Below are 54,865 nucleotides of genomic sequence, written 5' to 3'. Positions count from 1 at the left end.
ATCCACGACGTTGCCCAGCGCCCCACCGATTAGCAACCCGCCGCAAACCAGCATCAGTTTCGACGGGGCTGTGCGCATCAGCCAGATCAGCACACCGATTGCGATGACCATGGAAACGCCGATCAACGCCCATCGGGCAGCATCGGTATTGCCCTGAAACAAGCCGAAATTGATGCCCCGATTCTCACCGTATTTGAACACCAGCAGCGGCGGCAGAACATCAATGTTCCCATCAGCCACGCGCATCACGTGAACGACCAGATACTTGCTGATCTGGTCGATCAGTAACGCGGCCAGTGCGGCCCAGAGAAGCAGACGATAGCGCATCAGTGGCGGAAGTGGCGCATGCCGGTAAAGACCATGGCCAGACCGGCCTCATCCGCGGCTGCGATCACTTCGTCATCGCGCATCGAGCCACCCGGCTGGATAACACAGGTCGCGCCGGCCTCGGCCGCTTCCATCAGACCGTCCGGGAATGGAAAAAACGCATCCGACGCCACGGCAGACCCGATTGTCAGTGGTTGGGCCAAGCCCAGAGTATCGGCCATGCGCTCGGCTTTCTTCGCTGCAATCATCGCCGAGTCCAGGCGGCTCATCTGCCCGGCGCCAACACCCACGGTTGCTCCGTCTTTGACATAGACGATGGCATTGGATTTGACGTGTTTCGCCACTTTCCACGCAAACAGAAGATCGCGCATCTGTTCCTCGGTCGGGGATTTCTTAGTGACGACCTTCAGGTCATCCAGGCCAACAAATCCGTTGTCCTTGTCCTGCACCAGAAGGCCACCGGCTACCTGACGGACGGTTTTGCCACCTTCGGTCACGTCCGGCAGGCCATCGGTTGTCAGCAGACGCAGGTTCTTTTTGGCGGCAAAGATTGCCTTGGCCTCATCCGACGCACCCGGAGCAATCAAAACTTCGGTGAAAATTCCGGTGATTTCCTGCGCAGTTTCGGCATCCAGCGGCTGGTTCAGCGCAATGATCCCGCCAAAGGCCGATGTGCGGTCACAATCAAACGCGGCCTTATAGGCCTCGATCAATGTCGCGCCCTTGGCAACACCGCAGGGGTTGGCATGCTTGATGATCGCGCAGGCTGCGCCTTGCGCCGGATCGAACTCGGCCACCAGCTCGAATGCCGCGTCTGTGTCGTTGATGTTGTTGTAGCTCAGTTCCTTGCCCTGATGCTGCACTGCTGTCGCGACACCGGGGCGGTTGGTGCCATCGGTGTAGAAGACCGCCTGTTGGTGGCTGTTTTCGCCATAACGCAAGGTCTGCTTCAATTCTCCGGCAAAGGCGCGACGGCGCGGGGCCTCGGCGGCCAGCGCATCGGCCATCCAATTCGACACGGCCGCGTCATAAGCGGCGGTACGAGCATAGGCCGTCTGCGCCAGGTTCTGACGGAAAGCATAGGAAGTCTGCCCATCGTTAGCCGCCAGCTCAGCCAGCAGCGCGTCGTAATCCTGAACATCCACAACCACATTCACAAAAGCGTGGTTTTTCGAGGCCGCGCGGATCATCGCCGGGCCACCGATATCGATATTCTCTATGCATTCGTCGTAACCCGCACCTTTGGCCACGGTGGCCTCGAACGGATAGAGGTTCACCACCAGCAGGTCGATCGCGCCGATGCCATGTTCGTCCATCGCCGCCACGTGGCTGTCATTGTCGCGCAGGGCCAACAGCCCGCCATGCACCATCGGATGCAGCGTTTTCACGCGGCCATCCATCATCTCGGGGAAGCCGGTAATCTCGCTGACATCCTTCACCGCAAGCTCTGCATCGCGCAGCGCCTTGGCTGTACCGCCGGTCGACAGCAACTCGACCCCACGCTCGGCCAGTGCCTTTCCCAGCTCGATCAGCCCGGTCTTGTCGGAAACGGAAAGCAACGCGCGGCGCACGGGGTGAAGATCGGTCATGGGGTCAAAGGTCCTTTTGGCGTCAGTCAAACTCGGGCTCGTCCCGGTGTATATCCCGCACGGCATAGGCTGTGTCCTGGGCCTTGCTCAGCGTCCACCGGATGCGCGTCGCATACTCCATTGCGCGGCCAGATAGAACGATCTGTTTTGTCGCGCGTGGTTTTAAACGCCCGTTTTCCAAATAAACGCTTGGTTCTACAGACAATTTTCCGACGCCGTCATGGCGGAAAACCCAGATCTCACCACTTTTCAGCGCCATCGACACCGCAGCGCCCCCCAGATCCAGTGCCGCATCCACGTCCGGATGCAGGTGAAACCGGATGTCAAAGGCGATGCCCTTCAGACCCGAGGCGTCCATCGCCTTGTCAAATTGGCGCTTCGCCTTGTCGGTGGCCGTCAGCAGAATATCCTCGCAAGCCAGCTCACGCCCATCAAAGCGCAGCTCAAAGGTACGCGCATGTGTCAATCCGAAGACCTTGGTATACCCGTCATGCCCGGCCATGAATCGCGTGCCTTCAAAGGCATCCTCGAAATCAATGGGAACCTCATGCGGCGCATCCACCAGTGCCTCGCGTTCGGCTCCCTGCGTCGGTGGCGCCAGCCGAGCGCTTGAATACCCATCAAGGCACAGTGTCGAATGCGACGGCGTCGCCCGACCCGCACGCCGCCATTCCGTCCCAAAGCTTTCGCCCGATCCGCAATTGACCACCAGTGGTCTGCGGCCCGACGTTAGTTCGAAAGCGAGGGTCGAAGCATGGGCGTTGTATGACGCCGCCCCCTTGGGTGGAGTGGCGGCATCCACAATCACGCTGGTTCTGGCCGCATAAAGTCGGGCAAATCCCATGGACAGCCCCGTGGTGTGATGTGGCCTGACACCGCTTTGCGCCAGTGCCTGATCCAAACGCCCTTCGACACCGCGCCCACCGCCGTGAAACCGGGCCAAAGCCCCGTCCGCATGGCGCAGGCTGCGCAAGGTGGGGGCCATGCGTTTGATGGCACTTGCCTGCGCCCCGGGCGTGCCCCGGCCCAACGCGCTGAGCGCGGCCGAGGTCCATGAAAGCAGCATAAAGACCTCAAGCAGCTCTTCGGGGTTGCGGGTTGGGATACCGCCCTGTTCGTCGACCTGACTGTCACACTCGCGCGCCAAAGCACGAAGGGCAGGATCGGCCATTTGCTCCAAACCCTCCAGCGCCAGACCAGCCTGCACCAGCCCGGCAAGCGCCTCAAACCGGGGAAGACCGGGAGTCGCTGCCTTCCAGCGCTTGGACAGAAACCATGTCTGTTGGGCCAACGAACGAAAAAACATCCTGCTTTGGTGTTCATCTGCGCCGCGCAACAGGAAAATCGCATGGTTGATCCAGCGTATGACGCGCCGCCCGGTCAGATCTGGTGCCCAACCCGGGCCCTGACCGCGACCATGTGCATTGATCCAGCCCCAGACCCACCGCTGGGCCTTTTCACGCGCGCGCATGTCGCCGACAGCTGCCAGATCGTCGAGCCAGGCAAAGCCGTGGCGTTCATTGTCGAACCCGGTACTGGGCGCGGCCACGTCCCATAGCTCGGTTTCCTGAGCTTCGACCAGATAGCCCGCAAATAGCAGATTTCCGGCGACCAACTGACGCCCACGCGCAAATGAGCCCACCGTGCGCGGCTCCGGATCGCCAACAAACCCCGAGACCGCTTTGCGTCGCTGACTGAGCCGCGCGTAGAGACGGTTCTGAAACCGTGTCCACTGATTGGTCATGGTATCTGTCTTCGACATGACGCTCGTTACTCTGCCCCTTGCGCTCTGCTGGCGCCTGAGACCCAACGATAGACCGGGGCGATCGTCAAGTCATCGAAAAGCATGCAACTACGCCGATTTGTTCAGGCGCGCGATGTAGAACCCATCCATTCCACCAAGATCAGCCCAGTAATCGGGCCGCAGACGCAGGCCGCCTTCCTCGGTGATCCATTCGGACTCGATTCCGGCAATGCTCAAAGCCGCCCGATCCACCGACATATCGGGGTGTTGGTCCAGCGCTTCTTCGACCTGCACCTCGCCCTCATCCGGCAGGAGAGAGCAAGTGCAATAGACCAGCCGCCCGCCGGGTTTCAGCAAGCTCCAGGCGTGGGCCAGCATCCGGGCCTGCAGCTCGATCAGCTCACCGAATTCCGATCCGTCTTTGGCAAAAGGCAAGTCAGGGTGCCTGCGGATCGTTCCCGTGGCAGAACACGGCGCGTCCAAAAGGATGGCGTCATACTGGCCCTGATGTTCAAGCGCGTCGCCCGCGACGACAGTGGCAGTCAGTCCGGTGCGTTTGAGGTTCTCATGCACCCGCGCCAATCGCGATTCAGAGACGTCGAGCGCCGTAACATCGGCCCCAGCCGCCGCCAGTTGCAGTGTTTTTCCACCCGGAGCGGCACAAAGGTCGAGGATTTTTTCGCCCGATTTCGGAGCAAGTATGCGCACTGGAATAGCGGCCGCCGCGTCCTGCACCCACCAATCACCTTTGCCATAGCCCGGAAGGGCGGTGACCTGACCGGCATCGTGCAGCCGCATCGAACCGGTAGGCAGGGCCTCACCCGGTCCGCTGGCGCCCGGCTTCACAGACAGGTCAAGCGGTGCGCCAGCAAATTGCGCCTTTTCCATTCCCACGATTGCATCCTCACCCCATGCCATGATCAGCGGATCACGCAGCCATTCGGGCAAACGCGGCACGCGCATTTTGGGCCATGCATCGGGGCCTTCGGCGGCCACTTTGCGCAACACGGCATTCACTAGGCCTTTCAGCCGCCCGTGCTTGCGTGAACGCCCTACGATGTCGACCATTGAATTCACAACACCATGTGCCGCTTCACCGTGGCACAGCTCGACCGCGCCAAGGCGCAGGGCGTTATGCACGGTCAAAGCCGGCGTGCGGTTCAGGTGGTTTTCCAGCAGACGATCCGCACGCTCCAATCCGCGCAGGGTTTCCAGCGTCAGGCGTTGCGCCCGCGCGCGATCTTCAGGGGCCAACCGGTCCAGCGCGCCTGCGGCCAGACATTCGGACAGCAGGCGCCCTTCGCCCAGTATCTGATCCAGCAGATAGATCGCGCTGCGTCGGGCCGCTGTTGCGTTGTCGGACATGGAATCGCCTTTGAATTAATCCTCGCCCGCATTGCCAATAGCGGACGCGGGCGTATATCAAGCCCATGCACGGAAAGGAACCCGATGTCATGAGTAACGACCGCAAAGACCTGCCGCCTGCTGCCCAGCGCGCCCTTGCCGAAGCTGAAGAGCGGCGCCGCAAAGCCGAGGCTGAGGCAAAAGATATGCCCAAGGAACTGGGCGGTCGCGACGGCCCCGATCCGGCCCGGTACGGTGATTGGGAGAAGAAGGGCATAGCGATCGATTTCTGATCGCCTATCCCCGCAAAGCTTCCAGAAAATCCGCGATCAGAGCGCGCTGTTTCTTGGATTTCGCCCGTTCCTCGGGCCAGGTCAGCCAATACCCATCCTTCGTTTTCAGCTCTGGTAGGCGTAACCGGCGCAACCGTCCGTCCTGCAGATCCGCCTTGGCCAAGGGCACCGACCCCAACGCTACGCCCATGCCCTGACGTGCCGCAGACAACGCGTGTTCCATTGAATCGAAGCTGATGTTCGACGTAGTCACATCGCCCTGATCTGCCTTTCGCGCCCAATCTCGCCACCCCGGTCGTTCTCCGCGCAGATCAATCAAAGGCGCGCCCCATTCCACGCCCGGTGCCGCCATAGGCACCAGCACTTCAGCTGCAATCAATTCGGAATCCCGCCCCGGCCAAGCGCCCCGACCATAACGGATCTGTAGCCATGTCCGCTCTTCATCCAGCGACGACCGCCGCGCCACGGAATCGGTCAGAACACGCACCTTCGGCTGCATCTCCTGAAACCGGGCAAGACTTGGCACCACAAGCGCATGGATGTGCGATGACAAACCGGCCACCCGCAATTCGCGCGGGGATTTTCCAAACAGATCCTCGGTATTGCGTTCAAGCGCCTGCAAACTGTCTTGCACCAGTGGTAGGTAGCTTTCGCCTTCGACAGTCAGTGACACGCCACGCGCCTCACGCACAAACAATGTTCGACCCAGCCAGGCTTCAAGGTTGCCGATCCGCTGGCTTACGGCCGCTTGTGTCAGACCAAATTCCCTCGCCGCTGCGGAAAACCCGCCCAGACGCCCCGCCGCCTCAAAAACGCGCAGCCAGTCCAAGGGTGGCAACCCGATCTTTTTCTTAGCCATAAGTTTTTCCAAGCCTCAGCAGAAAGAAGGATTAATTGTCGTAATGCCACAAGGGGCGTATCTCCTCAACCAAAGCCCGCGCTGAACAGGAGACCCCCCATGCTGCGCTTTGCCACCCATGACGCCTCGGTTGTGACCGTAGAATTCGACACCGGCACAAAGGCTCGCTTTCACGCCATCTGGCTACGCGACAACGCGCTGGACCCCGAAACCCGCGCGCCCGGCAATGGCCAACGTCTGATCACCATCGGCGATATCCCCTCAGACATTTCGGTCAGCGCCGCCGAAATCAGCAATGGTGATCTGACAGTCACCTTTCAGCCAGAAGGCAAGATTGTCACCTTTCCCGCCGACTGGCTGGCCGAGCACAGCTATGACCGCGATCAAAACCGCCCCATGGGTCGGACGGCTCCCGGCATCACCACCTGGGGACGCGGCATCGACGCGCCCAGCGCAGATTGGGACGAGGTCCACGCCAATCCCGTCGCCAAGCGTGGCTGGCTGGCTGCGGTGGCCGAATACGGCTTTGCCAAGTTGACCGGCGGACCGACCGAGCCGGAATCCCTGCTGAAAGTCGCTGATCTGTTCGGCTATGTCCGCCAAACCAACTACGGCCCCTATTTTGAGGTCCGGACCGAGGTGAACCCGACCAACCTCGCCTATACCGGCCTTGGTCTGCAGGCGCATACCGACAACCCCTATCGTGATCCGGTTCCGACGCTGCAAATTCTGTATTGCCTGGAAAACAGTGCCGAGGGTGGTGATTCCATCGTGGTTGACGGCTTCCGCGCCGCTGAAAAACTGCACGAACAGAACCCGGAAGGTTTTGCCTTGCTGGCAGGCTATCCCGCCCGGTTCGAATACAAGGGCTCGGACGGTATCTGCCTGCGCTCACGCCGCCCGATGATCGAGCTATCGCCCGATGGTGAATTGGTCGGTATCCGGTTCAACAATCGCTCATCCGCGCCGTTCGTCGACGTGCCCTTTGACCAGATGGAGGCCTACTACGCCGCCTATCGTCAATTGGGCGAGATCATCGACGATCCAGCCATGGGCGTGTCGTTCAAGCTGGAACCGGGTGAGAGCTTCATCGTCGACAACACCCGCGTGCTGCACGCGCGTCTGGGCTATTCCGGTGCGGGCTCACGCTGGCTGCAAGGTTGCTACGCCGACAAGGACGGGCTGCTGTCCACGCTGGCCGCGATGGAGATGGCCCAGCCGGAGGCCGCAGAATGAAGCCCGATTTCTCAACCCTGAGCCGGGACAATATCGTGGCTTTCATCGGCGATATCTTCGATCGCCGCGGCGGTGAGGAATATCTGGGTGAGCCCGTCACCATGGCTGAACACATGTTGCAAGGTGCAACGATCGCCGAGCAGAACGGCCAGCCCGAGGAAATCATCGTCGGTGCATTGCTGCACGATATCGGACATTTTACGTCCGAGTTCGGCACCTACCACCCGGACGATACCGAAGACCGCCACCATGAGGATGCGGGTGCCGAAGTGCTGGAACAGTTCTTCCCCTCGGTCATTACCGATTGCTGCCGCTATCACGTGGCGGCCAAACGGTATCTCTGCGCGACCAAGCCTGAGTATTTCAACCGTCTCTCCGCCGCCTCGGTCCATACGCTGGAATTGCAGGGCGGGCCGATGAGCGCTGAAGAGGTCGCTGAATTCGAGAGCAACCCAAACCTGAAAGAGATCATTCAGGTGCGCTATTTGGACGAGGCGGGCAAACGGGCTGACATGGAAACCCCCGATTTCGCCCATTTCGCACCGATGGTGCAGCGCATGGTCGACAGGCATCTGGGGGCGTCATGAGTGCACCGGAATACATCTTCGAGGCCAGCTCGAAACCGTCACTGCCGTGGCACGAGGTTCCGCTGATCCGGGCCACGGACACGTCGGTCAAAAGCTATGGCTGTCTGGTTGATGACCCCGATACCTTCGAGATTGAAATCGCTCGCTGGCCCCAACAAGGCTGGCGCCAGATTGACGAAGGAACCGGCGACGAGGGCGGCTGGGTCGAAGGCACGTTCAAATGCGATTGGCAGGGTGACGTGCTTTATGGTGAGAACGAGGCCGTCAAAGGCCACTATGTTCTGGGTTGGTCCGCTGATCCACAACAGGCGCAGACCGACCTGCAGACGGCACCGCGCGATCAGGTTCTACTGTGGCACATGAACTACCACCCCGATGGCGGGCAGATGTTCTGGCCGCTGGACAACAAGCCCTTCATCGTGCCTGTCGCGCTGCCCGGCGACAACCTGACGCCAGATAAGGTGGTGGCTTTCTGGTGTGATGGTACGCGTGGCCTCTATATTCATCCCGGCATCTGGCACGAAGGGATATTCCCCGTCGAAGACAACCAGCGTTTCCTCGACCGGCAAGGCAAGGTTCACGCCCGTGTCAGCGCCGATATCGGCAAGGAGTTCGGAGTTTACCTTGCCTGCCCGCTCCGGGTCGACAAAATCAAGGACCTATGAAGTACAGGGCAAAACGCCAGTATCGCGCATTTTCACAATCCCTTAACCGTTGGCGGCCACATCTGTGATACGCTCGACAGTGTCCAACTCAAAAGGGGAGGGCTCTGATGGGATTGAATAGGCGTCGAGTGGTTCAGCTTGGAACCGCAGCAACGGTCGGAACGCTGTTTCCGGGCGTCGGGGCTGCTGCCACTGACCAGAATGACACGTTCGAACAGGAGTTCGCAAACACGCTCAATCAACTGAGAACCGCGTTCTCCGAGCTTGGTTTTAATGAGGCTGAGTCCCTGTCGCTGGCCTCGGGGGTCGACGACTATAACGGCGGATTGCGGCATGATTTCGATCAGTCCGTTCTCCCTTCGGGTGCTTATGTGATTCAGCCGCTGGCGCGCGTCGCGGACGTTGATGAAAAATCACGCGCAGACGTGTTGCCGATGTTTCACGAGGTCGGCTGTCATCCCGCTGATGCTGATGGGCAAGCCATGACCCGGCTGATGATGCAAATTCTGACTCAAAGCTTTGACCTCGACCCGTCCCGCATCGCTTTTGTCAGTGTGCCGCAAGCCGATGACATGCGCCCAGTGCTGGACGCGTTAGGCTTACCATTCACCGAAAAGGTTCTGTTGCGCGATGAGGCCGAGGCATTGGCTTCACGCGATGCCTCGGGCTTTTTCTTCCCCGACCCGTTTGGTGATGAGTACCTTGTGACAATGGGCGTCTACTATCGGCTGGGCGGCACGGATGAAACGGCCCCCACCGCTTACCCGCCGTCGGACAACTGGACCGAAATCGGTGAGGTTGTGATTGGCGGGCAGGCAGCACCCCTTGGCATATCCATAGGGGCCGAACGCCTGACTTATGCGCGTACAGGCCAATACCCGACCTGGGATCAGCGACTAGGCGCACTGTTTTCCAGGATCGAGGACGAGGGCGCCGAACCGCCCGGTCTTGCGGCGTTCCGCTAGGGGCGCTTAAAGTCCCAGCACATCCACCATGTCATACTGACCAGGCGCTTTGCCCTGCCCCCACAGTGCCGCCTTCAAAGCGCCACGGGCAAAGATGGCGCGGTCGGTGGCCAAATGGCGCAGGACGATGCGCTCTCCGGGGGCGGCGAACAGGACGTCGTGCTCGCCCACAATGTCGCCGCCGCGAATGGCGTGGAAGCCGATGTCGCCCCGCTTGCGCGCGCCGGTGATGCCGTCGCGGCCCCGGTCAGACACATCTTCCAGCTTCACGCCGCGCCCTTCGGCAGCGGCCTCGCCCAGCATCAATGCTGTGCCCGACGGGGCGTCGACCTTGTGGTGATGGTGCCCTTCGATCACTTCGATGTCGAAATCCTCATCCAGTGCAGCCGCGACTTTCTTGGTCAGTTGCACCAGCAGATTGACGCCAAGACTCATGTTCCCCGCGCGCACGATGACTGCATGGCGTGAGGCTGGTTCCAGCGCGGCGATCTGTTCATCCGACATGCCAGTGGTGCCGATCACATGCACACAACGTGCCTGCGCGGCCAGTGCGGCAAACTCCAATGTCGCCTCGGGCGCAGTAAAGTCAATCACCGCCTGCGCCTGCCAAAACGCCTCTAGCGGGTCGTCTGTGACGGTGACGCCCAGCGCCTGACCGCCCATCGCCTCGCCCACATCCTGACCGATCCAGTCATGGCCAGTCCGCTCAACCACACCGACCAAACGCGCCTGATCGCTGTCCGTCACGGTTTTGATCAGCATCTGCCCCATACGGCCCGAAGCCCCTGTGATGACGATCCCCGGAATATGGGTCATTGCGCTGGTCCTTTTGTTGAATTCGGCTCAAAGCCTCCTACCCGGTTCGCGCCCGCTTGGCAAAGCCCTGCTTTGGGCTTAGATCGGGGATATGGCAAAGAACAAATTCCACGATGGCCCCGGCCCGTCCCAACGACAACTCCGTGTCGGCGAACTGATCCGCCGCACCCTGTCCGAGGTTCTGGCGCGCGGAGATGTCCACGACCCCGACCTGAACCGCATGTCAATCACCGTGGGTGAGGTGCGCACCTCGCCCGATCTGAAGATCGCCACCGCCTATGTGTTGCCCTTGGGCGGCAAGGGGCAGGAGGATGTGATCGCGCTGCTGGCCCGCAACAAGGGTGAATTGCGGCGGGCGGTCGGCAAGAAGGTCGGTCTGAAATTCTCACCCGATCTGCGGTTCCGGCTGGATGACACGTTTGACCGAATGGATGACACCCGCCGCATGTTCGATCAGGACGCGGTGCGCCGCGATCTGGACGAGTGATCCGCGCATTTGTCATTTTGGGCGCGGTCTTCTGGGCCGCGCAAGCCTCTGCGGTTACGTGCGAAAAGGTGACCCATGAGGACAAGCGGTACACCGTATGTGAGGTGGATGCCGCAGGCGAAGAGCTGCGTTTATTTCTCAATGATGAAGAAGGCGACGTGCTGGGCCATTTCTCATCTGTGAACGAGGCACTGGCCCCACAGGGAAAGCGACTGGCATTTGCCATGAACGCGGGTATGTATCATGACGACCGCTCGCCCGTTGGGCATTATGTCGAAGGCGGTCAGGAACAGATGCGCGTGATCCCGAATGCCGGTCCAGGCAATTTCGGCTTGCTGCCGAACGGGGTGTTTTGCATCCGCGAGGGCCGTGCCGACGTCTTCGAAACCTTGGAATATGTTGATCAGGCTCCGCAATGCCGTTTCGCCACGCAATCCGGCCCGATGCTGGTCATAGACGGTGAACTGCACCCGCGCTTCTTGCCCGATTCGACCTCGCGCTATGTGCGCAACGGCGTTGGTACCAACGCGGATGGGACACGGGCGGTATTCGCGATCTCGGATGACTATGTCACCTTTCACGAGTTCGGCAGCTTGTTCCGCGATGTACTGGATACCCCGAATGCCCTGTTCTTCGACGGCAATATCTCTCGGATGTATGAACGCGCGGGCAATCGGTCGGATGTCGGGTTTTCGCTAGGCCCTATTGTAGGTGTGGTCGAAGATACGCCCTGAAATTGACAGTGGCAGAACGATCCGTTAGGTCGCGCGCCTCGGCAAGATTCAGGGTGTAGAATGGGACGCAAACGCAAGGGTCGCGACATTTCCGGTTGGCTGGTGGTGGATAAGCCCGCGGGCATGACCTCGACTGCAGTAGTCAACAAGGTACGCTGGGCGATGGATGCCAAGAAGGCGGGCCATGCGGGCACACTGGACCCCGAAGCGACTGGCGTACTGGCCGTGGCACTAGGTGAGGCGACCAAGACCGTTCCCTACATCACCGATGCGTTGAAAGCCTACACATTCACCGTGCGTTTGGGTCAGGCCACCAATACCGATGATGCCGAAGGCGAAGTGATTGCGAGCAGCGATGCGCGCCCATCGGATGACGATATCAAACAAGCACTGGCCCCGTTTCTGGGTGATATCATGCAGGTCCCACCCAAGTTCTCGGCCGTGAAAATCGACGGCCAGCGCGCCTACAAGCTGGCCCGCGATGGCGAAGATGTGGAATTGGCCGCACGTCCGCTATGGGTTGAGGAGTTGATTTTGGTCGACCGCCCCGACGAAGACCACGTGACGCTGGAAATGACCTGCGGCAAGGGCGGCTATGTCCGCTCAATCGCCCGCGATCTGGGCGCGGCGCTGGGATGCCACGGACACGTTCGGGAACTGCGCCGCATCTGGTCCGGCCCATTCGATGTCGAAGACGGGTTGAGCATCGAAAAGATCGACGAGATGGCAAAGACCACTGCGCTGGACGACTACCTGCACCCGCTGGAAACCGGCCTCGCCGATCTGCCTGAATTGAAATGCACACCCGAAGGCGCAACCCGCCTGCGCAACGGAAACCCGGGCATGGTTCTGGCCTCGGACGTGGAATACGGCGATGAAGCCTGGGCTTCGCTGGACGGCAAGGCCGTGGCGGTAGGGATCTACAAATCGGGCGAATTGCACCCCAGCCGGGTGTTCGTTACCTAAGCCACGTGCTAGGCGAAGGGCATGATTACCCGAACGCACACCAAGGGCGACGCGCCCTCGACCGCCATCTATTCCGACTGCGAGAAATATCGCTATAGCCTGACCCGTATCTGGGATCCTGCGGGGCGCAAAGCTCTGTTCGTGATGCTGAACCCGTCAACCGCGACCGAAGTTCAGAACGACCCGACGGTGGAACGCTGCGAGCGCCGAGCGCGGGCGCTGGGGTTCGGAGCGTTTCAGGTAACCAACATCTTCGCATGGCGCGACACGGACCCGCGCAAGATGCGCGCTGCTGCCGACCCGGTAGGACCCGAGAACGACGCGGCTATTCTGGACGGCGTGCAATGGGCCGATCAAGTCATCGCCGCCTGGGGCACCCATGGCGCGCATCTGGACCGTGGCCCTGCAGTTGAAACCCTTCTGCGCGACACCAGGCAGCCGCTGTTTCATCTGGGGCTGACCAAGGGCGGGCATCCCAAACACCCGCTTTACATCGCCTATACCCAACAGCCCGAACCTTGGTGATCAACGGTTAACCACAAGTTCAGCTTGGCTTTGACCAACTGACTGATCATATGGGATATTTCACCCTCGGAGCAGTGCGTTCTCGGAGGGTTGCCATGTTTCTGTTCGGATTGCTGAGCCTGGCCGCAATGGGCGGAGCAGCCTATGCGATGGGCGGTATTATCGAGGCTGACGACGACACCGAAGAAGACGAGATCATCGAAGATGAACCGCAAGAGATCTCTGACGGCAGTTATCTCGAGATTGATGAAACCATCGACAAAGTCGAAGAGGCCTCGACTGGGACCATAGTCTCAGAATTCGAAGGCGATTTGGTTGTGGCCGGGGACGACGACACAAACATTCTGACCGGGCAAGATGGCGACGACCAGATCAACGGCTACGGTGGCGACGACACTGTGCTGGGGGGCATGGGCGATGACACTCTGCATGGCGGCGTTGGCGTTGATACAATCCAGGGCGGCGAAGGCGATGATGTTTTGCATGGCGAAAGTAACGATGACGTCCTGTCCGGTGATGATGGCGACGACAAGATTTTTGGTCATTTCGGCGACGACAGGCTGGACGGCGGCGATGGGGATGACGATTTGTACGGCGGTCAGGACAACGACACGCTGACAGGAGGCGCGGGCGAGGATGCGCTGCATGGGGGCTATGGCGACGATGAGCTTGCTGGTGGCGCAGGTGAAGACGTCTTGTTTGGCGGCGACGGTGACGACGTGCTGACCGGTGAGGACGGCGAAAACGAAGACTCCGTGGATTTTCTGAATGGCGGTGCCGGCGACGACATTATAGCTGCCCATAGCGGTGACATCGTGACCGGAGGCGAAGGCGCTGACAGCATCCACCTGAACCCCGAGGAGGATGACGATGCCGTCAAGGTCATGGATTTTGAACCCGGGCAGGACAAGCTGTTGATCTCGTGGGAAGGCGAGGAATATCCGGAGATCAACATTGAAACAGACGCTGAAAACGAAAACCTGACCCGTATCATGGTCGACGGACAAAACGTCGCCCAACTGCTGGGTGCCAAAGGGTTGACCCTGGACGATATCCAACTGATCAACGGTCAGGAACTATCGCAGCTCAATGCGCTGAGTTGAAGCAATAGAATCCCTTTGCCATTTGCTTGAAATCCGCTTATACGCGCCCATCCGCATCGGAATCAGTGCGGTTTTCTCCATGGGCCTGTGCTGGACGACATCCCGGCCTGCGCCATCAACTCTAACCTTTTAAAGGAGACCCCGATGTCGATTACTGCCGCTGAAAAAGCACGCGTCATGAAAGAATTCGGCACCAAGGACGGCGACACCGGTTCGCCAGAAGTCCAGGTTGCCATCCTGACCTCGCGCATCACCACCCTGACCGAGCACTTCAAGACCCACAAAAAAGACAACCACGGTCGTCGCGGTCTGCTGAAAATGGTCGCCCAGCGCCGTAAGCTGCTGGACTACCTGAAGGGCAAAGAAGAAGCGCGCTATCAGGATCTGATCAAAAAGCTGGGCATCCGCCGCTAATACCGGTTTCTGCCGCTTTTGGATTTTAGACGCCCGCCCTAATTGGCGGGCGTTTTTTGTTGGATCAGGGAACGCGCGCTCAAAGTAGCGGTATGGTGGGGCTCAATCCGGCTTGCAGTTCACTAACTCTGTCGGCACTATCCCGGGACCTGATCAACAGCTGCGCAATACATCAGTCCCCCAAGCACACATCCAGTGTGTTACGACAAGTAAAATGGAACCAAATGAAGCTGGAATTTCATCATATTAACCTGGTGGCAGACGACGTTGACCGCCTACACGACTTTTATACAAACGTCTTGGGTTTGGGTGATATTCCGCAGCAGAATTTCCCGCGCTCTGAAGCAACCGAAGACGCCGGTTATGACGGCCAGATCCGCTTTGCAACGGACGGCAACATGCAGATGCATCTGGCAGAACGGGACTTTGACGTCGCTTTTAAAAATGATCAGGTCATCAATCCAGTGAGCCGCGGACACATCGCGTTCCGAACGGATGACCTTGCCGCGGTCCTGAGGATACTTGATGAAAACGCGGTTCCTTATTCGGACTATGGCACAGCCTTTTCGAAAGAGTGGCACCAAGTGTTCTTTCGCGACCCCGAAGGCAATGTTGTCGAAGTTCACCAACAGGTAGCGACTTTGGGCTGAACCTGAGCCCGAAGTTCCCCGCGCTGTTAAGCTTGTGACGGCGCGCTAGACCATATCGTACTCTACGCTTTTTGCTCCGATGTCGCCCATGTGGCCGGTGATGCGCTGCACCAATTTCTGCCTGGACATATCTGCAAGCGCCTCCGGAAAGCTCTGAAGCTCTTCCTTTCTGGCGACAATTGTCAAAGTGCGCGAAAGGCCCGAGACCGGAAGATCTTTCAACTGCAGGCTCATATTCTCAACCAGACCATCGATCAGCAGTGTTGGCGTCAAAAGGCTGAACCCCTGACCTGCAGAAACACAGGACGTAACCATGCTGGAGCGGTCCGCCTGGATGACCTTGTCGGGCTCAAACCGCAATCGGCGCAGATGCTGCGCAATCTGGCGGCCCGCGTTGGTTGTATCTCCGAACCGCACCAGAGGAAGCCGCGTTTGGATCGCCTCTAGGCTGTCTGTCGGGCCGTCATATGCTTCGGGAAGAACCAGAAGGTATCTTTCGGTCAGAACGTGATGACGCTCCAAGCCATCCATATCCAGAAACGGATTTGATGTGATCGCGAGGTCCGCTTGTTTCGTCCGCAGCAGGTGTTCATGGTTGCCGCTTTGGCCAGCATGCAGGGTAATATCTTCGACATTGAACTCACGCTGCGCGAAATCGACCAAAGAGGGCGTCAGCGTCGTGGCGATCGAGGCTTGAATGCCGACCCGCAGCAGCGTCAGGGATTTCTGGCCAACGTGGCGCAGTTCCGTTTCCATGTCGGAAAGTGCATCTAGAATTTTCTGCGCTCTTCCATGCAAACGCGCACCCGCATAGGTCAGCCGCGCCGGACGCGTACTGCGGTCCAAAAGCACAGTGCCGAATGCCTTTTCCAGCGCTGTGACGTGCTGGGACGCTGCTGGCTGCGACAGATTCAGAAGTTTTGCGCCCGCCCGCATCTGACCCGTTTCCGCAACGGCGACGAAGACCTCAAGTGAACGCATCAGACTTGGTGAGAGTTTACGATGATCCAGCATTGCTCATCCTTAGTATAAATAATTTTTATACTGTTGGAATTTTCTTGGTTTACGTCAAGCACTCGGTCAACGCTTTGGCCATGACACGTTCGCGCTCATCTCGACGCCGCAGGGCCGCTGGACCTCGCACTCTTCCCGAGGCGCGCGCGCCGTTTATTCTGCGCAAGCTTTCGACCTTCAATGTCCTCAGCGAGGCAGGGTTGGAACAGATCGAGGCCAATGCGGATACCATCCTTGCCGAAACCGGGATGGAGTTTCAGGACGACCCAGAGATTCTAGGCATTTTTGCCGATGCAGGCTGTGACGTAGATGGCTCGCGTGTGCGGTTCACGCCGGGGTTCTGCCGCAAAACGATCATGGCAACAGCGCCGGCTCAGTTCGTTCAACATGCCCGAAACCCGGCCAACAACGTTCAGCTGGGCGGCGATGCCAGCGTGCTATGTCCGGCTTGGGGTCCGCCCTTTGTGCACGATCTGGACCGCGGGCGGCGCTATGCCTCGCATCAGGATTTCGTTGATCTGGTCAAGCTGCATCACAGCCTGCCCTGGTTGCATCATTCGGGCGGCGTGGTTTGCGAGCCGGTGGATTTACCGGCCAATAAACGCCATCTCGACATGCTTTATGGTCATATTCGCCATTCTGACCGCGCCTTTATGGGGGCCTTTATCGGGGCCGAACGCGCGGGCCACGCAATCGACATGGCACGGATTGTGTTCGGTGATGATTTCGTGGCGGAAAACGCCGCCCTGTATTGTGTCTCGAATACAAACGCGCCGTTGGTGATGGACAGTCACATGTCGGGCGCGCTGAAAACCTATGCCCGGGCCGGGCAACCGGTCGCTTGCACCCCTTGGGTTCTGACCGGGGCCATGTCGCCGTCTACCGTTGCCGGGACGTTGGCTCAGGTGTTGGCCGAGACCATGGCAGCGATGACGTTGACCCAACTGATAAACCCCGGGGCACCCTGCATGATGGGCAGTTTTGCCTCAACCATGTCGATGAAATCCGGGGCACCGACCTTTGGCACGCCCGAGGCCGGGTTGATGGTATTAGCTGCCGGTCAGCTTGCCCGCAGGCTGGGGGTGCCGCTGCACACGGTTGGCACGCTCAGCGCCTCAAAAGTTCCGGACGGCCAAAGCCAGCAAGAGGCCGCATGGGGGTTGATGATGTCGATGTTCGCGGGCGCCAATCTGATCAACCACGCCACTGGATGGCTTGAAGGCGGCTTGGTGACTTCGTTCGAAAAGACAATCCTGGATCATGATCTGTGCGGCAAGATCGGTCGGTTCTTCGATGGCATCGACATGAGCGAGAATGCCCAGGCAATGGAAGCTATTGCGTCGACCGGTCCGGGACAGCATTTCCTCGGTTCCGAGCATACGCAGGCCAATTTCATGTCTGCGCTGTTTCGTCCCTGGACCCCGGACGACAATTCATTCGAGCAATGGCACGCGGCTGGAGAGTTGGACGCCGCGACACGCGCCAATGCAATCTGGAAGGAACGGCTGGACGCTTACGAAGACCCCGGTCTCGATCCCGACATCGACGCCGCGCTGCAGGACTACATCGCGCAGCGCAAGGCCGAGAAACCTGATCAGGATTACTTTTGATGAGCCGCATTTTGATCATCGGTGGTGGCGCCATCGGCCTTAGCCTAGCCTACCATCTGGCCAAGCGCGGTTCGAGTGACGTCACGGTTCTGGAACGCAATCAGCTGACCTCGGGCACGTCCTGGCATGCGGCTGGAATTGTCGGCCCACTACGCGCGACGCCAAATATGACCCAATTGGCCATGGCGGCACTTAAGGTTTTCCCCGCCCTTGAGGCCGAGACCGGCATGTCCACAGGATATCGCCGCACGTCCGGTTATTGGCTGGCACGCGACCCCGCCCGCCTGGATGAGCTTCGCAGGATTTCTGATCTGGGCCAGACTCAGGGTCTGACGCCGCGAGTGATCGCCGCCTCGGACGTGCCTCTGCCACAGCTCGATCTGAACAACCATGTGGGCGCGCTTTATGTGCCCGAAGATGCCAATGTGAACCCGGTCGATCTGTGCATGGCCTATGCCAAGGGCGCACGGGATCGCAGGGTGACGATACGCGAGAACACCAGTGTTCAGTCACTGCGTAAAAAGGGTGGGCGCATCACCGGCGTTACTCTTGCTGATGGAACCGAATTGGACGCCGATCAGGTCGTTCTGGCCACCGGTGCCTGGTCCCGCGAACTGGCTGCAAATGTTGGCGTAACGCTGCCCTTGCAGGCGGTCGAGCACATGTATGTGGTCACCGAACCCATCCCCGACCTGCCGAACCCATTTCCAGTGATCCGGGATCTGGATCGAGGCATCTACATCAAGGGCGACGCGGGCAAACTGGTCATTGGTGGCTTTGAACCCAATGCGAAATGTTGGGATGCCTACGGCCCCGAAGGAGACCGACCTTTCCTTGAACTGGCTGAAGACTGGCACCAGTTCGCCCCTTTCATGGAGGCGGCGTTAGAGCTTTGCCCCAGCCTTGAAAGGGTCGGCATCCAGCATTTCATGAACGGCCCCGAGAGTTTCACGGCCGACACGAGACCCCTTGTAGGCGAAACATCGGTCAATGGTCTGTTTGTCGCTGCGGGAATGAACTCGGTCGGGGTCATGTCCTCGGCGGGGATTGGACGGGCGCTGGCAGATTGGATGGTCGACGGCCACCCCTCGATGGATATGTGGGAGGTCGATGTCGCCCGGGCCGACCCCGCCACAGCCAGCACCGAACACATGGCCGACCGAATGGAAGAGGCGGTTGCTGATCTTTTTGCCCTTCACTGGCCATATAAACAGCCCAAATCAGGCAGAGGTCTGCGCACCACCGCGCTGCACGATTGCTGGGCTAAGGCCGGGGCGCATTTCGGCCTGACTGCCGGTTGGGAACGCGGAATATACTATGGTCCGGCGCAGGACTATTCGGTGGCGGATCAGCGGTGGTGGCCGCTGGCCAGAGCCGAAGCGGCGGTCATGGATGAGGGCACCGTGTTGATTGATCTGAGCCCTTTTACCAAGCTCGACATCACCGGACCGGATGCTCTGGGTTCATTGAACCGCCTGACGACCGCGCAGATGGACGTGCCCATTGGTCGGGCTGTCTATACGCAGATACTCAACGCGCGCGGTGGGATCGAAATGGATGTGACCATCACGCGGTTGGGTCGGGATGCGTTTCATCTGACTTCAGGCGCTGCCACGCGGATGCGCGATCTGATGTTCCTGCGCAGGCATTTGAAGGGCGATGTGTCTGTCAGGGATGTGACCGAAGCATTCTGCACAATCGGTGTAATGGGAGGTGGCAGCCGGACGCTGCTACAGGGTCTTGGCAGCCTACCAGAAATGGCATTTGGCTATACCGCCACCGCCGAAATGGCAGGCATTACTTGCCGCGGCACGCGCGTTAGTTTTGTCGGAGAATTGGGCTGGGAACTAACCGTACCCAACGCGCAGGCCCCTCAGCTGTTCGACACCCTCCACAAGGCAGACGCGCGCCCGCTGGGTCACTATGCGGTGGATGCCTGCCGGTTGGAGAAGGGTTTCAAACACTGGGGGCATGAACTTGGCCCCAAGATCACTCCGCTGGAAGCCGGCCTGGGGTTCACCATCGACTGGGACAAGGAGTTTCAGGGCAAAGCGGCGCTGGAACAGCAAAAGTCCAACGGCTTGCAACAGCGCCTGATCCTTCTGCAGGTTCACGGCAATGCCCTGATGCTGCATGACGAACCGGTGTTCGAGCATGGCACCCATGTGGGGCTGACAACCTCGGGCGGGCGCGGGCCGCGTACGGGGCTGAACCTGTGTTTTGCCATGGTCGCGGTCCAACCGGGCGAGACGTTGGCCCAGACATGCGATCGAAAATTCACGGTTCGGGTCGCCGGGCAGGACTATCCCGCGCAGCCCTTGCGACGCCCACCCTTTGATCCCTCAGGCGAAAGGATGCGCGCATGATCAAGGCGCAGGTTACTATCATCGGCGGCGGGGCCATGGGCGTGTCGCTGATGTATCATCTGGTCAAGGCTGGCTGGTCCGATGTTCTGCTGGTCGAGAAAAACGACCTGACCCACGGATCGACCTGGCATGCGGCGGGACTGTGTACTCATTTCGCGCATAATCCCACCATTCAGGAATTGCGTGCTGCCTCTGTTCGGCTTTACCGCGATATACTTCCGCAGGAAACAGGACGCGATTGCGGCTTTCACCGCTTGGGTGCGATGCGGATCACACGCAACCCCGACCGAATGGACGAGTTCCGCCATGTGGCCGGTCTGTCCGAATTCACCGGTTACCCGCTGGAGGTGCTGACGCCCGAGCGCATCGCCGAGCTGTTCCCTCTGGCCAAACTGGATGGGCTGATCGGGGGGATCTATGAACCCGATGACGGCCATGTAGACCCTACGCTGGCAACCCACGCGATGGCCGAGGTTGCCCGGCGGGGCGGGGCGCGGATCATGCGCAACTGCGCGGTCACCGCGATTGAGCGTCAGCAGGACCATTGGCGGATCGAGACCGCGAAAGAGATCATCGAAACCACCCACGTAGTCAACGCTGCAGGCACCTGGGGTTGGGAAATCGGGCATATGATGGGCCTCAACATCCCGTCTGTTCCGGTGCTGCACCAATATCTGGTGACGGACACGGTGGAGGCCGTGTCATCTCGGATCAAAGAGGGATTGCCAGAGCTGCCGATCATCCGCGACCCCGAAGAAAGCTGGTATGTGCGGCAGGAACGCGATGGGCTGATCCTTGGGCCGTATGAAAAAGACGCCAAGGTCTGGTCGGTCGATGGTGTGCCACCGGAGTTTGGCGCGGATCTGATGCCGCCGGATCTGGACAGTGTGGAACATATCATCATGGCCGCGATGGATCGGATTCCGGCGCTGGAAACCGGTGGTGTAAAATCGGTGATTAACGGCCCGATCACGTTCACGCCCGACGCCAATCCGCTGATCGGGCCTGCGCATGGGCTTCAAAACGCGTGGCTTTTGACCGGCTCGTCGATGGGCGTCATGGAAGGCGGCGGCGCGGGCTGGTTCCTTGCGCATTGGATGACCCACGGCGCGCCGCCGATGGATGCGCTGGCCGTGGACTCGCGCCGCTTTGGGTCCTGGGCTGATCGTGATTATCGCGTGGCCAAGGCCGTCGAGTGCTTCGGCCTGCAATTCGGCGTGCACTATCCGCACGAAGAACGCCCCGCCGGGCGCGGTCTGCGCCTGTCTCCACTGCATGACCTAATGGTCGAACGCGGCGCGGTGATGGGTGCGGCCTATGGGTGGGAACGTCCAAACTGGTTCTCGGACACACCCGGAGCAGTCGCCGACGAAACCTTCCGTCGCGCCAATTGGTTCGAACCCGTGGCGCAAGAGGTCGAGGCCGCGCACAACCGCGTCGCCATGGGCGACCTGTCGGTGTTTTCGAAATTCGACGTCACCGGCCCCGATATCGCGGCCTTCCTACAAGCATTGGGCGCAAACCGCGCCATCCAGCCGGGCCGGATCGGCCTGACCCATGCGCTGACACCCAAAGGCGGCGTATTGTCAGAGTTCACCGTCACACGCTTGGCCGAGGATCACGCCTATCTGACCAGCGCCGCCGCGGCCGAGCAGATCGACCAGGATCTTCTGACACAGGTTGCCAAAGGCTTTGACGTCACCGTTCGAAACGTGTCTGAGGATCTGGCAGTTATCGGCGTCATGGGACCCAAATCCGCCGATGTGTTGCCCGAGTTGAACCATATGCCCTGGCTCACCGCGCAAGAGACCCATGTAGGCGGGATTTCCCTGCGCGCTCTGCGGGTGTCTTATCTGGGCGAATGTGGCTGGGAATTGCATGTGGCCAAAGAAAATGCCGTGCAGCTTTTCACGACGCTGGAAGAGGTCGCCAAACCGCTTGGTCTTGGGTTCTATGGGGCCTATGCAGCAAACTCCATGCGCCTTGAAAAAGGGTATCGCGGTTGGGGCAGTGACCTGACGACCGAACGCAGCCCGCTTGAGGCCGGTCTGACCCCGTTTGTCCGCAAGGACCTGCGCCACGGACTGGGCCGAGACAACACGTGGGATATGGTGCTGCTTGAGGTCGAGGCCGGTGAGATTGACCCGTTCTACTCCCACACGATCTGGAAAGACGATCTGCCCGTTGGGATCGCCACCTCGGGTGCCTATGGCCACCGGACCGGAAAAGTTCTGGCCCTGGCCTATCTGCGCGACCAGACCGCGCGAGACGGGCTGACCATCTCAATACTGGGCCAGCATCGTGCGGCAACCATCCTGCCAAAGGCTCCCTTTGACCCCGAAAACTCACGCTTGAAAACCGGAGGTTCCGAATGACCGACCACGCCCTTCACACCGACTGGGACTTTTCGAACACCGCCGCGCGACGGGACCAGTACTATGCTGCCTCACTAACGCGGTTCACACCGTTTCGCGAACCTATCGTTTTCAAGAAAGGTCAGGGACAATACCTTTGGGATACGGATGGTCGGAAATACACCGATCTGCTGGGCATGAATGTCTGTATCTCGGTCGGGCACTCGCACCCGCGCGTGGTGGCGGCGGCAGCAGCACAGGCGCAGGAACTGACCCACTGCACGACAATGTTCTACCACCCGACACCAGCACATCTGGCCGAAGAACTGGCCGCGACGATGCCCAAAGGACATGACTGGGTGGTGCATCTGACCAACTCCGGATCCGAAGCGGTTGATCTGGCGATGACCATGGCGCGCACTTACACAGGCAATCTGGATTTACTTGCGCTGCGCACCGCATATCACGGGCCAACGGCTGCGGCGCAGTCGATTACCGGTATCTCGGGCTGGCGTCACCCGGGCATGCCCGGCAACGTGGCCTTTGTGCCGGAACCCAATCAATACCGCGGCATCTTTGGGCCGGGCACGCAGCCCTATCTGGATGAGATCGATCGCACCATCGCCACAGCCACATCCGGCAATGTGGCGGGCATCTTTGTCGAAAGCGTGCAGGGCTATGGTGGCATCATCGAAATGCCGCCCGGTTATATGTCCGGCGCAGCCAAACGCGTGCGCGCGGAAGGAGGTCTTTATATCGCGGACGAGGTGCAGTCGGGCTTTGGCCGCACTGGCGAAAACTTCTGGGGGTTCGAAGCGGACGGCGTCGTACCCGACATCGTCGTCATGGCAAAAGGTCTTGGAAATGGCTTCCCGATCGGGGCGGTTGTGGCCAAGAAACATATTGCGGAACCGATGGCGGAAAGGTTCATGTTCCACACCTATGGGGCCAACCCGACCTCGGCTGCCGCAGCCCGTGCGGTTCTTGCTGTCATGCGGGACGAAGGGTTGCAGGAAAACGCCCGCGTTGTAGGGGCCGCCTTGCTGGAAAGGCTGCATGGCTTGAAAGACAAGTATCAGGTCATCGGCGATGTTCGCGGGAAAGGCCTTATGCTTGCGCTGGAATTCGTGAAAGACCGGGATAGCAAAACGCCGGACAAGGACATGACCACAGAAGTTTTCGAAGCCTGCCGCGCACAAGGAATTATCCTGTCAAAGTCCGGCCCGTTTCAACAATGCCTACGGATGGTGCCACCGCTGTGTTTGTCGTTGGACGACGTGGATCAGGTGGCGAACAGTCTTGATCAAGCGCTCGAAACTGCTGTGAGTGTCGCAGAAGTTTAAGCTTCAGGGCCTCTAGCCTGTGCCTTGCTTTTTCTCCGCGAAGTTTCCGGGCGTTTTCGGTTGTCCGGCGGCAAAAGAACGCCCGCCAAAAGGCGGGCGTCCAGAATGTATCGGATCAAGGCCCTACATCTTAGCTTTTTCTGATTTCAGCGCCAGCCACAAGCAGTAGCACATGATCAGAACCACCAAGGTGAACGGGATACCTGTCGAAACCGCAGCACCTTGCAGTGCAGAGAGGCCCCCGCCAAGCAACAGCGCAATGGCGACCAGACCTTCCAAAGTGCACCAGAACACCCGCTGAACCACCGGTGCGTCCATCTTGCCACCCGCAGTAATCGTGTCGATCACCAGCGAACCGGAATCCGACGAGGTGACAAAGAACACCACGATCAGGACCAGGGCGATTGGCGCAACAATACTGTAAAGCGGCAGCTCCTTGAGGAATCCGAACAGGGCACCTTCAGGGGCGTAGCTGTCGATCACTGTGGCACGCACACCTTCGGCTCCACCTGCGTTCAACATGTCGATGGCGGCACCGCCAAAGGTCGACATCCACAAGGCACAAACAGCCGTTGGTGCGAGCAGGGCGCAAAGGATGAACTCGCGCACTGTGCGACCTTTTGAGATGCGGGCGATGAACATGCCCACAAAAGGCGACCATGCGATCCACCAGGCCCAATAGAAGGTCGTCCAGCCGTGGAAGTAACTGGTGTCTTCGCGTCCGAACGGGTTCGACAGCGCCGGCAGGTGGTACACATAATCCACCATCACGTTGAAATACCGTGCGATGGCCGTGCCGACGCCAGTAACAACAATCACGAAGATAAACAGGCCGACGGCCATGATCATGTTGATTTCACTCAACCGTTTGACGCCAGCATCCATCCCCATCAGGACCGAACCCAACGCAATCAACGTGATACCGATGATCAGCAGGACTGTGACGGTTGGGCTGGGTTCGATGCCGAACACCTCATTCAGGCCCGCCGCAACCTGCTGCGCACCAAGACCCAACGAGGTGGTCAGGCCAAAGAGCGTCGCAAACACAGCCAAGGTATCGATGATGTGGCCCCACCAACCCCAGACGCGTTCGCCCAGGATCGGGTAGAAGGCCGACCGCAGGGTTAAGGGCAGATCAAGGTTATAGGCAAAGATGGCCAGGCTTAGACCAACAGCGGCGTAGACCGCCCAGCCTTCCAGCCCCCAGTGATGGATTGTACCGACGACTCCAGCATATTCATTGCCCGGAACGGCGATGTCGATGCCCAGTGGCACCGCGTTGCCGTCTTCGGCAAAATTGTAATAGACGGGCTCCATCACTCCAAAGAACAACAGCCCGATGCCGATACCAGCCGCGAACATCATCGCAATCCACCCGGCATAGGAATAGTCGGGCTTTGCGTCCTTGCCACCGATCCGCACCTTGCCAACCGGCAGCACGATCAGAACAAGACAGAACAATGTGATTGCGTCGACCGACAGGACCAGGAACCAGTCAAACGTGCTGGTGAGCCATGGTCTTAGCCAGCCAAACAGTGCCGCGGTACCCTCTTGGTTGGCCAAAGCGATCAGAACGAACGCAAAGATCAGGATGCTCGAGATCAAAAAGACCGGGTTGTGGATGTCCAGACCGAATGGCCGGACGTTGTCTTGCCCAAGCTCGTATTCGGTCTCGAAGTCGTAAATCCGGGGGTCCGGATCCAGCATTTTCTTGGTTTGTGCCATTCGTCTGCCCTTCTGTTCGCTAAGTGCAAACGCCAAGGTATTCGACCAGCGGACGGAAACGAGATTTTGTCCCTTGGCGCTTCTCCGTCAATTCGACCGCGGGCTTCGTGATAACAGCTTACACTGACGACATAATTTCACCAAACGCATTCCCGTTAGTGAATTTATCTAACTTGATAAACGACTTTGGACGGCACCGGGATCATTGGTCCCAACTTCTGGCCAAGGGGCTTTATCCGTGTTATTCACCCAAATGGTTGACTGAAGCAGAAGAAGGGTGTAATTCATCCATATGGTTGAACGAGAGAGTCGCTCTGATTTGAGCGCGATATTGAAGGCCGCGTCCGACCCAACCCGCCGTGCGATCCTGACGATGCTTGCGCAGCAGGGACCCTTGCGGGTGACGGACATCGCGCGGCAATTCGATATGAGCCTCAATTCGGTATCCAAGCACATCAAGGTGTTGGAAAACGCCGAATTGGTGCGGCGCCGGACGGAATGGCGCGAGCATTTGATCGAGGTTCAAATGGATCCCTTGTCAGCCGTGGATGAATGGTTTGCCGGTTTGCGTTCGATCTGGGCGCTTCGGCTCGACGCTTTGGAAACTGCTTTGGAGGACCCAGAAGATGACGGATCTGTCACTTGAAATTACACGCGCAATCCCGCACCCACCCGAAAAGGTGTTCGACGCCTGGCTGAACCCGGATATGCTGGCCAAATTCATGCTGCCGGGGCCGGGTATGACGGTGCCAGAGGCGCATTCCGATGCAAAGGTCGGTGGACGGTTCAAGATCATCATGCGTGCACCCGAAGCGGGTGACCTGCCACATGAGGGCGAATACAAGGTCATCGACCGCCCGAACCGGCTTCAATTTACTTGGAACTCTCCGTACAGTCAGGATGATTCCACCGTGACGCTGAATTTCACGCCAACCGATGCAGGGACCGAATTGCGACTGCATCACGTCCGATTCCCATCACAGGAAAGCCGCGACAATCATGAGGGCGGATGGACTGCGATCCTTGCAGCGCTGGAGACAGCGCTATGATCAACTGGCTGGCCCTTGCAGCGGGGGTGATCGCGGCCTTTCTGCTGGGATGGCTGGTCTATGGACCGGTCGGATTCCAGAAACGCTGGGCCGAAGGAACGCGGATCGATCCGACACCGCCGGAATCGCCGCCATTGCCTCAGATGGCCGCTCAGATCGTGTTCCTGATCTTGCTGGCCACCGTGATCGCGCTCACCGAAACCACCAACAGCCTGGGCGTCGCCCTTCTGGCCATCCTTGCAGTGGCGGCGCAGACGGCCTCGGTCGGGGCCTGGGCGCAAAAAAGCGTGTTCGCGATCATGGTCGACACTGGCTATGCTCTGGGATGCGGCGTGGTGATGATCCTCGCGCACGCACTCTTTTGAACGGCTCTGGCCCGGTCCAAAATGGATCGGGCGTAGGCTGCGCAGTCCTTCACCGGCCCTGCGCGGTTCCCCTTTCCTTCTACACCAATCTCATGTATGCGCGCGGTATCTGAGACGTTGTGCCCTGATCCCGGCACTCAGACGAAAGCTAAAATGGGATCGGCGGCAATGGGGCCGCCATGCAAACGGGAGACCCGCAGGGGCGGGAGTGCTCCCATCTAGGATACGCATATGTTTGATGTAACGAAAAAATCTATGCAGTGGGGCGAAGAGACGCTCACACTGGAAACCGGCAAGGTTGCCCGTCAGGCCGACGGCAGCGTGATCGCGACACTGGGCGAAACCAGCGTCATGGCGAACGTGACCTTTGCACGGCAGCAAAAACCGGGTCAGGACTTTTTCCCTCTGACCGTCCACTATCAGGAAAAATACTATGCCGCCGGTAAGGTTCCGGGTGGCTTCTTCAAGCGCGAGGCACGCCCGACCGAAAAAGAGACGCTGACTGCGCGTCTGATCGACCGTCCGATCCGCCCGCTGTTCGTTGACGGCTTCAAAAACGAAGTTCTGGTGATGTGCACCGTGCTGTCCCACGATCTGGTCAACGACCCCGACATGGTTGCGATGATCGCTGCCTCGGCTGCGCTGACTATTTCCGGCGCGCCGTTCATGGGTCCGATCGCCGGTGCCCGCGTTGGTTTTGAGGACGGTGAATACATTCTGAACCCGACCGTCGATGACATGCAGGACCTGCGCCTGAACCCTGAACAGCGCCTGGACCTGGTTGTTGCCGGCACCAAAGACGCCGTAATGATGGTTGAATCGGAAGCGTACGAGCTGTCCGAGGCCGAAATGCTGGGTGCGGTCAAATTCGCACATGAACAGATTCAGCCGGTCATCGACCTGATCATCTCGCTGGCCGAAGACGCCGCGAAAGAGCCGTTCGACTTCCAGGCGCCCGACTACTCGGAGCTGTCCGCCGCAGTCAAAGCTGCTGGGGAAGAGCAAATGCGCGCCGCTTTCGCGATCACCGACAAGCAAGAGCGCACCACCGCTGTTGCCGCTGCGCGTGAAGCGATCAAAGCAGCGCTGACCGAAGAGCAGCTGGAAGACGGCAACCTCGGTTCGGCTATGAAAAAGCTGGAAGCTGGCATTCTGCGCGGTGACGTCGTCAAAGGCGGCAAGCGGATCGACGGTCGTTCGACCACCGATATCCGCTCGATCGTTGCAGAAACCTCGATGCTGCCGCGGACACATGGTTCCGCCCTGTTCACCCGCGGTGAAACGCAGGCGCTGGCCGTAACCACGCTGGGCACTGGCGACGATGAGCAGTTCATCGACGCGCTGCATGGCAACTTCAAATCGAACTTCCTGCTGCACTACAACTTCCCTCCGTATTCGGTTGGTGAAGTTGGCCGCGTTGGTGGTCCGGGCCGTCGTGAGATCGGCCACGGCAAGCTGGCATGGCGCGCCCTGCAGGCGGTTCTGCCGGCGGCGACCGACTTCCCCTACACGATCCGTATCGTGTCGGAGATCACTGAATCCAACGGATCGTCCTCGATGGCGTCGGTCTGCGGCGGCTCGCTGTCGATGATGGATGCGGGCGTTCCGCTGAAAGCACCGGTTGCCGGTGTGGCCATGGGCCTGATCCTGGAAGATGACGGCGAATACGCCATCCTGTCCGACATTCTGGGTGACGAAGATCACTTGGGCGACATGGACTTCAAAGTGGCAGGTACCGAAAACGGCATCACCTCGCTGCAGATGGACATCAAGGTCGCGGGCATCACGCCCGAGATCATGGAGAAAGCCCTGGCACAAGCCAAGGACGGCCGGATGCACATCCTGGGTGAGATGGGCAAAGCCCTGTCCGAGACCAACGATTTCTCGGTCCACGCCCCGCGCATCGAGACCATGAACATTCCAACCGACAAGATCCGTGAAGTGATCGGCTCGGGCGGTAAGGTCATCCGCGAAATCGTCGAAGTGTCCGGCGCTAAGGTCGACATCAACGACGATGGTGTGATCAAGATCGCCTCGCCCGATGGTGAATCGATCAAGAAGGCGTATGAGATGATCCACTCGATCGTCGCCGAGCCGGAAGAAGGCCAAGTTTACACCGGTAAGGTCGTGAAGATCGTCGACTTCGGTGCCTTCGTGAACTTCTTTGGCAAGCGCGACGGTCTGGTCCACGTATCCCAGATCGAAAACCGCCGCCTGAACCATCCGTCGGATGTTCTGAAGGAAGGTCAGGAAGTAAAGGTCAAGCTGCTGGGCTTTGACGACCGCGGCAAGGTCCGCCTGTCGATGAAAGTCGTCGATCAGGAAACCGGCGAAGAGATCGTGCCCGAGAAGAAAGAAAAGAAAGAGGAAAGCGCAGAGTAATCTGTTCTTCTTTCAATTGATCAAGGCCCCGGTGGAAACGCCGGGGCCTTTTTTCGTTTCGAGCTATGACCGCCCAGCCAAGGACGGATCGGTCAATTATTGCCATAAATATCTGAATGTGTGCGAGTTCACAGTCAGATGTATTTCTTCATGAAAGGTTACGCTAGGGAAGCAATCCATCCCTTAAGACCACCCGTATTTCAGCAGCCGGGCAATCCGCTCGGCCGAACGGTGATCCTGTGTTTTGAAAGGCGTGACATGACCCTGAGGACCTTCAAGGAACGCGTCATCCAGACCGGCAGCTTCGAGCTGATCGGGATCGCTTTTGTCTCACCCGTATACGCTTATTTGACCGGCGCATCGATGGTGCACGGGTTCGCTATGATCGCCATGCTATCGATTGTGATCATGATCTGGTGCCCGATCTTCAATACTATATTCGATCTGATTGAGCGGGGCAAAACGGCTCGGTTGGCCTGCAAACGCCCCCAATCGGTGCGCGTTCTTCATGCCACATTGCATGAGGTTACGGCAGTCATGATCACCTGCCCACTTTTGATGATGGTTGGTGGGCATTCTCTGGGATCAGCGCTTGCGCTCAATGTCGGTCTGACACTGACTTATACGGTTTACACCTACCTGTTCCACATCATCTATGATCGCGTGCGGCCGATTAAGCCAAGCTTGGAAAAGAACGAAGCTGGCCAAAGCGAACATCTGACTGGTGAAGCCGCTGCAGCCTGATCCTTGCTGACAAGTCAAATACCCAGAACGTCAGTGCGCCACGCCAGACGGCCCGTGTTTCATCACATGCCACTGCCCATAACTGTCGTTCAAATCCAGTTTGATCGCCGCATCTGCCTTGGTCGATGCACTGCCAATCTCGGCCAGGGTGAATTCTATACCACCGGGAATGTCGATCCGTACACGATGCGGGCCACCACCATGTGGGGCCTCGATGGGACGGCCGGTTGAGCTCAGCACCTCACCGATTGAGACTTTGGCGGTGCGCCCATCCATGTCCATCTCAAAATCAATCGGCACATACAGGGTCTCGTGAACGGTGTCGCACATCGTGCGGAATACATGCCAGTGGGTTGCCATTTCCTCGGTCTCTTCACCGTGAAAGACTTTTTCCAATGCGACCCGTTGCGCTTCCGAGGCGCTTGGGTCGATGATCACCTGCATCTGGCCGCCGCCCTCAAAGATCGGGCCGGGCCAGGCGTAGATCAGCGCAGCTTTTGTGCCAGCAAGGTCGGTGTCGCCAAAATGCCCTTTGGAAACCTCAAGCACCTCAAAGCCGCGGCAATTTCCATGGGTTGGTAATTCTTCGAACTGGCAAGGGCAGGCATAGCCGCAATTGCAGTTCCCGAATGCTTCGCCTTCAACGTACCAATCTGTGAATTCCATCGTCTTCTCCTGTTTTACACAGTCTGAACGCCCGACGCCGTGTTTAAATGCCTGTAGATTTCCCCCGCATAACCCTAGCACAATTCGGGCAAATGCAGAACCAGGCGACCTGAATCCGCATTTTCCGGGATAAACCTTGGTCCAATTCCCTGCGTTTCAACCAAAAGCCAATCGCAGCGCACTCGGCTTGCCCCCAGTTCCATCCCGTCACCGAGACACAAAAAGGAGATGTAAAATGGAAACCTTGAAACTGCTGACACTGACCGGATTGATTGCAACAGCGCCGGTTCTTGCACTGGCCAATGTCGGACTGGGCGACAAATTGGGCACCAGTGAGGCCGATATCCGCACGACCCTAGAGGCGCAGGGATACCAGATTGAAGAGATCGAATTCGAAGACGGTGAGATCGAGGTTGAACTCATCAAAGATGGTGTAGAAACTGAACTTGTCGTGTCCGAGACCGACGGCGTGGTAACTGCCATCGAACTCGAACAGGACGATGACTGACCCGACGAACCCTCAGGAGCCTCATGAAGCTTTCACAAACGTCATTGCTTTGGCTCCTTCTGGTGGTGCAGGCCGTCTGCGCCGCCTTTTTCGTGACCGACGCGATGTTGGACTGGACCGGTGGGGAAAGCGCGGGCTTTCGCCACCTGCATAGTTTCGAACTGGTTCTGGCGCTGGCATTGATCGGCGGACTTGCCGCAACGATTGCACTGATCAGGTCCCAGAACAGGCGTGTGCGCGACATGCAGCGACAGCTGAGTGTCGCGCAGGGCGCGTTTGCTCAACTCATTGCCTCTCAATTCACTGAGTGGAACCTGAGTGATGCTGAGCGCGACGTTGCCCTGTTGTCTATCAAGGGTCTGTCAATTGCGGACATCGCGACATTGCGGCAAACCAAAGAAGGCACGGTCAAAGCGCAATGCGCAGCGGTGTATCGCAAGGCAGGAGTTACGGGACGCGTGCAATTGCTGAGCTACTTCATCGATGAGCTGCTTTCCGAACCTTTGCTGACAAACAGTTCCGAAAGGTCGAATTCGACCACATAGACCGTGAACCAAAGTGTTAGCTCGGTGCTGATCTTATTCACTCACATCTGCCCAATATCCTGTGAATTGAAGTGAAGGGCTGTTGCCTTTCATTCCTGCCTCTACTGCCCACATGTGCGCCATAACAAATGTGGAACAAAGGACATGGTCATGGTTACGCGTCTTCTTCTCGCCTCGACAGCTTTGACGATCAGCGCGTCCGCGCTGGCCGCGCAGAGCCTGTCGGATGATCTCTATCTTCAGGGCTTTGCCGGGTACAGCCAGCTGCAGGACAGCGACTTTAGCGGCACAATCAATGGATCGTCGCAGTCGGTGGATACCGATTTCGATGGCGGCTATGGGCTGGGCATCGCGGTCGGCAAAGAGATCCCGCAGTGGTCGAACGATCAGTTTGGCGCCCGGATCGAGCTGGAGCTGTCCTACCGCGACAACGACGTGGATGGCGTCAATTTTTCAGGCAACGGACCCGGCGCAGAAGGCAACATTTCGGGTGACGTGTCGCAGACATCGCTGTTCGCCAATGTGCTGGTCGATTTCAAACAGGCAGGGGCCTTCACGCCCTATGTCGGTCTGGGTCTGGGTGCCACCTATTCTGATCTGGACTTTGTCTACGGGCCGGGCGTTGAACTTAACGACACCGACACCACCTTTGCTGCGCAAATTATTGCCGGTGTAGCCTATGAGATCAGCCCAAATACATCTCTGACCCTGGACACCCGATATGCCCGCGCATTCGACGTATCCTCGGCACGTTTGGCACCAAACGGTGCGTCTACGGGTACGGTCGAGGATGATATCGACGCCTTCAGCGTCAATGTCGGACTGCGTTACGGTTTCTGATGGATCACGGGGAAGTGTTTCTTTCGGGTTTCTCTTCCCCCTTTCGTTATCGTGTTCTATGCACTGTGGCATGAGGACTTTTGTCATCCATATGACAGCAAGCACAGCGCGGCGACCCAATGCCGAAAGGCTGTGTGCCAGTCTGCCCGATGCGGAACTGTTCGAGGCCGTCAATGGGAAGGACCCCGCTCAAATCGCGGATGTACAATTGTTTCCGGGCGATTTGTATCGCCCCAGATACCCTTTTCCGCTACGCCCTGCGGAGATCGGAATTTTCGCGAGCCATCGGCGAATCTGGCGCAAGCTCGTTGATGAAAAGATCGACCGCGCTATCATTACCGAGGATGATTTGCGCATAGATCCGTGTCGTATGGCCTATGCGTTAGAGATGCTGGATCCGCTTGCAACCCCGGATCACTATATCCGAATTCCCGTGAAACAACGCGAGGATGCGGCACGAACGCTTATAAAGCAAAATGGATTGCGCCTGATCCTGCCAAAAGTCATTGGCTTGCAATGCGTCTGCCAGGTGGTCGGGCGCCGTGCGGCTGAGCGGTTGCTTGCCGTAACCGACCAGATTGACCGACCGGTCGACACGTTCCTGCAAATGCACTGGGTGACTGGGCAGCCGATCCTTTCCTTGCAAGGAAGCGGCAATCAGGAAGTCGCACAAGAAATCGGCGGTTCGACCATACAGGCAAGCCCGCCGCTGGCCGACAAGCTAACGCGTGAGTTCAAACGCGCTGCCTACCGTCGGAAACTGTATCAGCACCCTCAACGATACGCAGCTTAGTCACCCTTGAAGGCGGATTGGAATCGGGCAGAACTTATCGCCCTGCCCGAGCTACTTTAGCTGGGCGCTTTGGTTTTACGCAGATACGGAAAGATGGTTTCAAACTCACCGAACTTTTCTTTTGCCTCATCATTCGACACGGCCGGCGGGATGATCACGTCTTCGCCCGGCACCCAGTTCGCGGGGGTGGCCACGCCCTTGGCACTCATCTGCAGACCATCCAGCGCGCGCAGGATTTCGGCAAAATTTCGGCCCACGGTCATCGGGTAGGTCATCGACAGTTTCAACTGTTTGTCAGGGCCGATAATAAAGACCGAACGCACGGTTGCACTGTCGGCAGGGGTGCGGCCATCGGGCAGGTACGCCTCGGCTGGCAGCATGTCGAATGCCTTGGACACGGCCAGGCCGTCGTCGGCGATGATCGGAAAGCCGGGGTTGGCGTTGCCATACGCCTCGATGTCCTTCTTCCACTTCTTGTGGTCCTCGACACCATCGACTGAGACGCCCATCACCTTGGTATTGCGGGCTGCCCATTCGTCGTTCAGCTGTGCAACGGCCGAGAACTCGGTAGTGCAGACCGGCGTGAAATCCTTGGGGTGTGAGAACAGGATCGCCCAGCTGTCACCGATCCAGTCATGGAACTGAACAGTGCCCTGATCCGTCTCTGCAGTGAAATTCGGAACGGTGTCATTGATGCGCAAACCCATGGGGCATCTCCTTTTTTGTGAAACAAACCGAGTCGGTTGCTGGAAACCTAATAGCTCTGCGCCATTGTTAAACCATTAGCTGCTTGAAAGGGTATTCATTTTTGAGGAAATTAATTTGATCAAATTGTGCCTTGCCACACCGATATGCCGGTGCCAGAGTGGCGCAAATTCCCGCCATCCGGGCCACAGGATCAGGAGGATACGTGATGATCGAGAAACGCAATTTCTACATTGACGGAACATGGGTCGCCCCATCTGCAGCGAATGATTTCGAGGTGATCAACCCCTCGACCGAGGAACCCTGCGCGGTGATCTCACTGGGCGCGCAAGCTGATACCGACGCCGCAGTTGCTGCCGCAAAGGCCGCCCTGCCCGGCTGGATGGCCACACCGGTCGAAGATCGCATCGCGCTGGTCGAGAAACTGATCGAGATTTACCAATCCCGGTCCGAGGATTTGGCACAGGCGATGTCGCTTGAGATGGGCGCGCCAATCGACATGGCACGCACCCAGCAATCCGGTGCGGGCATGTATCACCTTGCAAACTTTGTGCGCGCAGCCAAAGCGTTCCAATTCGACCGCCCGCTGGGCGATCACGCGCCCAATGACAGGATTATTTATGAGGCGGTCGGCGTGGCCGCCCTGATCACGCCATGGAACTGGCCGATGAACCAAGTCACACTCAAGGTTGGCGCGGCGGCGATTGCAGGCTGCACCATGGTTCTGAAACCCTCCGAACAAAGCCCGCTGAACGCGATGATCTTTGCCGAGATGATGGATGAGGCCGGCTTCCCCGCCGGTGTGTTCAATCTGGTGAACGGTGATGGCGTGGGCGTTGGTTCCCAGCTGTCGGCGCATCCGGATGTGGATATGGTCAGCTTTACCGGCTCGACCCGCGCAGGCACAGCGATCTCAAAAAGTGCTGCAGACACCTTGAAGAAGGTACATCTGGAGCTGGGCGGCAAGGGTGCAAACGTGGTCTTTGCCGATGCCGATGAAAAGGCCGTCAAACGTGGTGTTCTGCACATGATGAACAACACCGGCCAAAGCTGTAATGCGCCCAGCCGCATGCTGGTGCAGCGCCCGATCTACGATCAGGCCGTGGAAACGGCGGCTGAAGTGGCCAGCATGGTTTCCGTGGGCAGCGCGCAGGAAGAAGGCCGCCATATCGGCCCCGTCGTGAACGAGGTGCAGTGGAACAAAATCCAGGACCTGATCCAGAAGGGCATCGATGAAGGCGCCCGGCTGGTAGCAGGCGGCACCGGTCGGCCCGAGGGGCTGAACAAGGGCTATTATGTACGTCCAACCGTCTTTGCCGACGCCAATAACCAGATGAACATCGCGCGCGAAGAGATCTTTGGCCCCGTCCTGACCATGATCCCCTTCGACACCGAAGAAGAGGCGGTCGAGATTGCCAACGACACGCCATACGGCCTGACCAATTACGTTCAGACACAAGACGGCGCGCGAGCAAATCGAATGGCGCGGGTACTGCGGTCCGGCATGGTCGAAATGAATGGCCAGTCGCGCAGTGCAGGATCACCGTTTGGCGGCATGAAACAGTCCGGCAACGGGCGCGAAGGCGGCTTGTGGGGGTTGGAGGACTTCCTTGAGGTCAAAGCCGTCGGTGGCTGGGCGGCAGAGTGACGCCAGACCAGAACTTAACAAAAGGGCGCGGCGGTGGTTACCCGCCGCGCCCTTTTCTTTACGTGGGTCGCACGATCAGTTGCGGTTGGCCGTCCGAGGTATGTCGTGTGGATCGGCCATCCCAGCCAATCTCACCGGTTACGCGTTGCCGATAGGCCGAGAAGCTGTCGAATTGAACGACATCCACGGGGGTGTCAAAGTGTAAGGTAACGCGCCGATGCGACCCGTCACCCAACAGGGTCATACCACGGATCTCCGCCCTGAACGGCTGCCCCAGATAGAACCCTTCAACGCGATCACCAACACGCAAATGCATGCGATTTCCGGCCATTGCGTGCAACGTATTCCAATCGCGCACCCCATGTTGATGCGCCAGCAATTCCAGCGATTCACTATGCGAGAGCGTAACCCCCGCTCCGCGCAGCCTGTCGCGCAGTCGTTTTGCCTGCGCTTTTAGCTCCTCAAGTGGAGCAATACTGTTTGAACGTGTCATTTCTTGCCTCGTTTCCTTAAACGGGCGCCAAGTCAGGACGGAGTTCGCATTACCATCCGCGCGCCAGAAAAGGGCAACAGATGTTCATCAACCGGGTTTCACCAATGCCAAATGGCAGCGAACGGCAGGGGACCCAAACCTGAAGGAAACCTTTGGCACCGGCAAGTGTATCTGTCAATCAGGCGCTGGCACTTTTCAACTCGCTGTCCGGTTCCAGATGGATGACAAAGACTGACCCCGGAAACTTCCTGTTCAGGGCCGCCTCGATATCGTCGCAGATGTCATGCGCGGCCGCGACCGACATGGCACCGTCGACGACAAGGTGAAACTCAACGAAAATCATGTTGGCTGACCTGCGACCGCGCAGATCATGATACTCAAGCGCCGGGCCTAAATTGGCTTCGATTGTTTCGCGGACAGACGTCAATTCTCCGTCGATCAGCGAAGCATCCATCAACCCGTCGACCGAGCTACGGATGACCTTCCAACCTTCCCACAAAATGTTAACGGCCACCAGAATCGCGATAATGGGATCAAGGATCAACCAACCTGTCGCCATCGCAATCAGCAACCCGACAACAACACCGACCGAGGTCATAATGTCGGTTAATATGTGCTTTCCGCTCGCCTCCAACGCCGGTGAGGATTCTCGTCGCCCAACCCGCAACAGCAGAAACGCCCAGATACCATTCAGGCACGTCGCGCCCACATTTATGGCAATGCCCAGGAACGGTTCCCCGGCCAGATGCGGATCAGGTAATGCGAAAACAGCTTCACGAATGATCAGCAGTGCGGCCAGAACAATCAGCGTCCCTTCGGCCACGGCCGACAGGTACTCGGCTTTCTTATGCCCGAACGGGTGTTTCTTGTCTGGCGGCATGCCAGATATCCGCACCGCAAAAAATGCAAGCAGAGCGGCCGCCACATTCACCACTGATTCCAAGGCGTCCGAGAGCAGGGCGACCGAGCCCGTCACCCACCAGGCCAGCAGTTTCAGCAGCAAAACCGCCACTGAAACCGGAATGGCCCACGCCGCGAATGTCTGTGTGATCTGCCTGCTGTCCTTCTTCATAGAATCTCACTATCACAGGATGCAGCAGCGCAAAGTTTGTTTTTGACGTGACTATGCGTCGGCCTGAGCGGCCTCGAATGCCAGCATTGCGCGTTTGACCGGCAAGCCCCAGTGATAGCCACCCAGCCCACCGGATTTGCGTAGCGCCCGGTGGCACGGGATCAGCCAGCTGACCGGGTTGCGGCCAACCGCAGTACCCACGGCGCGGACGGCTTGTGGCGATCCCACACGCTGCGCGATTTCGGAATAGGTAGTGACCTGGCCTGACGGAATGTGCATCAGCGCCTCCCAAACCTTGATTTGCAGGGGCGAACCAATAAGGTACAGCGGCGTAGGTTCCAACCGGTCGCTTGCCGCACCAAAGGCACTCAGCACCCAGGGACGCAGACGCATCGGATCCTCAATGAAATCCGCTTTTGGCCAACGCGAGATCATATCCTCCATCGCGGCCTCTTCACCGGTTTCAGCACCAAAAGCCATGCCGCAAATGCCCTTGTCGGTTCCCATCACCAGTGCCGGGCCAAATGGGCATTCGAACCAGCCCCAATAGATGGTTAGCCCGATGCCCCTGCGCGCGTATTCGCCGGGGCTCATAGATTCCCATTTCAGGAACAAATCGTGCAGACGGCCACTGCCGGACAGGCCGACGTTATGCGCGGTTTCCAACGTGGTGAACCGTTCCCGCAACAATGCCTTGGCATGGCCCAGCGTCAGATATTGCTGGTAGCGTTTCGGCGATACCCCGGTCCAACGCGAGAACAGGCGCTGGAAATGCGCCGGGCTCATATCCATCTGACGGGCTAGCTCTTCCAGGCTCAGGCCCTCACCGCCCTGATCAATCAGGTCGATCGCGCGGCGCATGACGTTGTAGTGGTATCCGCTTTCTGGTGTCTGGACGTTCATGGCTATTACCTCATTGTCTTGACCAGACCATAGCGCGCAGGTTACGCCCTCGCGACCCGGAACTTGCGCATTGGCTTTGGACTTGTATCGACGCGCCCCGAACGGCATTAAGACGCGGATGGCAAAACAACTCGGATATCACCGGATCCGCGAGATCTTTACGCGCTTTCAGGAAGCCGACCCCGAACCCAAGGGCGAGCTTGAGCATGTCAACGTCTATACTCTGGTGGTCGCCGTGGCCCTGTCTGCTCAGGCCACCGATGTCGGTGTGAACAAGGCGACACGCGCCTTGTTCAAGATCGCCGACACACCGCAAAAGATGCTGGATCTGGGCGAAGAAGGTCTGATTGAACACATCAAGACCATTGGCCTGTTTCGGCAAAAGGCGAAGAACGTCATTAAACTCAGCCGTATTCTGGTCGACGATTATGGCGGCGAGGTTCCCAATTCCCGCGCAGCCCTGCAATCGCTGCCGGGTGTAGGCCGCAAGACGGCCAATGTGGTGTTGAACATGTGGTGGCGGTATCCGGCGCAGGCTGTGGACACGCATATCTTCCGTGTAGGCAATCGCACCGGCATTTGCCCCGGCAAGAATGTGGACGCCGTCGAACGCGCCATCGAAGACAATATCCCAACCGACTTTCAGCTGCATGCGCATCACTGGCTGATCCTGCATGGCCGCTATCACTGCAAGGCGCGCAAACCCATGTGCGGCACCTGCATCATCCGCGATCTCTGCGAATTTGAGGACAAGAACTTATGAAAACCTACCAACTGACCGGCATCGGAAACGCTGTTGTGGACGTGATTTCCCAAGCCGACGACAGTTTCCTGGAGCTGATGGGCATCGAAAAAGGCATCATGCAACTGATCGAGCAGGAGCGTGGCGAAGTCCTCTATGCCTCGATGGAAGGCCGGGTTCAGACGCCGGGTGGTTCGGTTGCCAACACGATCGCTGGCGCAGGTGCGCTGGGGCTGGATTCAGCGTTTATCGGACGCGTGCATGACGACGCCCTGGGCCGGTTCTATGCAGATGCGATGAACGAGGACGGCGTTGATTTCGTGAACCCTCCGGTACCGGGCGGCGAACTGCCAACGTCGCGCTCGATGATCTTTGTCTCGCCCGACGGTGAGCGGTCGATGAACACCTATCTGGGGATTTCCTCAGAGCTGTCGTCGCAAGACGTGTCAGATGCCGTCGCCGGAAACAGCCAGATCATGTTCCTTGAGGGCTATCTGTTCGACAAGGAAAAGGGAAAGGCCGCGTTTCTTGAGGCCGCGCGCGCGTGCCACAAAGGTGGCGGCAAGGCGGGTATCGCCATTTCCGACCCCTTCTGTGTGGAACGCCACCGTGTTGATTTCTTGCTGCTGATCGAAAACGAACTTGATTTCGTCATCGGCAACGAGGCCGAGATCAAATCCCTGTTCGAAACCGACGATCTGGAAGAGGCGCTGGCCAAAACCGCCGCGATCTGCCCGCTTGTTGTATGCACCCGCTCCGGCGACGGCGTGACTGTTCTAAGCGACGGGCAACGCGTCGACGTACCGGTCGCGAAAGTCGTGCCCGTGGACGCAACCGGTGCGGGCGATCAGTTTGCCGCCGGCTTCCTGTTTGGCATGGCCACAGGCCGCGATCACGAAACCTGCGCCAAGATTGGCAATATCTGCGCCCGCGAGGTCATCAGCCATATCGGCCCGCGCCCCGAGGCGAACATGCAGGAACTGCTGCGCGCCGAAGGGTTGCTGTAATCCGCTGACTAAGACCCAGCCGCCGCGTCGTTTAAAGCCCAGTCATACTGATACGCTTTGACGCGCGGCGTCTGCTGAAGAAGGGCGCGCAGCTCGGGTTTCGCTGCTGTCGCGATATAGGCCAGCACGGATTTTTCGTTTGGTCCGAAATCCTCACGGAACCAGATAAAGATCTTTGACAGGATCAATCCGCCGCGTTGGTCGAACTGCACGCCACGCGGGTCGTTGATATAGGCGTGCTCGGCGGCGGCAAAATCGTGCTCTAACGTCTCGGCCTGCCAAGCGCGGTCCATCAGATTGGGGCAACCTACAGCGGCACAGTTCAGCGCATAGTGGATGCGCGGTTCGCCAAATGTGGGCCGGATAATGCGGTGTTCGATGTCATTGAGGGTCAACTCCTGCCCGGCCACCTGCGTCAGAGGTTGATTCCACGGCCCAATCGAAAATCGTCCGTTCTTGATGTCGCGGATCGAAGCAACGGGATAGTTTTCAAGAACCACATCCACCGTCAACGCATTGTACAGGTTGATCCAATACGCCAGTTGCTGATCACGTGTCAGTCGCGCAGGGTCAACGGCTTGCAGATCGACCAGATATTCGTCCAGGCGCGCCCTGTCTGCCTGTGTCACCTGCCCATAAGTTACCCGGTTCACGCCCTGCCCGTCGGTCACTACATAGCGGTGCAGGAAAGCTGTCCAATCGCGGTGATCGACCTTTTCGCCCGGTGGGGACGCAAATCTGGTCAGGGTCTGCCCCGGCAATGCCTCGGGGGCGGGCAAGGCCAAACGCTCGACACTTGCGCATGCGGTCAAAACCGGAAGCAACAGCAGGATTAGAGGTTTTCTCATGATACGTCCTTTTGGTTCCGGCGCGTGGCCCGCAACTGCCCCTTGAGCCGTTTGAGCGGGGCCAGCCCGGGATCGCTCAGATCCGGCAGATCGGGTCCACCCGACAGGCGGGGAACGGCGGCATTCCACCAGCTTGGTCCAGACGGCCCGTCAACCCGGTCTGGCGCGGCCAGATGCATGTCACGCTGCGCGTTGTGAACGCACATGGACAGCGGCCCGTTCGCAGTGGCGACCATGAAGACGCAAGACGCACAGCGGTCTTCTTCGAGCGCATCGGCGGCCATAAAATTGTGGATAAACACTGACTGCCGACGGACGGGACCCTGCAACAACCCTCGACCCAACCGCAGCACGCAACCCAACAGATGTAGCCCGGCCCGCAGCGCCAACAGCGGGTTGCGCCTCACCATGCGCCAGACGCTGTCGCGGGTGTCGATATGGCCGTCTGCCGACTGATCGACGCGGCTTAGCGCGGCGATCACCTTCTGCGTCAGGCGTTTGGCGGACAAAAGCGAAACCGCGCGCCCGCCGGCAGTCACAACACTTGCGTAGCGATTGCATTTTGCATGGCCCACGGCGGCCGTGTCAAAATGCAGAGGCGTTTCATATCCGGCCTCAACCGCGGCCATCACGCTTTCCTGCGTGATCGCGTCGGGACGTTCGCGCAGCACTCCGCGCCCGGTATCGGCCTGCATCTGGAACGAGACAAAGGAGACCTCGGGGCAGTCTCGCATGAACCGCGCCAGCGCAGGCAATTCATCGAAGTTGCCGCCGAAAACGGTTGTGTTGAACAACAACCGCAGGCCCAGCCCACGCGTGTGCCGGATATAGGCTCGACGTACAACGTTCAGCTCAGTCTCGCTGTTAAACCCCTTGCGCTCCTGCGTCATGTCGACGTGAAAGGCCACGTCATCCAACCCCGCCGCCGCAAGCCGCGTCAGAAACGCCCGGCTGGCGCGAATGCCGTTGGTCATCAGGCACGACCGCATGCCCAGGCGGCGAATTTCGCGGCACAGTGCCTCAAGGTCTTCTACCTTGCGCAGTGTCGGATCACCCCCCGTCAGTTGAACCGAGACACCGGGGCCATAATGGCTGTGGATCGTGGCAAGACGCGCAAACAGAACCGACAGCGGTGGGTCATAGGTCATCTCGGCTCGGTCCGAGAGGTAACACAGTGTGCAATCCAGATTGCAACGTTGGGTGACCTCAAGCGCGACGCAGGCGATGGGGTAGAACCGGCCCGCCGTCTGCCCTGCGCCATATTCCCCGCACCCTTGCAGACCGCCGCGCAAAGGCGCGCGACGGTCGGTGCCGGTAAACTTGCGTCCGGCGGGTTTTACAGAAGAGAGAGTTGGGGCCGTGTCCTTCATACCCGTCAAGCTAGACAGGTCGATCAGATGCGGCCACGCCCCCTCACGCCAACGTGCGGCTTAGTGAGTGAATCACCCGCAGCACCCGCCGGATTGTTTCACCTGAGCGGTTGCAGGCGCTTCGTTCAGGTTCGCACCCCGCCCCAACCACGTCCGCTCTGCGAGATAGAAATCAGTGAACCGGGTGACAAAGTCATCAGACACGGTTTTCTCAGGAATGCCTGTTGCCAGAAGAGCCTGCTGCCACGCCTTCACCTTAGGATAGTCAGCCAGCATATCGTGCCCGCTGTGATCGGCCACGATTGCAGCCCGGTGAAGCAACGGTAACCAAGCCATATCGACATTGCCCAGCGCCTCGCCCGCAAAGAATGGGCCACCGCTAAGCTGCTTCTCGGCTTTCGCGAACGAGGCGTTCAACTTGGTCGTCCGATCCGCAAAGATCGCCTGATCCGCGCTTTGCATCGCACTGCACTGAACCAGATAATGCTTGCTGGCCTGATAGCTCCACGCGCGGTTCAGGGCGCGCTGTTCAGATGTCAGGTTGGGCTGCAGCGGGGCGGTCACTTCGTCGAGGTATTCGGCAATAGCGTCCGACTCGAACAGTGCGGTACCGCCTTCGGTCACCAGAACTGGCACCTGACCTGTCGGCGACAATTCCAGAAACCAGTCCGGCTTGTCGCTGAGGCTGATATGGTCGATCTGATAGGGCACCTGCTTGGCTTCCAACAGCGCAGTGACGCGCTGAACGAAGGGGCAGATTTTGAAACTGATGATACGGATCATTTGTCTTTCCTTTTGCTGGTTTCATCTGTCAGACGAAGCCCGCATCAAAAAGACGACGATCGGATCAACATTTTTTGCAGGTTTTCTGTTTTTCCTGAACGTCCGAGATATTACCCCGCACATCCATCGAGATATTGCAGCAATCCTCGAACGCTTTTCGCAGCTCTGCCCGGCCTTTTTGAACCCGGGATTTGAGCGTTGAATACGCCAGTCCTTGCGCCTGTGCGTAATCCTGTTGGGACACGCCATTGATGTCGATTGCCATCAGCATGTCCGCGGTTTCCTGCGGCAATCCGCGAATGAAAGGTTCGACGCACCCCTCAAGGTCCTGACGCGTTTCCGGATCATCCCGGTGATACCAAAGATCATCCGGGTGCGCCTCGGAACGGCCTGATTTTCGGTAATGGTCGATTATCGTGCGGTCGGCCGTTTGAAACAACCACGGTTGCAGTTTGGCAGGGTCTTTCAGGTTGGGCAGACCGGTAAAGACCTTGACCGAGATCTCTTGCAACAGGTCTTCCACATCTGCCGCGTTGGACACACGCGAATGCAGAAACGCCTTCAGGCGTGCGCGGTACTTGGGCCAGATGTCTTCAATGCGCATGCTGTTTTATGACAGGTGATCCGCAAAGGCGGCAACCACCTGCTGGTAAACCTCACGTTTGAACGGTACGATCTCGTCGATCAGCTTGCCTGGCTCCTGCCATTTCCATCGGGTGAATTCCGGATGCTTGGTCTGGATGTCGATCTGATCGTCGCGGCCGGTGAACCGCAGAAAGAACCATTTCTGTTCCTGCCCGCGATAACGGCCTTTCCAGATTTTCGGCACGATGTCGTGTGGCAGATCATAAGGCAGCCAGCCGTCCGTCTCAGCCACGATCTCGACCAAGTCCGAAGTTACGCCGGTTTCCTCCCACAGCTCACGCAGGGCTGCATCCCGTGGATCTTCGCCCTTGTCCACGCCGCCCTGAGGCATTTGCCATGCATCCTTGTGGCGGTCATTGCGCTGACCGACGAAAATCCTGCCCTCGGCATTCATCAGCATAAGCCCCACGCAAGGGCGATAGGGCAGTTTGGCGATCTCTTCGGGGGTCATGTGCAGCCTCGTGAATGTGCTTTGAGACGTCTGTATCAAGCCCCAAGGCGCCAGCAAAGGGTGTGACGTTAGGTTTCGCGTGACAACGTTGACGCGAAGGTCAATCTAGCGTCGACAAATCGGGAGGGAGAGTTCGCCATGACTGCGTACCCAAACATGCTGGCCCCGCTGGATCTGGGCTTTACCACTTTGAAGAACCGCGTCCTGATGGGATCGATGCATACGGGCCTTGAAGAAACCGGCGACTGGAACCGCGTGGCCGAGTTCTATGCCGACCGCGCGCGCGGAGGCGTCGCTTTGATGGTGACAGGTGGGATTGGTCCGAACTTTGAAGGCTCGGTCCTGCCGGGTGCTTCGATGATGACTAATGACAAAGAGGTCGCGAACCACTCCATCGTTACCCAGCGTGTCCATGAGGCCGGCGGCAAGATCGCGATGCAGATCCTTCACGCAGGGCGCTATGCATACGGTCCGAAATGTGTGGCCCCCAGCCCGGTAAAGTCTCCGATCTCGCCCTTCCCGCCGAATGAGCTGGATGAAGAGGGTATTGAAAAACAGATTGCCGACATCGTGAACGCCGCTGTTCTGGCCCAAAAAGCGGGTTACGATGGGGTCGAGATCATGGGCTCCGAGGGGTATTTCCTCAACCAGTTCCTGGTGACCCACACCAACAAGCGCACCGACCGCTGGGGCGGATCATATGAGAACCGCATGCGTCTGCCGATCGAGGTCGTGCGCCGCACGCGCGAGGCCGTGGGCACCGATTTCATTATCATCTACCGCCTGTCGATGATTGACCTCATCCCCAATGGCTCGACCCATGAAGAGGTCGTTGAACTGGCCCAGCGTATCGAGAAAGCCGGTGCCACGATCATCAACACCGGCATCGGCTGGCACGAAGCCCGGATTCCGACCATTGCCACCAGCGTTCCTCGTGCGGCCTTTGCCTGGGTGACAAAAAAGCTGATGGGTAAGGTGTCGATTCCGGTCATCACATCCAACCGGATCAACACACCCGAGGTCGCCGAAGAGGTCCTGTCGATGGGTTGCGCTGACATGGTGTCTCTGGCCCGTCCGATGCTCGCCGATGCGGATTTCGTCAACAAGGCAATTGCAGGTAACGCGGCACAGATTGCGCCGTGCATCGCCTGCAACCAGGCGTGTCTGGACCACACCTTTAGCGGCAAGTTGACCTCGTGCCTTGTGAACCCACGCGCCTGCCATGAAACCGAATTGGAAATCACCACAGCTGAAGCGCCAAAGACGATTGCCATTGTCGGCGCCGGCCCCGCGGGATTATCCACCGCGATGACTGCAGCGCAGCGCGGACACGACGTAACCCTGTTCGATCGCGCCTCCGAGATTGGCGGCCAATTGAACATGGCCAAGCAGGTTCCGGGCAAAGAAGAGTTCTGGGGACTGGTCGATTGGTACCGCACCATGATGACCGATCTGGGTGTGAAGGTAGAGCTGAACCGCGAAGTCAGCGCTGACGACCTGACCGGCTTTGACGAGGTGGTTATCGCTACTGGTGTCATTCCGCGCGATCCGCAAATCCCGGGTCAGGATCGGGACAACGTCATCAATTATATCGACGTGCTGCGCGAAAAGGCAGACGTGGGTAAGTCTGTCGCCGTGATCGGTGCTGGCGGCATCGGGTTTGATGTGTCTGAATTCCTGCTGGAAGACGGCCACAGCGTTACCACCGACTTGCCCGCATGGATGAAGGAATGGGGCGTCACGGACCCTGCCGAACACCGCTCGGGCCTGGCACCTGAGGGTCCGCAACCTGCGGCACCTGCACGTGATGTCACTCTGTTGCAGCGCAAGAAACAGGCGCATGGGAAAGGTCTGGGAAAAACAACCGGCTGGATTCACCGCGCAACGTTGAAGATGAAGGACGTCAACTTTGTGGGCGGCGTGAATTACGAGCGCATTGACGAAGACGGCCTGCATGTCAGTTTTGGCGAGGAACGTGCTGATCCGACCGTGATTGCGGCAGACACAATCGTTCTGTGTTCCGGTCAGGTGTCCGAGCGCAGCCTGGCGGATGCGTTGATCGAACAGGGTATCACCCCCCACGTAATCGGCGGGGCAGATGTGGCGGCAGAGCTGGACGCCAAACGGGCGATCAATCAAGGCACGCGACTGGCGGCAACGTTCTAAAGCAACACCTCAATTAAACTGAAGGAAGCCGTCTCGAAAGAGGCGGCTTTTTTTGTGCCGCTTGACTATCTTGGTATCAATATACATATGTATGAAATGAGCCAGAAAAAAGAACGCACCCAGACGGGAATTCGTATCGAAAAACGCCTGCTGAAAGTCCTCAAGGGGCTGGCAGAGTCGCTGGACATGACCCTTGGCGATCTGATCGAGGGGATTGCCCTGCATAGCTTTGAGAACAAGCCAGCGTTTTCCGAGGAAACGCTGGAGAAGATCAAACAGCTCAAAAGTGTCTACGACCTCGACTGGACAGCCAATGACAGCCACCGCTTTAAGGAGGACTGAGAATGAGCGCCGATATCACCAACGCGTTTGAAGCACACGCCATCGACAACACGACATTCGGACATGCCGAACATGTACAGGTCGCATACGATCTGCTGCGCAAGTATGATTTCATAGATGCTGCAGCGATCTACGCCAAAAGGATCCGAACACTTGCTGCTAAGGCCGGCGCCCCGGATAAGTTCAACCTGACAATCACCTACGCGTTCATGAGCCTGATCGCAGAGCGTCTTGCCAGTTCGCAAACCAGCGCTTTCGAGGCATTCATTGCGGAAAACCCCGATTTGATGGCCAAGACAGCCCTCAGCCAATGGTATCCACAAGAACGGCTGAATTCGGCGCTGGCGCGCCGCATTTTCCTATTGCCCGACGTGGCATAGTTGCCTGAGCCGTAAAGGCACGTCGGTTACTCGACCGTAATCGTAATTACCTGGGACACAATAGGCGGGGAATGTGGCACATGCCCGGCGTCGCCCAGCACCAATTGCAGCGTGTGCGCTCCTGGGGCCAATTCCGTAGTCACCTCGGTCTGCCCCCCACCAAAATGTAGATGGTTGTCGTCCGCAGGCAAACCATAAGCCAGCTCATCCACACCGTCCTCGCCTTCACCAATGGGCGGGCGGTCGATCAGCAAATGGTGATGTCCGGTGTTTTCCGCCTCGGTTCCAGCGGGGGCCACGCCCATCCCGCTTAACCCAAAGACCACGGTCACCGGCGATGAAACCGTGTCGCCGTCCGACAGGTTTACAAAATAGACCCGAGCGTCCGGGTTCGACGGCGTCTCGCCACCAGCCCATGCGAAGGTCGCGGACAGACATATGGCTGCGATGGTATAAATGGCTTTCATGATCTCCTCCGTGGTCACAAATTTGCCATTGTCATCCTAGCATATCCGGCCGAAATCACCCAAAACCCTTGGCTTACAGGCTTTGTGGCAATCTAGGAAACCATCGTTTCCGCGTTTCCCAATCGCAAACGATCCGAATTGAAACCCTGATATTATCCCATGTCCGCCCTGTTTCCGCCTAGATTGGACGTCAGGTTGGAAAAAAGAACTAAGACCTGGGGAATGAGAATGGACCGACTGACCGAAATGGAAGCCTTTGCCAATGTGGTGGACCAGGGTGGCTTTACCGATGCGGCCAAGAAAATGGGCATCTCCAAATCGGCCGTGTCAAAGCATGTTTCAAGTCTTGAGGCCCGTCTGGGCGCACGGCTGCTGAACCGCACGACCCGGCGCGTGTCGCCGACGGAAATTGGCCTGGCATATTACGATCGCGCACGGCGCGTTCTAAATGATGCGGGCGAAGCTGATGCGCTTGTGACTTCGATGCAATCCGCCCCCTCGGGTCTGCTTCGGATCAGCGTTGCAACAGATTTCGGCGTCAATCACCTGTCTCCGGTTCTGTCGGATTTTCTGGCGGCCTATCCTGATATCACTGTGAACATGGTGCTGAACAACCGCTACGTCGAGCTGATTTCTGAAGGGTTCGATGTAGCCGTCCGGATCGGTGAGCTGGAAGATAGCACCCTGCGCGCACGCAAACTGACTGAAACCGTCAAGCGGATGGTCGCAGCACCCAGCTATGTCGAGAAATTCGGCCGGCCGCAGAAAATTGACGAACTGAATGAACACAAGCTACTGCATTACTCCAGCCAGTCCTCTGGCAATGTATGGAAGCTGACCGCGCCTTCGGGTGAAAAAAGACAGGTTCGCACCGCAGGGTGGCTGAGCGTGAACGATGGGCAATCCCTGTTGAACGCCGCCATCTCTGGTCTGGGGATCGCATATTTGCCCAGCTATCTGTACGCAGATGCGCTGAAATCCGGTGCTGTACTGGACGCTATGCCGTCGCTTCCGGACGAGGTTCAGGGCGTCTACGCCGTTTACCCGCCCGGACGCTTTACTCAGCCCAAGGTTCGGGCATTCATAGATTTTCTCGTCGATGCCTTTCACGAAAAAGGCCCGATGGACTGGTAAATTAACCTCGGTGAAACTGTACGGCCTGCGCCAACTGCGTGGGCCTTTTTTTTGCAGATCAAGATTTGATCGGCACCGCTGGCGTCAGTTGACCAGCAAGACCGCCTCGACCCGGCGATTCAGGTCGCGGCCTTCCGGCGTGGCATTCGAGGTGAGCGGGGCCAGATAGCCGATCCCGCGCGCTTCGACCCGGTCTGCCGCGATCCCATGTGCCTGGATCAACCGGTCGCGCACGGCCTGTGCCCGGCCGGTACTGACCGAGATATTGGCATCCAGCGCGCCCGTGTCATCCGTGTGACCCACAAGTGCCAGCCGGATGTTTGGGTTTTTGTCCAGAAACTCCGCAACCAATTTCAGCGACGCAAAGGGCCCCTCGCCCAACGTCATCTCTCCGGTGCGGAAATGAAGATCTTCCAATATTGCGTGACCGTTTTGTTCCAATTCGGCCAACAGGTCGCTGGGCGACGTGACCGGCTCGTCAATCACAAGCGGGGGTGGAACCTCTGCACCCACCGGTGTGACCCGGATCATCTGCACATACCCGTCAGGCGGATTGCGGCTGACCAGCAGGCTGACCACATTGCCCCCCCGAATGGCGGACAAAAAGCGATAGTCCTGAATGGCCACATACATATCCGGTGTGGGCACGACTTCGGTGCCAAATCGAAAATCGAACCCGCCACACGTTTTGGCCTGACACTCAAGCAGGATCTCGTACCCCTGCGCGGCGATCTGGTCCCTTAGCGGGGCCAGTAATTGCAGCGTGGTGCTAGAGCCCGATTGCAACCGCCAGGTTAACCGCTCGACCTTTCCTTCAACCTCTCTTGCGGGCACTGCACCGTCAGCAAAAGGACCGATTGGCAGCTCATAGCTGTCCAATTCACTCGTCCGTTCGCTGACCAGCCGTGCGCCAGAGGGCAACGTCAGGTTCTGTGCAAGACCCTGACTGGCCATCATCATCAGAAAAAGGGCTGCGGTTCGTATCATCGGGCCTGCGTATGGTATTCGTCGTTCGGGGCCATCGCTGTTGCGCTGGCCACCCGGTTAGACATGTTGAAAAAGCCGGTCACATTGGCAATGTCCCAAATGTCCCGATCGCTGAAACCAACATCGCGCAGACGTTGGCGATCAGGTTCTTCGATCTCGGTACTGGCGGTCGTCATCTTGGCGGCAAAATCCAGCATGGCGCGTTGGCGGTTGTCCAGTGGGGCCACGCGGTAGTTCATAACCAGCATCTCGCCCAGTTGCGGATTGCCCGACAATTGTCGGACGGCCGCGCCGTGGGCCACCAAACAGTAAAAGCACTTGTTGATCGCGGACACGACCACCGCAATCATTTCGCGTTCCAGTTTTGACAATCCGCTGTCGCCCAGCATCAGATCGTTGTAGTTCGCCGTGAACGCGTTCAGCTTGTCGATGTCGAACGCATAAGCTTTCAGAACATTGGGCACAAAGCCCAGTTTTTCGACACATATTTCAAAGTACTTCTGCGTCTCAGGCGGCAGCGGGTCCACCATCGGCAGGTCCAGTGCGGTGGGCAGGGTTTGATCGGTCACGTTGGTCACTCTCCTTGGACAAGCTGACGGTAATGGTATTCGCCGGTGATCTCCATCCCGAGCGCATGGTAGAGACCATTTGCCCCGTTATTAGCTTTGGTGCAGATCACACTTAGCGTTTTTGCGCCGTTCTTCTGCGCCCAGATTGCAGCCGCGCGCATGGCCCACTTTCCCAAGCCCTGACGGCGATAGGCCGGTAAGATTTCCAGCGCATGAACCATGGCGACGTCGTCGTGAATGGCGACAAATCCGGTCCCCGCCGGGTGATCGGAATGACGTAGGAATATCCCCGTTTTCGGCCCCTCGGCGCGGTCCATGATGGCCAGCCGTTCTGGTCCGATCCCGCCCTGCGCCCAGATCTCGTTCATGATCGCCAGCGGACTCCAGATGGTAAAGGCGGTGACCCGAGGGATGGGCGTATCGGTCAGGTCCTCGACCGGGCATTGGTAGATGTTGACGGGATCAAGAATGTCATAGCCCTGATCCGCAAGCTGCTGATCCAACCCTTCGTCGCCCGGTCGCAGGCAGAAAATCGGTCGCTGACCCATCGCGCGCATCGCCTCTTCTGCAGCTTTGATGTCAGCGCCGGTTGCTAGTGCCACAGCGCTGGCCGCAGACACCCGCGAACCGCCACCCAACCCTTGTCGCAGTCGAATTGGGCCAATTGTTTCGGACCGAGCCGCCGGCCATGTGCCGTCGACAACGTCGGCCCAGTTCGGGCTCAAAGCTCCAGCTCTTTTGCCAACCGGGTCGTGGCCGCATCGACCTGTGACCCGTTCGTGCCCCGAACCACCACGTTAGAGCCGAATACACCATTTACCTGAAACGGATAGCTGCCGATGGCGAGATCAGGGTAATCCTCAGCCAAAGCCGAGAGGATTGAGGCGATATCACCTTCACCCCGATTGATCCGCAGCGTTTGCGACAACAGGGGATCGCCACCGGTCAGCTTTGGCAGAACGCTGGCGACCATGGCCTGAAAGATTGTGGGGATACCCGCCATCACATGCACATTCCCAAGCGTGAACCCTGGTGCGGTCGAAACGGGATTATCGATCAATGTCGCCCCATCCGGAATACGCGCCATACGCAGGCGCGCGGCGTTCAGTTCCAGCCCTGAATTCTCATAGTGCCGTTCCAGCAACGCGCGGGCATCATCCCGCACGTCGATCGTCGCCCCAAAGGCTCGGGCAATACATTCGGCCGTGATGTCGTCATGCGTCGGGCCTATTCCGCCGCTGGTGAACACATGATCGACCTGCTCAGACAGCGCTCGAACGGCTTGTTCGATAGCAGTGGCGTCATCGCTGACCATCCGGACCTCTTTAAGGTCAATGCCCTGCTTTGTCAGTTCCTGCGCTAGATAATGCATGTTCGCATCCCGCGTGCGTCCCGACAGGATTTCATCCCCGATCACAAGCATTGCTGCGGTTGGGTTCGGCATGACCTGTCCTTTCCTGATATGGCACAGGCCGCAAGATATCGTTCCTGCTGAACCTCGCAAGGCCCGTTTGTCAGTCCCGCAGCGCTTGGGCAGGCAAATCCGCAGTGACGCTTTGGAACAGGTCCATATCATTCATCGACCGCGCCAGGATCATTGCCCCTTCCAGACGGGCAATCGTTTCCCCTGCTCGGGCTTCGGGATTTGCGGCACCAGCAGCCCGGAAAACCGTTTCCAGCCATACGAGATTGCGCTCAAAAAATTCGCGAGTCCGTCCGGCGACCGGGTCTGGCAACCTTGCGATTTCAGCACCGAACATACCGCAAAGGCACATCAGGTCCTGTTCGATCAATGCTTGTCTATATGCCGCGACATATTGTTCAAGAGATTCCAATGGCGTGGCTTCGTCCAACCGTCCCAACGCCCCCAGAAACCGATCAGTGTACCGGGTCACCAGCGCTTCACCCAAAGCTTCCTTGGTGGGAAAATGGTAGTGAATGCTGGCCGATTTGATGCCGATTTCAGACGCGATGTCGCGAAAACTGAAGGCATAATACCCGCCTTGCCGCGCCATACGCTCGGCCACATCCAAAATACGGCTGGCAGTTTCTGACAGGGGTTTTTCCGTTTTGGGCATCTGCTCATCAATCTAAAATTTACCTACCACTAGATAGGGGGTTGTATTTCAAATTTCAAACTCAATATATCTACCTATCAGTAGATAGGGAATCTGATCATGACACAGACAACAACACTTATCGTCGGCGGATCCAGCGGAATGGGTCTGGCCACAGCACGCCAAATCATAGCAAGCGGCGGGCACGTGACCCTTGTCGGGTCATCCGCTGGCAAGTTGGACGCGGCGAAAGCGGAACTTGGCGACAAAGCGGACATATACCGCGCAAACCTGCGTGACCCGGCAGACGTCGAAAGGTTGATCAAACAGATCAAATCGGACACGCGTCACATTCAGGGGTTGGTGAATGCAGCCGGTACATTTGCGCCAAAACCGTTCCTGGAACACACTGCCGAAGACTATGACAGCTATTTGGATCTGAACCGTGCAACCTTTTTCATCACTCAGGCCGTGGTCGAAAACATGATAGCCAACGGAGGCGGAAATATCGTCAACATAGGCTCTATGTGGGCAAAACAGGCAGTTCGCGCCACACCGTCCTCGGCCTATTCGATGGCCAAAGCCGGGCTTCATTCCCTGACGCAGCATCTGGCAATGGAACTGGCGGAACATAAGATCCGAGTGAATGCGGTTTCTCCAGCTGTGGTGGTGACCCCCATCTATGGTGCCTTCATCGCGCCGGACCAGATCGAGGCGACCTTGACCGATGCTTTCGACGCTTTCCACCCGATCGGCCGCGTCGGTCGGCCCGAGGATGTGGCGCATACCGTCACCCATCTTCTGTCCGATGATGCAGGTTGGGTCACCGGGGCAGTCTGGGATGTGGATGGTGGCGTAATGGCAGGCCTCGTCTGACACTTCCCATGCGGGCGGGGGCGCGGTAAGCCGGGTGGCATGAAGTTTGCCACCCCATTGATCCCCGCCCGCCTTATCCGCCGCTACAAACGCTTTCTGGCCGATTGCCAGTTGGAGGACGGGCGTGAAGTAACCGCCCATTGCGCCAATCCGGGGTCAATGATGGGTCTGGCGGAACCCGGCGAGAAGATCTGGTTGGAACCCAACGATGACCCGAAGAAAAAACTGAAATACGGCTGGCGTCTGGTCGATCATGAGAACGGGCATTTTACCGGTGTTGACACCTCAGTACCCAACAAAGCCCTGCGCGCGTCCCTTCAGGCCGGTGAAATACCTGAGCTTGCAGCCTATAAAACCGTCCGTCCCGAGGTGAAGTACGGCGAAAACAGCCGTATTGATTTTCTGCTGACGCAACCTGGCCTGCCTGACGCCTATGTCGAGGTCAAAAGCGTGACCCTGTCCCGAGAACCGGATCTGGCAGAGTTCCCCGACAGCGTCACCGCACGCGGTACCAAACATCTGGGAGAGCTGACGGCAATGGTGACCCAAGGACATCGCGCGATCATGTTGTATCTGGTGCAACGCACCGATTGCGACCGGTTCTCACTGGCGAAGGATATAGACCCGGCCTATGCGGCGGCATTTGAGACGGCCCAGGCGAAGGGTGTCGAACGATTGGTGTATGGTACGCAAATTTCGCCAGACGGTGTTTGCGTGGATACCACACGGTTCGGGGATTTTAACCTGCCCGGATAATGTCACTCGCCCCCCGTCAGGTCCGGTTCACCCCTTGTTTCGGCATTCGAACTGGGTTGCTGAAAGGGGCATCACCATATCACTGGCCTCAAATCTGGACCGCAGCGCCGACAGCATTTCGGCCACAACCGCATCCGGATCGACACCTCCGCGCGCTCTGATTTCGTCAATCAACGGATTTCCATACACCAGGGCTGTCGCAAATTTCTCAAGGTCGGCGATTGGTTTGTTCAACCTGATGGTTTCGTGCGTAACGGTCTCCCAACCTGCGGCCGCAAGGTCCGCGTGTACGATGTCGGGGTCGCCATAATGGAACGGGACCTTGTAGAATCCCGGTGGGTTTTCGGGAAAGAACGTCATCGCTGCTTTGTGAGCTGTCTCGGAAAAGGGGTTTTCGGACATATCGCTCCAGACGTTGAACACGTACCGGCCGCCTGGCTTCAGAACACGGGCAGCTTCGCGATATGACGCGGTTTTGTCCGGAAAGAACATCACGCCGAACTGGCAAACGATCAGGTCAAAACTGTTGTCTTCGAATGGCAGTTCCATTGCGTTCGCTTGGACAAACTCGACATTCTCACTGCCGGAGAACTTGGCTTTTGCAATCTCCAACATGGGCGGATTAAGGTCCGTAACCATCAGCGAGACAGACGGGTTTAACGCGCCGCGCAGCTTACGGCTGACAATTCCCGTTCCTGCGGCAAGCTCCAGAACGCGACCCGTTTCAAGGCCGCCACACAGCCCGGTTAACCTGTCGGCATAGTCTACAAAAATGTTCGGTCCCAGACCCTGATCGTAATGGTGTGGAATTTCACCGATAAAACTGGCAGAATTGCTGGACATTTCGATCCTCCAA

Annotated in this window: 59 protein-coding genes (1 of these 59 only partly in view); 34 read left to right on the top strand and 25 right to left on the bottom strand. The window is 58.4% G+C overall.

The genetic code is table 11. The features are described 5' to 3' along the window. The 4 genes from lspA to AC2FGC_RS11495 form a co-directional block, all read right to left on the bottom strand. Positions 1-327: the 5' portion of a signal peptidase II gene (gene lspA, locus AC2FGC_RS11510; protein WP_496772976.1), read on the bottom strand. It extends 144 nt beyond the left edge of the window; the window shows 327 of its 471 coding nt (coding positions 1-327); it begins with the start codon at positions 325-327; its stop codon lies beyond the left edge, outside the window. Then, on the bottom strand, positions 327-1,916 hold the full coding sequence (gene purH / locus AC2FGC_RS11505; RefSeq protein WP_496782372.1) for a bifunctional phosphoribosylaminoimidazolecarboxamide formyltransferase/IMP cyclohydrolase: 1,590 nt from the start codon (positions 1,914-1,916) through the stop codon (positions 327-329). The genes lspA and purH overlap by 1 nt, the downstream gene beginning before the upstream one ends. Before the next feature lie 22 nt (positions 1,917-1,938). Beyond that, entirely contained in the window at positions 1,939-3,678 is a 1,740-nt protein-coding gene (locus AC2FGC_RS11500; RefSeq protein ID WP_496782369.1) for a heparinase II/III family protein, read from the bottom strand. 90 nt (positions 3,679-3,768) lie between these two features. Next, positions 3,769-5,025, bottom strand: a complete 1,257-nt coding sequence (locus AC2FGC_RS11495; RefSeq protein ID WP_496782367.1) for an RsmB/NOP family class I SAM-dependent RNA methyltransferase — start codon at positions 5,023-5,025, stop codon at positions 3,769-3,771. 89 nt (positions 5,026-5,114) lie between these two features. Between AC2FGC_RS11495 and AC2FGC_RS11490 the strand changes: the two genes are divergently transcribed. After that, positions 5,115-5,297, top strand: coding sequence for a DUF1674 domain-containing protein (locus AC2FGC_RS11490; RefSeq protein ID WP_496726345.1), 183 nt, complete (start codon positions 5,115-5,117; stop codon positions 5,295-5,297). 4 nt (positions 5,298-5,301) lie between these two features. On the opposite strand, the gene AC2FGC_RS11485 is transcribed toward AC2FGC_RS11490, so the two are convergent. Beyond that, complete coding sequence (locus tag AC2FGC_RS11485) at positions 5,302-6,156, bottom strand: LysR family transcriptional regulator (protein WP_496726346.1); 855 nt, start codon at positions 6,154-6,156, stop codon at positions 5,302-5,304. A 99-nt stretch (positions 6,157-6,255) separates the two neighbouring features. On the opposite strand from AC2FGC_RS11485, the gene tmpA reads away from it, so the two are divergent. From tmpA to AC2FGC_RS11465, 4 genes are all read left to right on the top strand, one after another. After that, positions 6,256-7,392, top strand: coding sequence for a 2-trimethylaminoethylphosphonate dioxygenase (tmpA, locus tag AC2FGC_RS11480; protein WP_496726348.1), 1,137 nt, complete (start codon positions 6,256-6,258; stop codon positions 7,390-7,392). Beyond that, a complete protein-coding gene (gene tmpB / locus AC2FGC_RS11475; protein ID WP_496726349.1) occupies positions 7,389-7,979 on the top strand; it encodes a (R)-1-hydroxy-2-trimethylaminoethylphosphonate oxygenase in 591 nt (196 codons plus the stop codon). The genes tmpA and tmpB overlap by 4 nt, the downstream gene beginning before the upstream one ends. Further along, entirely contained in the window at positions 7,976-8,644 is a 669-nt protein-coding gene (locus AC2FGC_RS11470) for an ureidoglycolate lyase (RefSeq protein ID WP_496726350.1), read from the top strand. The genes tmpB and AC2FGC_RS11470 overlap by 4 nt, the downstream gene beginning before the upstream one ends. A 107-nt stretch (positions 8,645-8,751) precedes the next feature. Next, positions 8,752-9,609, top strand: coding sequence for a hypothetical protein (locus tag AC2FGC_RS11465; protein WP_496726351.1), 858 nt, complete (start codon positions 8,752-8,754; stop codon positions 9,607-9,609). A 6-nt stretch (positions 9,610-9,615) separates the two neighbouring features. On the opposite strand, the gene dapB is transcribed toward AC2FGC_RS11465, so the two are convergent. After that, positions 9,616-10,425 carry a 4-hydroxy-tetrahydrodipicolinate reductase gene (gene dapB / locus AC2FGC_RS11460; protein WP_496782365.1) on the bottom strand — a complete coding sequence of 270 codons (810 nt, stop codon included), beginning with the start codon at positions 10,423-10,425 and terminating at the stop codon, positions 9,616-9,618. Between the two features lie 91 nt (positions 10,426-10,516). Between dapB and rbfA the strand changes: the two genes are divergently transcribed. The 7 genes from rbfA (at position 10,517) to AC2FGC_RS11425 (ending at position 15,304) form a co-directional block, all read left to right on the top strand. Further along, complete coding sequence (gene rbfA / locus AC2FGC_RS11455) at positions 10,517-10,912, top strand: 30S ribosome-binding factor RbfA (protein ID WP_058274960.1); 396 nt, start codon at positions 10,517-10,519, stop codon at positions 10,910-10,912. Further along, positions 10,909-11,646, top strand: a complete 738-nt coding sequence (locus AC2FGC_RS11450) for a phosphodiester glycosidase family protein (RefSeq protein ID WP_496726353.1) — start codon at positions 10,909-10,911, stop codon at positions 11,644-11,646. Before rbfA ends, AC2FGC_RS11450 begins: the two co-directional genes overlap by 4 nt. Positions 11,647-11,706: 60 nt before the next feature. Next, positions 11,707-12,612, top strand: a complete 906-nt coding sequence (gene truB / locus AC2FGC_RS11445; protein ID WP_496726354.1) for a tRNA pseudouridine(55) synthase TruB — start codon at positions 11,707-11,709, stop codon at positions 12,610-12,612. Positions 12,613-12,633: 21 nt separating this feature from the next. After that, positions 12,634-13,137 (top strand): DUF1643 domain-containing protein, encoded by a 504-nt coding sequence (locus AC2FGC_RS11440; protein ID WP_058277070.1) that lies wholly within the window; start codon positions 12,634-12,636, stop codon positions 13,135-13,137. 95 nt (positions 13,138-13,232) lie between these two features. Beyond that, a complete protein-coding gene (locus AC2FGC_RS11435; protein ID WP_496782363.1) occupies positions 13,233-14,240 on the top strand; it encodes a calcium-binding protein in 1,008 nt (335 codons plus the stop codon). Positions 14,241-14,384: 144 nt separating this feature from the next. Then, complete coding sequence (rpsO, locus tag AC2FGC_RS11430) at positions 14,385-14,654, top strand: 30S ribosomal protein S15 (protein WP_039543122.1); 270 nt, start codon at positions 14,385-14,387, stop codon at positions 14,652-14,654. Positions 14,655-14,713: 59 nt separating this feature from the next. Next, complete coding sequence (locus AC2FGC_RS11425) at positions 14,714-15,304, top strand: VOC family protein (protein ID WP_496726356.1); 591 nt, start codon at positions 14,714-14,716, stop codon at positions 15,302-15,304. 45 nt (positions 15,305-15,349) lie between these two features. Here the strand turns inward: AC2FGC_RS11425 and AC2FGC_RS11420 are convergent, their stop codons facing one another. Then, complete coding sequence (locus AC2FGC_RS11420) at positions 15,350-16,318, bottom strand: LysR family transcriptional regulator (RefSeq protein ID WP_496782361.1); 969 nt, start codon at positions 16,316-16,318, stop codon at positions 15,350-15,352. Positions 16,319-16,398: 80 nt separating this feature from the next. On the opposite strand from AC2FGC_RS11420, the gene AC2FGC_RS11415 reads away from it, so the two are divergent. The 4 genes from AC2FGC_RS11415 to AC2FGC_RS11400 are packed head-to-tail and all read left to right on the top strand — an operon-like array spanning position 16,399 to position 23,991. After that, on the top strand, positions 16,399-17,928 hold the full coding sequence (locus AC2FGC_RS11415) for a trimethylamine methyltransferase family protein (protein ID WP_496726358.1): 1,530 nt from the start codon (positions 16,399-16,401) through the stop codon (positions 17,926-17,928). Further along, complete coding sequence (locus tag AC2FGC_RS11410; RefSeq protein ID WP_496782360.1) at positions 17,928-20,294, top strand: GcvT family protein; 2,367 nt, start codon at positions 17,928-17,930, stop codon at positions 20,292-20,294. The genes AC2FGC_RS11415 and AC2FGC_RS11410 overlap by 1 nt, the downstream gene beginning before the upstream one ends. Beyond that, on the top strand, positions 20,291-22,669 hold the full coding sequence (locus tag AC2FGC_RS11405) for a GcvT family protein (RefSeq protein WP_496782358.1): 2,379 nt from the start codon (positions 20,291-20,293) through the stop codon (positions 22,667-22,669). Before AC2FGC_RS11410 ends, AC2FGC_RS11405 begins: the two co-directional genes overlap by 4 nt. Further along, complete coding sequence (locus tag AC2FGC_RS11400; RefSeq protein WP_496726361.1) at positions 22,666-23,991, top strand: aspartate aminotransferase family protein; 1,326 nt, start codon at positions 22,666-22,668, stop codon at positions 23,989-23,991. Before AC2FGC_RS11405 ends, AC2FGC_RS11400 begins: the two co-directional genes overlap by 4 nt. A gap of 123 nt (positions 23,992-24,114) precedes the next feature. Here the strand turns inward: AC2FGC_RS11400 and AC2FGC_RS11395 are convergent, their stop codons facing one another. After that, positions 24,115-25,716, bottom strand: coding sequence for a BCCT family transporter (locus AC2FGC_RS11395; protein WP_058277077.1), 1,602 nt, complete (start codon positions 25,714-25,716; stop codon positions 24,115-24,117). 319 nt (positions 25,717-26,035) lie between these two features. On the opposite strand from AC2FGC_RS11395, the gene AC2FGC_RS11390 reads away from it, so the two are divergent. From AC2FGC_RS11390 to AC2FGC_RS11370, 5 genes are all read left to right on the top strand, one after another. Continuing rightward, positions 26,036-26,362: an ArsR/SmtB family transcription factor gene (locus AC2FGC_RS11390; RefSeq protein WP_496782356.1), complete on the top strand. Its 327-nt coding sequence runs from the start codon at positions 26,036-26,038 to the stop codon at positions 26,360-26,362. Beyond that, positions 26,343-26,765: an SRPBCC family protein gene (locus AC2FGC_RS11385; RefSeq protein WP_496726363.1), complete on the top strand. Its 423-nt coding sequence runs from the start codon at positions 26,343-26,345 to the stop codon at positions 26,763-26,765. Before AC2FGC_RS11390 ends, AC2FGC_RS11385 begins: the two co-directional genes overlap by 20 nt. Beyond that, on the top strand, positions 26,762-27,130 hold the full coding sequence (locus AC2FGC_RS11380) for a DUF1761 family protein (RefSeq protein ID WP_496726364.1): 369 nt from the start codon (positions 26,762-26,764) through the stop codon (positions 27,128-27,130). Before AC2FGC_RS11385 ends, AC2FGC_RS11380 begins: the two co-directional genes overlap by 4 nt. A 231-nt stretch (positions 27,131-27,361) precedes the next feature. After that, positions 27,362-29,512, top strand: a complete 2,151-nt coding sequence (gene pnp, locus AC2FGC_RS11375) for a polyribonucleotide nucleotidyltransferase (RefSeq protein ID WP_496782353.1) — start codon at positions 27,362-27,364, stop codon at positions 29,510-29,512. Positions 29,513-29,770: 258 nt separating this feature from the next. After that, positions 29,771-30,256: a PACE efflux transporter gene (locus tag AC2FGC_RS11370; protein ID WP_496726366.1), complete on the top strand. Its 486-nt coding sequence runs from the start codon at positions 29,771-29,773 to the stop codon at positions 30,254-30,256. Between the two features lie 30 nt (positions 30,257-30,286). Here AC2FGC_RS11370 and AC2FGC_RS11365 read toward each other — a convergent pair whose 3' ends face one another. Then, the gene (locus tag AC2FGC_RS11365) at positions 30,287-30,922 is read right to left on the bottom strand and encodes a DUF1326 domain-containing protein (protein ID WP_496726367.1); all 636 of its coding nucleotides are present in this window, start codon (positions 30,920-30,922) and stop codon (positions 30,287-30,289) included. Between the two features lie 235 nt (positions 30,923-31,157). Between AC2FGC_RS11365 and AC2FGC_RS11360 the strand changes: the two genes are divergently transcribed. From AC2FGC_RS11360 to AC2FGC_RS11345, 4 genes are all read left to right on the top strand, one after another. Further along, a complete protein-coding gene (locus tag AC2FGC_RS11360; protein ID WP_496726368.1) occupies positions 31,158-31,430 on the top strand; it encodes a PepSY domain-containing protein in 273 nt (90 codons plus the stop codon). A gap of 23 nt (positions 31,431-31,453) precedes the next feature. Further along, entirely contained in the window at positions 31,454-31,975 is a 522-nt protein-coding gene (locus AC2FGC_RS11355; protein WP_109313601.1) for a helix-turn-helix transcriptional regulator, read from the top strand. Positions 31,976-32,125: 150 nt separating this feature from the next. Further along, complete coding sequence (locus tag AC2FGC_RS11350; protein WP_496726369.1) at positions 32,126-32,815, top strand: outer membrane protein; 690 nt, start codon at positions 32,126-32,128, stop codon at positions 32,813-32,815. Positions 32,816-32,873: 58 nt separating this feature from the next. Further along, positions 32,874-33,608 (top strand): glycosyltransferase family 25 protein, encoded by a 735-nt coding sequence (locus AC2FGC_RS11345; RefSeq protein ID WP_496739560.1) that lies wholly within the window; start codon positions 32,874-32,876, stop codon positions 33,606-33,608. Between the two features lie 56 nt (positions 33,609-33,664). Here AC2FGC_RS11345 and AC2FGC_RS11340 read toward each other — a convergent pair whose 3' ends face one another. Continuing rightward, positions 33,665-34,315, bottom strand: coding sequence for a peroxiredoxin (locus AC2FGC_RS11340; protein WP_058274981.1), 651 nt, complete (start codon positions 34,313-34,315; stop codon positions 33,665-33,667). Between the two features lie 206 nt (positions 34,316-34,521). Here AC2FGC_RS11340 and AC2FGC_RS11335 point away from each other — a divergent pair, with 206 nt between their 5' ends. Beyond that, complete coding sequence (locus tag AC2FGC_RS11335) at positions 34,522-35,961, top strand: aldehyde dehydrogenase family protein (RefSeq protein ID WP_496765483.1); 1,440 nt, start codon at positions 34,522-34,524, stop codon at positions 35,959-35,961. 58 nt (positions 35,962-36,019) lie between these two features. On the opposite strand, the gene AC2FGC_RS11330 is transcribed toward AC2FGC_RS11335, so the two are convergent. The 3 genes from AC2FGC_RS11330 to AC2FGC_RS11320 all read right to left on the bottom strand — a co-directional run bounded on the left by AC2FGC_RS11330 (position 36,020) and on the right by AC2FGC_RS11320 (position 38,429). Next, on the bottom strand, positions 36,020-36,454 hold the full coding sequence (locus AC2FGC_RS11330; RefSeq protein WP_496765489.1) for a glyoxalase superfamily protein: 435 nt from the start codon (positions 36,452-36,454) through the stop codon (positions 36,020-36,022). Between the two features lie 178 nt (positions 36,455-36,632). Continuing rightward, a complete protein-coding gene (locus tag AC2FGC_RS11325) occupies positions 36,633-37,526 on the bottom strand; it encodes a cation diffusion facilitator family transporter (RefSeq protein ID WP_496782351.1) in 894 nt (297 codons plus the stop codon). A gap of 51 nt (positions 37,527-37,577) precedes the next feature. Continuing rightward, positions 37,578-38,429, bottom strand: coding sequence for a methylated-DNA--[protein]-cysteine S-methyltransferase (locus AC2FGC_RS11320; RefSeq protein WP_496726374.1), 852 nt, complete (start codon positions 38,427-38,429; stop codon positions 37,578-37,580). A gap of 118 nt (positions 38,430-38,547) precedes the next feature. Between AC2FGC_RS11320 and nth the strand changes: the two genes are divergently transcribed. Next, on the top strand, positions 38,548-39,192 hold the full coding sequence (gene nth / locus AC2FGC_RS11315; RefSeq protein WP_113790925.1) for an endonuclease III: 645 nt from the start codon (positions 38,548-38,550) through the stop codon (positions 39,190-39,192). Beyond that, positions 39,189-40,178, top strand: coding sequence for an adenosine kinase (locus tag AC2FGC_RS11310; protein ID WP_496726375.1), 990 nt, complete (start codon positions 39,189-39,191; stop codon positions 40,176-40,178). Before nth ends, AC2FGC_RS11310 begins: the two co-directional genes overlap by 4 nt. Before the next feature lie 8 nt (positions 40,179-40,186). Here the strand turns inward: AC2FGC_RS11310 and AC2FGC_RS11305 are convergent, their stop codons facing one another. From AC2FGC_RS11305 to AC2FGC_RS11285, 5 genes are all read right to left on the bottom strand, one after another. Continuing rightward, positions 40,187-41,026 (bottom strand): DUF547 domain-containing protein, encoded by an 840-nt coding sequence (locus AC2FGC_RS11305; RefSeq protein ID WP_496726376.1) that lies wholly within the window; start codon positions 41,024-41,026, stop codon positions 40,187-40,189. Beyond that, entirely contained in the window at positions 41,023-42,396 is a 1,374-nt protein-coding gene (locus AC2FGC_RS11300; protein ID WP_496782349.1) for a radical SAM protein, read from the bottom strand. Before AC2FGC_RS11300 ends, AC2FGC_RS11305 begins: the two co-directional genes overlap by 4 nt. Before the next feature lie 72 nt (positions 42,397-42,468). Then, entirely contained in the window at positions 42,469-43,179 is a 711-nt protein-coding gene (locus AC2FGC_RS11295; protein ID WP_496765501.1) for a glutathione S-transferase family protein, read from the bottom strand. Positions 43,180-43,243: 64 nt separating this feature from the next. Then, a complete protein-coding gene (sigZ, locus tag AC2FGC_RS11290; protein ID WP_496765503.1) occupies positions 43,244-43,783 on the bottom strand; it encodes an RNA polymerase sigma factor SigZ in 540 nt (179 codons plus the stop codon). A 6-nt stretch (positions 43,784-43,789) separates the two neighbouring features. Further along, on the bottom strand, positions 43,790-44,275 hold the full coding sequence (locus AC2FGC_RS11285) for an RNA pyrophosphohydrolase (protein WP_496765505.1): 486 nt from the start codon (positions 44,273-44,275) through the stop codon (positions 43,790-43,792). 138 nt (positions 44,276-44,413) lie between these two features. Between AC2FGC_RS11285 and AC2FGC_RS11280 the strand changes: the two genes are divergently transcribed. The 3 genes from AC2FGC_RS11280 to AC2FGC_RS11270 all read left to right on the top strand — a co-directional run bounded on the left by AC2FGC_RS11280 (position 44,414) and on the right by AC2FGC_RS11270 (position 47,163). After that, positions 44,414-46,441, top strand: coding sequence for a 2,4-dienoyl-CoA reductase FMN-binding domain-containing protein (locus tag AC2FGC_RS11280; protein WP_496726381.1), 2,028 nt, complete (start codon positions 44,414-44,416; stop codon positions 46,439-46,441). A gap of 96 nt (positions 46,442-46,537) precedes the next feature. After that, positions 46,538-46,783 (top strand): hypothetical protein, encoded by a 246-nt coding sequence (locus tag AC2FGC_RS11275; RefSeq protein WP_496726382.1) that lies wholly within the window; start codon positions 46,538-46,540, stop codon positions 46,781-46,783. Positions 46,784-46,785: 2 nt separating this feature from the next. Further along, the gene (locus AC2FGC_RS11270; RefSeq protein ID WP_496726383.1) at positions 46,786-47,163 is read left to right on the top strand and encodes a hypothetical protein; all 378 of its coding nucleotides are present in this window, start codon (positions 46,786-46,788) and stop codon (positions 47,161-47,163) included. Between the two features lie 26 nt (positions 47,164-47,189). Here AC2FGC_RS11270 and AC2FGC_RS11265 read toward each other — a convergent pair whose 3' ends face one another. Then, positions 47,190-47,630, bottom strand: a complete 441-nt coding sequence (locus AC2FGC_RS11265; protein WP_496726384.1) for a DUF4399 domain-containing protein — start codon at positions 47,628-47,630, stop codon at positions 47,190-47,192. Between the two features lie 228 nt (positions 47,631-47,858). Here AC2FGC_RS11265 and AC2FGC_RS11260 point away from each other — a divergent pair, with 228 nt between their 5' ends. Continuing rightward, entirely contained in the window at positions 47,859-48,764 is a 906-nt protein-coding gene (locus AC2FGC_RS11260) for a LysR family transcriptional regulator (protein WP_496726385.1), read from the top strand. An 84-nt stretch (positions 48,765-48,848) separates the two neighbouring features. Here the strand turns inward: AC2FGC_RS11260 and AC2FGC_RS11255 are convergent, their stop codons facing one another. The 5 genes from AC2FGC_RS11255 to AC2FGC_RS11235 form a co-directional block, all read right to left on the bottom strand. Further along, a complete protein-coding gene (locus tag AC2FGC_RS11255; RefSeq protein ID WP_496726386.1) occupies positions 48,849-49,751 on the bottom strand; it encodes an OmpA family protein in 903 nt (300 codons plus the stop codon). Then, positions 49,748-50,320 carry a peroxidase-related enzyme gene (locus AC2FGC_RS11250; RefSeq protein ID WP_496726387.1) on the bottom strand — a complete coding sequence of 191 codons (573 nt, stop codon included), beginning with the start codon at positions 50,318-50,320 and terminating at the stop codon, positions 49,748-49,750. Before AC2FGC_RS11250 ends, AC2FGC_RS11255 begins: the two co-directional genes overlap by 4 nt. A 5-nt stretch (positions 50,321-50,325) precedes the next feature. Beyond that, positions 50,326-51,045: a GNAT family N-acetyltransferase gene (locus AC2FGC_RS11245; protein ID WP_496726388.1), complete on the bottom strand. Its 720-nt coding sequence runs from the start codon at positions 51,043-51,045 to the stop codon at positions 50,326-50,328. Beyond that, positions 51,042-51,764: a competence/damage-inducible protein A gene (locus tag AC2FGC_RS11240; protein WP_496726389.1), complete on the bottom strand. Its 723-nt coding sequence runs from the start codon at positions 51,762-51,764 to the stop codon at positions 51,042-51,044. The genes AC2FGC_RS11245 and AC2FGC_RS11240 overlap by 4 nt, the downstream gene beginning before the upstream one ends. Positions 51,765-51,834: 70 nt before the next feature. Beyond that, positions 51,835-52,398 (bottom strand): TetR/AcrR family transcriptional regulator, encoded by a 564-nt coding sequence (locus tag AC2FGC_RS11235; RefSeq protein ID WP_496726390.1) that lies wholly within the window; start codon positions 52,396-52,398, stop codon positions 51,835-51,837. 99 nt (positions 52,399-52,497) lie between these two features. Between AC2FGC_RS11235 and AC2FGC_RS11230 the strand changes: the two genes are divergently transcribed. Together AC2FGC_RS11230 and sfsA are read left to right on the top strand one after the other, a co-directional pair. Next, positions 52,498-53,253 carry an SDR family NAD(P)-dependent oxidoreductase gene (locus AC2FGC_RS11230; protein ID WP_496782347.1) on the top strand — a complete coding sequence of 252 codons (756 nt, stop codon included), beginning with the start codon at positions 52,498-52,500 and terminating at the stop codon, positions 53,251-53,253. Between the two features lie 39 nt (positions 53,254-53,292). Continuing rightward, positions 53,293-54,009 (top strand): DNA/RNA nuclease SfsA, encoded by a 717-nt coding sequence (gene sfsA, locus AC2FGC_RS11225; RefSeq protein ID WP_496782346.1) that lies wholly within the window; start codon positions 53,293-53,295, stop codon positions 54,007-54,009. Between the two features lie 27 nt (positions 54,010-54,036). Here sfsA and AC2FGC_RS11220 read toward each other — a convergent pair whose 3' ends face one another. After that, positions 54,037-54,852, bottom strand: coding sequence for a class I SAM-dependent methyltransferase (locus AC2FGC_RS11220; RefSeq protein WP_496782344.1), 816 nt, complete (start codon positions 54,850-54,852; stop codon positions 54,037-54,039). Between the last annotated feature and the right edge of the window lie 13 nt (positions 54,853-54,865).

This window comes from Ruegeria sp. CDSC054, from assembly GCF_059610645.1.
The sequence above is the reverse complement of the archived record's forward strand: the minus strand, read 5'-3'. Positions and strand labels throughout refer to the sequence as shown.

Excerpts from the sequence above, each read along its gene's own strand:
- purH (WP_496782372.1), bottom strand. The coding sequence starts at position 1,916 with ATGACCGATCTTCACCCCGTGCGCCGCGCGTTGCTTTCCGTTTCCGAC.
- AC2FGC_RS11500 (WP_496782369.1), bottom strand. The coding sequence starts at position 3,678 with ATGTCGAAGACAGATACCATGACCAATCAGTGGACACGGTTTCAGAAC.
- AC2FGC_RS11495 (WP_496782367.1), bottom strand. The coding sequence starts at position 5,025 with ATGTCCGACAACGCAACAGCGGCCCGACGCAGCGCGATCTATCTGCTG.
- AC2FGC_RS11490 (WP_496726345.1), top strand. The coding sequence starts at position 5,115 with ATGAGTAACGACCGCAAAGACCTGCCGCCTGCTGCCCAGCGCGCCCTT.
- AC2FGC_RS11485 (WP_496726346.1), bottom strand. The coding sequence starts at position 6,156 with ATGGCTAAGAAAAAGATCGGGTTGCCACCCTTGGACTGGCTGCGCGTT.
- tmpA (WP_496726348.1), top strand. The coding sequence starts at position 6,256 with ATGCTGCGCTTTGCCACCCATGACGCCTCGGTTGTGACCGTAGAATTC.
- tmpB (WP_496726349.1), top strand. The coding sequence starts at position 7,389 with ATGAAGCCCGATTTCTCAACCCTGAGCCGGGACAATATCGTGGCTTTC.
- AC2FGC_RS11470 (WP_496726350.1), top strand. The coding sequence starts at position 7,976 with ATGAGTGCACCGGAATACATCTTCGAGGCCAGCTCGAAACCGTCACTG.
- AC2FGC_RS11465 (WP_496726351.1), top strand. The coding sequence starts at position 8,752 with ATGGGATTGAATAGGCGTCGAGTGGTTCAGCTTGGAACCGCAGCAACG.
- dapB (WP_496782365.1), bottom strand. The coding sequence starts at position 10,425 with ATGACCCATATTCCGGGGATCGTCATCACAGGGGCTTCGGGCCGTATG.
- rbfA (WP_058274960.1), top strand. The coding sequence starts at position 10,517 with ATGGCAAAGAACAAATTCCACGATGGCCCCGGCCCGTCCCAACGACAA.
- truB (WP_496726354.1), top strand. The coding sequence starts at position 11,707 with ATGGGACGCAAACGCAAGGGTCGCGACATTTCCGGTTGGCTGGTGGTG.
- AC2FGC_RS11440 (WP_058277070.1), top strand. The coding sequence starts at position 12,634 with ATGATTACCCGAACGCACACCAAGGGCGACGCGCCCTCGACCGCCATC.
- AC2FGC_RS11435 (WP_496782363.1), top strand. The coding sequence starts at position 13,233 with ATGTTTCTGTTCGGATTGCTGAGCCTGGCCGCAATGGGCGGAGCAGCC.
- rpsO (WP_039543122.1), top strand. The coding sequence starts at position 14,385 with ATGTCGATTACTGCCGCTGAAAAAGCACGCGTCATGAAAGAATTCGGC.
- AC2FGC_RS11420 (WP_496782361.1), bottom strand. The coding sequence starts at position 16,318 with ATGCTGGATCATCGTAAACTCTCACCAAGTCTGATGCGTTCACTTGAG.
- AC2FGC_RS11415 (WP_496726358.1), top strand. The coding sequence starts at position 16,399 with ATGACACGTTCGCGCTCATCTCGACGCCGCAGGGCCGCTGGACCTCGC.
- AC2FGC_RS11410 (WP_496782360.1), top strand. The coding sequence starts at position 17,928 with ATGAGCCGCATTTTGATCATCGGTGGTGGCGCCATCGGCCTTAGCCTA.
- AC2FGC_RS11405 (WP_496782358.1), top strand. The coding sequence starts at position 20,291 with ATGATCAAGGCGCAGGTTACTATCATCGGCGGCGGGGCCATGGGCGTG.
- AC2FGC_RS11400 (WP_496726361.1), top strand. The coding sequence starts at position 22,666 with ATGACCGACCACGCCCTTCACACCGACTGGGACTTTTCGAACACCGCC.
- AC2FGC_RS11395 (WP_058277077.1), bottom strand. The coding sequence starts at position 25,716 with ATGGCACAAACCAAGAAAATGCTGGATCCGGACCCCCGGATTTACGAC.
- AC2FGC_RS11385 (WP_496726363.1), top strand. The coding sequence starts at position 26,343 with ATGACGGATCTGTCACTTGAAATTACACGCGCAATCCCGCACCCACCC.
- AC2FGC_RS11380 (WP_496726364.1), top strand. The coding sequence starts at position 26,762 with ATGATCAACTGGCTGGCCCTTGCAGCGGGGGTGATCGCGGCCTTTCTG.
- pnp (WP_496782353.1), top strand. The coding sequence starts at position 27,362 with ATGTTTGATGTAACGAAAAAATCTATGCAGTGGGGCGAAGAGACGCTC.
- AC2FGC_RS11370 (WP_496726366.1), top strand. The coding sequence starts at position 29,771 with ATGACCCTGAGGACCTTCAAGGAACGCGTCATCCAGACCGGCAGCTTC.
- AC2FGC_RS11365 (WP_496726367.1), bottom strand. The coding sequence starts at position 30,922 with ATGGAATTCACAGATTGGTACGTTGAAGGCGAAGCATTCGGGAACTGC.
- AC2FGC_RS11360 (WP_496726368.1), top strand. The coding sequence starts at position 31,158 with ATGGAAACCTTGAAACTGCTGACACTGACCGGATTGATTGCAACAGCG.
- AC2FGC_RS11355 (WP_109313601.1), top strand. The coding sequence starts at position 31,454 with ATGAAGCTTTCACAAACGTCATTGCTTTGGCTCCTTCTGGTGGTGCAG.
- AC2FGC_RS11350 (WP_496726369.1), top strand. The coding sequence starts at position 32,126 with ATGGTTACGCGTCTTCTTCTCGCCTCGACAGCTTTGACGATCAGCGCG.
- AC2FGC_RS11345 (WP_496739560.1), top strand. The coding sequence starts at position 32,874 with ATGCACTGTGGCATGAGGACTTTTGTCATCCATATGACAGCAAGCACA.
- AC2FGC_RS11340 (WP_058274981.1), bottom strand. The coding sequence starts at position 34,315 with ATGGGTTTGCGCATCAATGACACCGTTCCGAATTTCACTGCAGAGACG.
- AC2FGC_RS11335 (WP_496765483.1), top strand. The coding sequence starts at position 34,522 with ATGATCGAGAAACGCAATTTCTACATTGACGGAACATGGGTCGCCCCA.
- AC2FGC_RS11330 (WP_496765489.1), bottom strand. The coding sequence starts at position 36,454 with ATGACACGTTCAAACAGTATTGCTCCACTTGAGGAGCTAAAAGCGCAG.
- AC2FGC_RS11325 (WP_496782351.1), bottom strand. The coding sequence starts at position 37,526 with ATGAAGAAGGACAGCAGGCAGATCACACAGACATTCGCGGCGTGGGCC.
- AC2FGC_RS11320 (WP_496726374.1), bottom strand. The coding sequence starts at position 38,429 with ATGAACGTCCAGACACCAGAAAGCGGATACCACTACAACGTCATGCGC.
- nth (WP_113790925.1), top strand. The coding sequence starts at position 38,548 with ATGGCAAAACAACTCGGATATCACCGGATCCGCGAGATCTTTACGCGC.
- AC2FGC_RS11310 (WP_496726375.1), top strand. The coding sequence starts at position 39,189 with ATGAAAACCTACCAACTGACCGGCATCGGAAACGCTGTTGTGGACGTG.
- AC2FGC_RS11305 (WP_496726376.1), bottom strand. The coding sequence starts at position 41,026 with ATGAGAAAACCTCTAATCCTGCTGTTGCTTCCGGTTTTGACCGCATGC.
- AC2FGC_RS11300 (WP_496782349.1), bottom strand. The coding sequence starts at position 42,396 with ATGAAGGACACGGCCCCAACTCTCTCTTCTGTAAAACCCGCCGGACGC.
- AC2FGC_RS11295 (WP_496765501.1), bottom strand. The coding sequence starts at position 43,179 with ATGATCCGTATCATCAGTTTCAAAATCTGCCCCTTCGTTCAGCGCGTC.
- sigZ (WP_496765503.1), bottom strand. The coding sequence starts at position 43,783 with ATGCGCATTGAAGACATCTGGCCCAAGTACCGCGCACGCCTGAAGGCG.
- AC2FGC_RS11285 (WP_496765505.1), bottom strand. The coding sequence starts at position 44,275 with ATGACCCCCGAAGAGATCGCCAAACTGCCCTATCGCCCTTGCGTGGGG.
- AC2FGC_RS11280 (WP_496726381.1), top strand. The coding sequence starts at position 44,414 with ATGACTGCGTACCCAAACATGCTGGCCCCGCTGGATCTGGGCTTTACC.
- AC2FGC_RS11275 (WP_496726382.1), top strand. The coding sequence starts at position 46,538 with ATGAGCCAGAAAAAAGAACGCACCCAGACGGGAATTCGTATCGAAAAA.
- AC2FGC_RS11270 (WP_496726383.1), top strand. The coding sequence starts at position 46,786 with ATGAGCGCCGATATCACCAACGCGTTTGAAGCACACGCCATCGACAAC.
- AC2FGC_RS11265 (WP_496726384.1), bottom strand. The coding sequence starts at position 47,630 with ATGAAAGCCATTTATACCATCGCAGCCATATGTCTGTCCGCGACCTTC.
- AC2FGC_RS11260 (WP_496726385.1), top strand. The coding sequence starts at position 47,859 with ATGGACCGACTGACCGAAATGGAAGCCTTTGCCAATGTGGTGGACCAG.
- AC2FGC_RS11255 (WP_496726386.1), bottom strand. The coding sequence starts at position 49,751 with ATGATACGAACCGCAGCCCTTTTTCTGATGATGATGGCCAGTCAGGGT.
- AC2FGC_RS11240 (WP_496726389.1), bottom strand. The coding sequence starts at position 51,764 with ATGCCGAACCCAACCGCAGCAATGCTTGTGATCGGGGATGAAATCCTG.
- AC2FGC_RS11235 (WP_496726390.1), bottom strand. The coding sequence starts at position 52,398 with ATGCCCAAAACGGAAAAACCCCTGTCAGAAACTGCCAGCCGTATTTTG.
- AC2FGC_RS11230 (WP_496782347.1), top strand. The coding sequence starts at position 52,498 with ATGACACAGACAACAACACTTATCGTCGGCGGATCCAGCGGAATGGGT.
- sfsA (WP_496782346.1), top strand. The coding sequence starts at position 53,293 with ATGAAGTTTGCCACCCCATTGATCCCCGCCCGCCTTATCCGCCGCTAC.
- AC2FGC_RS11220 (WP_496782344.1), bottom strand. The coding sequence starts at position 54,852 with ATGTCCAGCAATTCTGCCAGTTTTATCGGTGAAATTCCACACCATTAC.